The sequence below is a fragment of the Streptomyces incarnatus genome, from assembly GCF_001027185.1.
GTDB classification, from domain to species: Bacteria; Actinomycetota; Actinomycetes; order Streptomycetales; family Streptomycetaceae; genus Streptomyces; species Streptomyces puniciscabiei.
In genome coordinates this window covers 3,925,765-3,982,242 of sequence record NZ_CP011497.1, presented here as the reverse complement: position 1 = coordinate 3,982,242, position 56,478 = coordinate 3,925,765, and the positions used below count along the sequence as shown (strand labels likewise).

The 56,478-nt window shown below is 70.9% G+C and carries 50 protein-coding genes, 1 tRNA gene and 2 pseudogenes (2 of these 53 cut by a window edge); 33 read left to right on the top strand and 20 right to left on the bottom strand.

The annotated features are described in order from the left end of the window. Positions 1 to 1,047 carry the 3' portion of a cytochrome P450 family protein gene (locus tag ABB07_RS17795; protein WP_208903494.1) on the top strand. It extends 153 nt beyond the left edge of the window, so the window shows 1,047 of its 1,200 coding nt (coding positions 154-1,200); its start codon lies off the left edge, out of view; it ends in the stop codon at positions 1,045 to 1,047. Between the two features lie 181 nt (positions 1,048 to 1,228). Beyond that, positions 1,229 to 2,182, top strand: a complete 954-nt coding sequence (locus ABB07_RS17790; protein ID WP_208899625.1) for an L-tyrosine/L-tryptophan isonitrile synthase family protein — start codon at positions 1,229 to 1,231, stop codon at positions 2,180 to 2,182. A gap of 98 nt (positions 2,183 to 2,280) precedes the next feature. Here ABB07_RS17790 and ABB07_RS17785 read toward each other — a convergent pair whose 3' ends face one another. After that, complete coding sequence (locus tag ABB07_RS17785; RefSeq protein WP_208899624.1) at positions 2,281 to 2,634, bottom strand: VOC family protein; 354 nt, start codon at positions 2,632 to 2,634, stop codon at positions 2,281 to 2,283. Between the two features lie 166 nt (positions 2,635 to 2,800). Between ABB07_RS17785 and ABB07_RS17780 the strand changes: the two are divergent. The 13 genes and pseudogenes from ABB07_RS17780 to ABB07_RS17725 all read left to right on the top strand — a co-directional run. Then, positions 2,801 to 4,033 (top strand): annotated as a pseudogene (locus ABB07_RS17780) (LacI family DNA-binding transcriptional regulator); the annotation flags it as partial. A 177-nt stretch (positions 4,034 to 4,210) separates the two neighbouring features. Further along, complete coding sequence (locus ABB07_RS17775) at positions 4,211 to 4,543, top strand: hypothetical protein (protein WP_208899623.1); 333 nt, start codon at positions 4,211 to 4,213, stop codon at positions 4,541 to 4,543. 56 nt (positions 4,544 to 4,599) lie between these two features. Beyond that, a complete protein-coding gene (locus ABB07_RS17770) occupies positions 4,600 to 4,911 on the top strand; it encodes a pore-forming ESAT-6 family protein (protein WP_208899622.1) in 312 nt (103 codons plus the stop codon). Between the two features lie 80 nt (positions 4,912 to 4,991). Then, positions 4,992 to 5,468: a hypothetical protein gene (locus ABB07_RS17765; RefSeq protein ID WP_208899621.1), complete on the top strand. Its 477-nt coding sequence runs from the start codon at positions 4,992 to 4,994 to the stop codon at positions 5,466 to 5,468. Between the two features lie 173 nt (positions 5,469 to 5,641). Beyond that, a complete protein-coding gene (locus ABB07_RS17760) occupies positions 5,642 to 6,001 on the top strand; it encodes a hypothetical protein (protein ID WP_208899620.1) in 360 nt (119 codons plus the stop codon). A gap of 94 nt (positions 6,002 to 6,095) precedes the next feature. Next, positions 6,096 to 6,389 carry a hypothetical protein gene (locus tag ABB07_RS40875; protein ID WP_244189406.1) on the top strand — a complete coding sequence of 98 codons (294 nt, stop codon included), beginning with the start codon at positions 6,096 to 6,098 and terminating at the stop codon, positions 6,387 to 6,389. Positions 6,390 to 6,402: 13 nt separating this feature from the next. Continuing rightward, positions 6,403 to 7,758 carry a type VII secretion integral membrane protein EccD gene (eccD, locus tag ABB07_RS17755; protein WP_208899619.1) on the top strand — a complete coding sequence of 452 codons (1,356 nt, stop codon included), beginning with the start codon at positions 6,403 to 6,405 and terminating at the stop codon, positions 7,756 to 7,758. A 10-nt stretch (positions 7,759 to 7,768) separates the two neighbouring features. Continuing rightward, positions 7,769 to 9,082, top strand: coding sequence for a nucleotide-binding protein (locus tag ABB07_RS17750; RefSeq protein WP_244189404.1), 1,314 nt, complete (start codon positions 7,769 to 7,771; stop codon positions 9,080 to 9,082). After that, a complete protein-coding gene (gene eccCa, locus ABB07_RS17745; protein WP_208899618.1) occupies positions 9,079 to 13,074 on the top strand; it encodes a type VII secretion protein EccCa in 3,996 nt (1,331 codons plus the stop codon). The genes ABB07_RS17750 and eccCa overlap by 4 nt, the downstream gene beginning before the upstream one ends. Before the next feature lie 151 nt (positions 13,075 to 13,225). After that, positions 13,226 to 13,627: a DUF6507 family protein gene (locus ABB07_RS17740; RefSeq protein ID WP_279617392.1), complete on the top strand. Its 402-nt coding sequence runs from the start codon at positions 13,226 to 13,228 to the stop codon at positions 13,625 to 13,627. Then, positions 13,627 to 15,897 carry a hypothetical protein gene (locus tag ABB07_RS17735; RefSeq protein WP_208899616.1) on the top strand — a complete coding sequence of 757 codons (2,271 nt, stop codon included), beginning with the start codon at positions 13,627 to 13,629 and terminating at the stop codon, positions 15,895 to 15,897. The genes ABB07_RS17740 and ABB07_RS17735 overlap by 1 nt, the downstream gene beginning before the upstream one ends. Continuing rightward, positions 15,894 to 16,910, top strand: coding sequence for a hypothetical protein (locus ABB07_RS17730; protein WP_208899615.1), 1,017 nt, complete (start codon positions 15,894 to 15,896; stop codon positions 16,908 to 16,910). Before ABB07_RS17735 ends, ABB07_RS17730 begins: the two co-directional genes overlap by 4 nt. 97 nt (positions 16,911 to 17,007) lie before the next feature. Continuing rightward, positions 17,008 to 18,444: a DUF6177 family protein gene (locus ABB07_RS17725; protein WP_208899614.1), complete on the top strand. Its 1,437-nt coding sequence runs from the start codon at positions 17,008 to 17,010 to the stop codon at positions 18,442 to 18,444. Positions 18,445 to 18,587: 143 nt separating this feature from the next. Here the strand turns inward: ABB07_RS17725 and ABB07_RS17720 are convergent, their stop codons facing one another. The 5 genes from ABB07_RS17720 to ABB07_RS17700 all read right to left on the bottom strand — a co-directional run bounded on the left by ABB07_RS17720 (position 18,588) and on the right by ABB07_RS17700 (position 22,509). Then, positions 18,588 to 19,373 (bottom strand): hypothetical protein, encoded by a 786-nt coding sequence (locus ABB07_RS17720; protein WP_208903491.1) that lies wholly within the window; start codon positions 19,371 to 19,373, stop codon positions 18,588 to 18,590. Between the two features lie 121 nt (positions 19,374 to 19,494). Then, positions 19,495 to 20,175, bottom strand: a complete 681-nt coding sequence (locus ABB07_RS17715; protein WP_208899613.1) for a DUF488 family protein, N3 subclade — start codon at positions 20,173 to 20,175, stop codon at positions 19,495 to 19,497. 243 nt (positions 20,176 to 20,418) lie between these two features. Beyond that, positions 20,419 to 20,492: transfer RNA gene (locus ABB07_RS17710), tRNA-Pro, on the bottom strand. A 65-nt stretch (positions 20,493 to 20,557) separates the two neighbouring features. Beyond that, positions 20,558 to 21,316: a Pr6Pr family membrane protein gene (locus tag ABB07_RS17705; protein ID WP_208899612.1), complete on the bottom strand. Its 759-nt coding sequence runs from the start codon at positions 21,314 to 21,316 to the stop codon at positions 20,558 to 20,560. A 269-nt stretch (positions 21,317 to 21,585) separates the two neighbouring features. Then, a complete protein-coding gene (locus ABB07_RS17700; RefSeq protein ID WP_208899611.1) occupies positions 21,586 to 22,509 on the bottom strand; it encodes a metallophosphoesterase in 924 nt (307 codons plus the stop codon). A gap of 103 nt (positions 22,510 to 22,612) precedes the next feature. Between ABB07_RS17700 and ABB07_RS17695 the strand changes: the two genes are divergently transcribed. After that, the gene (locus ABB07_RS17695) at positions 22,613 to 23,080 is read left to right on the top strand and encodes a GatB/YqeY domain-containing protein (protein WP_208899610.1); all 468 of its coding nucleotides are present in this window, start codon (positions 22,613 to 22,615) and stop codon (positions 23,078 to 23,080) included. Between the two features lie 113 nt (positions 23,081 to 23,193). Here ABB07_RS17695 and ABB07_RS17690 read toward each other — a convergent pair whose 3' ends face one another. Further along, positions 23,194 to 25,515 carry a transglycosylase domain-containing protein gene (locus ABB07_RS17690; protein ID WP_208899609.1) on the bottom strand — a complete coding sequence of 774 codons (2,322 nt, stop codon included), beginning with the start codon at positions 25,513 to 25,515 and terminating at the stop codon, positions 23,194 to 23,196. Positions 25,516 to 26,010: 495 nt separating this feature from the next. On the opposite strand from ABB07_RS17690, the gene wblA reads away from it, so the two are divergent. Further along, positions 26,011 to 26,349, top strand: a complete 339-nt coding sequence (gene wblA / locus ABB07_RS17685) for a transcriptional regulator WblA (RefSeq protein WP_030606400.1) — start codon at positions 26,011 to 26,013, stop codon at positions 26,347 to 26,349. A 956-nt stretch (positions 26,350 to 27,305) separates the two neighbouring features. Here wblA and bagB read toward each other — a convergent pair. Further along, positions 27,306 to 28,772: an ATPase BagB gene (bagB, locus tag ABB07_RS17680; protein ID WP_244189403.1), complete on the bottom strand. Its 1,467-nt coding sequence runs from the start codon at positions 28,770 to 28,772 to the stop codon at positions 27,306 to 27,308. Continuing rightward, complete coding sequence (bagA, locus tag ABB07_RS17675; RefSeq protein WP_208899608.1) at positions 28,769 to 29,746, bottom strand: ATPase BagA; 978 nt, start codon at positions 29,744 to 29,746, stop codon at positions 28,769 to 28,771. Before bagA ends, bagB begins: the two co-directional genes overlap by 4 nt. A 117-nt stretch (positions 29,747 to 29,863) precedes the next feature. Between bagA and sp36 the strand changes: the two genes are divergently transcribed. The 4 genes from sp36 (at position 29,864) to ABB07_RS17655 (ending at position 32,287) form a co-directional block, all read left to right on the top strand. Next, positions 29,864 to 30,025: a Sp36 family protein gene (gene sp36 / locus ABB07_RS17670; protein ID WP_003975360.1), complete on the top strand. Its 162-nt coding sequence runs from the start codon at positions 29,864 to 29,866 to the stop codon at positions 30,023 to 30,025. Further along, the gene (locus ABB07_RS17665) at positions 30,022 to 30,486 is read left to right on the top strand and encodes a RidA family protein (protein WP_208899607.1); all 465 of its coding nucleotides are present in this window, start codon (positions 30,022 to 30,024) and stop codon (positions 30,484 to 30,486) included. The genes sp36 and ABB07_RS17665 overlap by 4 nt, the downstream gene beginning before the upstream one ends. Positions 30,487 to 30,566: 80 nt before the next feature. Beyond that, positions 30,567 to 31,460 (top strand): NUDIX hydrolase, encoded by an 894-nt coding sequence (locus ABB07_RS17660; protein ID WP_208899606.1) that lies wholly within the window; start codon positions 30,567 to 30,569, stop codon positions 31,458 to 31,460. Next, the gene (locus ABB07_RS17655) at positions 31,457 to 32,287 is read left to right on the top strand and encodes an MBL fold metallo-hydrolase (protein ID WP_208899605.1); all 831 of its coding nucleotides are present in this window, start codon (positions 31,457 to 31,459) and stop codon (positions 32,285 to 32,287) included. The genes ABB07_RS17660 and ABB07_RS17655 overlap by 4 nt, the downstream gene beginning before the upstream one ends. Positions 32,288 to 32,347: 60 nt before the next feature. Here the strand turns inward: ABB07_RS17655 and ABB07_RS17650 are convergent, their stop codons facing one another. Beyond that, positions 32,348 to 33,169, bottom strand: a complete 822-nt coding sequence (locus tag ABB07_RS17650; protein WP_208899604.1) for a nucleotidyltransferase domain-containing protein — start codon at positions 33,167 to 33,169, stop codon at positions 32,348 to 32,350. A 139-nt stretch (positions 33,170 to 33,308) separates the two neighbouring features. After that, complete coding sequence (locus ABB07_RS17645; protein WP_014674022.1) at positions 33,309 to 33,983, bottom strand: Crp/Fnr family transcriptional regulator; 675 nt, start codon at positions 33,981 to 33,983, stop codon at positions 33,309 to 33,311. Positions 33,984 to 34,259: 276 nt separating this feature from the next. Here ABB07_RS17645 and nth point away from each other — a divergent pair, with 276 nt between their 5' ends. The 3 genes from nth to ABB07_RS17630 all read left to right on the top strand — a co-directional run bounded on the left by nth (position 34,260) and on the right by ABB07_RS17630 (position 37,256). After that, entirely contained in the window at positions 34,260 to 35,285 is a 1,026-nt protein-coding gene (nth, locus tag ABB07_RS17640) for an endonuclease III (RefSeq protein WP_208899603.1), read from the top strand. Positions 35,286 to 35,347: 62 nt separating this feature from the next. Continuing rightward, positions 35,348 to 36,043, top strand: a complete 696-nt coding sequence (locus ABB07_RS17635) for an NUDIX hydrolase (protein WP_208899602.1) — start codon at positions 35,348 to 35,350, stop codon at positions 36,041 to 36,043. A 13-nt stretch (positions 36,044 to 36,056) separates the two neighbouring features. Beyond that, positions 36,057 to 37,256, top strand: a complete 1,200-nt coding sequence (locus tag ABB07_RS17630) for a MarP family serine protease (protein WP_208899601.1) — start codon at positions 36,057 to 36,059, stop codon at positions 37,254 to 37,256. Between the two features lie 43 nt (positions 37,257 to 37,299). On the opposite strand, the gene ABB07_RS40870 is transcribed toward ABB07_RS17630, so the two are convergent. The 6 genes from ABB07_RS40870 to ABB07_RS17605 form a co-directional block, all read right to left on the bottom strand. After that, positions 37,300 to 37,479, bottom strand: coding sequence for a hypothetical protein (locus ABB07_RS40870; RefSeq protein WP_244189402.1), 180 nt, complete (start codon positions 37,477 to 37,479; stop codon positions 37,300 to 37,302). Between the two features lie 336 nt (positions 37,480 to 37,815). After that, a complete protein-coding gene (locus ABB07_RS17625; protein WP_208899600.1) occupies positions 37,816 to 38,736 on the bottom strand; it encodes an alpha/beta fold hydrolase in 921 nt (306 codons plus the stop codon). Continuing rightward, entirely contained in the window at positions 38,733 to 39,221 is a 489-nt protein-coding gene (locus ABB07_RS17620) for a phage holin family protein (protein ID WP_208899599.1), read from the bottom strand. The genes ABB07_RS17625 and ABB07_RS17620 overlap by 4 nt, the downstream gene beginning before the upstream one ends. Before the next feature lie 174 nt (positions 39,222 to 39,395). Next, positions 39,396 to 40,793, bottom strand: a complete 1,398-nt coding sequence (gene nhaA, locus ABB07_RS17615; RefSeq protein ID WP_425264730.1) for a Na+/H+ antiporter NhaA — start codon at positions 40,791 to 40,793, stop codon at positions 39,396 to 39,398. A 187-nt stretch (positions 40,794 to 40,980) separates the two neighbouring features. Then, on the bottom strand, positions 40,981 to 42,936 hold the full coding sequence (gene acs, locus ABB07_RS17610) for an acetate--CoA ligase (RefSeq protein WP_208899598.1): 1,956 nt from the start codon (positions 42,934 to 42,936) through the stop codon (positions 40,981 to 40,983). Positions 42,937 to 43,098: 162 nt separating this feature from the next. Continuing rightward, complete coding sequence (locus ABB07_RS17605) at positions 43,099 to 45,663, bottom strand: SulP family inorganic anion transporter (protein ID WP_208899597.1); 2,565 nt, start codon at positions 45,661 to 45,663, stop codon at positions 43,099 to 43,101. Positions 45,664 to 45,927: 264 nt separating this feature from the next. Between ABB07_RS17605 and ABB07_RS17600 the strand changes: the two genes are divergently transcribed. Continuing rightward, the gene (locus ABB07_RS17600; protein WP_208899596.1) at positions 45,928 to 47,202 is read left to right on the top strand and encodes a polysaccharide deacetylase family protein; all 1,275 of its coding nucleotides are present in this window, start codon (positions 45,928 to 45,930) and stop codon (positions 47,200 to 47,202) included. A 9-nt stretch (positions 47,203 to 47,211) separates the two neighbouring features. Here ABB07_RS17600 and ABB07_RS17595 read toward each other — a convergent pair whose 3' ends face one another. After that, positions 47,212 to 48,204: an ATP-binding protein gene (locus ABB07_RS17595; protein WP_208899595.1), complete on the bottom strand. Its 993-nt coding sequence runs from the start codon at positions 48,202 to 48,204 to the stop codon at positions 47,212 to 47,214. A 101-nt stretch (positions 48,205 to 48,305) separates the two neighbouring features. Here ABB07_RS17595 and ABB07_RS17590 point away from each other — a divergent pair, with 101 nt between their 5' ends. Next, on the top strand, positions 48,306 to 49,130 hold the full coding sequence (locus ABB07_RS17590) for a Fic family protein (protein WP_208899594.1): 825 nt from the start codon (positions 48,306 to 48,308) through the stop codon (positions 49,128 to 49,130). A 408-nt stretch (positions 49,131 to 49,538) separates the two neighbouring features. Here ABB07_RS17590 and ABB07_RS17585 read toward each other — a convergent pair whose 3' ends face one another. After that, positions 49,539 to 50,369, bottom strand: a complete 831-nt coding sequence (locus tag ABB07_RS17585; RefSeq protein ID WP_208899593.1) for an HAD family hydrolase — start codon at positions 50,367 to 50,369, stop codon at positions 49,539 to 49,541. Between the two features lie 592 nt (positions 50,370 to 50,961). Between ABB07_RS17585 and ssd the strand changes: the two genes are divergently transcribed. The 7 genes and pseudogenes from ssd to ABB07_RS40865 all read left to right on the top strand — a co-directional run. Continuing rightward, positions 50,962 to 52,068, top strand: a complete 1,107-nt coding sequence (gene ssd, locus ABB07_RS17580) for a septum site-determining protein Ssd (protein WP_208899592.1) — start codon at positions 50,962 to 50,964, stop codon at positions 52,066 to 52,068. Beyond that, positions 52,065 to 53,270, top strand: coding sequence for a TadA family conjugal transfer-associated ATPase (locus ABB07_RS17575; RefSeq protein ID WP_208899591.1), 1,206 nt, complete (start codon positions 52,065 to 52,067; stop codon positions 53,268 to 53,270). The genes ssd and ABB07_RS17575 overlap by 4 nt, the downstream gene beginning before the upstream one ends. Before the next feature lie 14 nt (positions 53,271 to 53,284). Then, entirely contained in the window at positions 53,285 to 54,130 is an 846-nt protein-coding gene (locus ABB07_RS17570; RefSeq protein WP_208903489.1) for a type II secretion system F family protein, read from the top strand. Then, positions 54,127 to 54,906 carry a type II secretion system F family protein gene (locus ABB07_RS17565; protein ID WP_208899590.1) on the top strand — a complete coding sequence of 260 codons (780 nt, stop codon included), beginning with the start codon at positions 54,127 to 54,129 and terminating at the stop codon, positions 54,904 to 54,906. Before ABB07_RS17570 ends, ABB07_RS17565 begins: the two co-directional genes overlap by 4 nt. Before the next feature lie 87 nt (positions 54,907 to 54,993). Then, a complete protein-coding gene (locus ABB07_RS17560; protein ID WP_208899589.1) occupies positions 54,994 to 55,197 on the top strand; it encodes a DUF4244 domain-containing protein in 204 nt (67 codons plus the stop codon). 22 nt (positions 55,198 to 55,219) lie between these two features. Further along, on the top strand, positions 55,220 to 55,567 hold the full coding sequence (locus ABB07_RS17555) for a TadE family type IV pilus minor pilin (protein WP_208899588.1): 348 nt from the start codon (positions 55,220 to 55,222) through the stop codon (positions 55,565 to 55,567). 206 nt (positions 55,568 to 55,773) lie between these two features. Further along, positions 55,774 to 56,184, top strand: a pseudogene (locus ABB07_RS40865) (Rv3654c family TadE-like protein); the annotation flags it as partial. A 124-nt stretch (positions 56,185 to 56,308) separates the two neighbouring features. Here ABB07_RS40865 and ABB07_RS17545 read toward each other — a convergent pair. Further along, positions 56,309 to 56,478 carry the final stretch of a DEAD/DEAH box helicase gene (locus tag ABB07_RS17545; RefSeq protein WP_208899587.1) on the bottom strand. Its footprint extends 2,335 nt past the window's final position, so the window shows 170 of its 2,505 coding nt (coding positions 2,336-2,505); the start codon falls outside the window, past its right edge; its stop codon occupies positions 56,309 to 56,311.

The window sequence follows — 56,478 nt, the reverse complement described above, 5'->3', positions numbered from 1 at the left end:
GGCAAGCACCACGACCGGGGCAACGACCGCTGGCGCGCCCGCGCCTCGATCATGCCCGAGCCGCAGCACTCCCGGCTCCAGGTCCATCTCCTGCACCAGGACCCGCCCGCGCACACCCGGATGCGGCGCCTGGTCACCGGCGCCTTCGCACCGCGCCGCATCGAGCGGCTCCGCCCCCGCTTCCGGCGCCTGGCCGACGCCCTGATCGACGCGCTGCCGGAGCACGGCCCGGCGGACCTCGTCACCGGCTTCGCCGCCCCCTTCCCCTTCCAGGTCCTCGCGGACGTCATCGGCCTCCCGCGTGCACTGGCGGCACGCTTCGACCGCGACTGGGGCAAGGTCGTCCAGCCCGTCGGCCCCACCGACCCCGGACGCCCGCGCTACGAGGCGCGCCTGCACGGCCTGCAGGGCTACATCGCCGATGTCGTCGCCCACAAGCGCGAGCACGGGGACGACGACCTGCTCGGCCGGCTCGTCACCGCCCGCGACCGCGGCGAGCTGTCCCCGGAGGAGCTGGACTCGATGATCTTCCAGCTCCTCGTCGCGGGCCAGGAGCCGGTCACCAACCAGATCACCACGGCCCTGATCGCCCTGTTCCGCAACCCGGACCAGCTCGCCCGCCTCCGCGACGAGCCCGGCCTGCTGCCCCGCGCGGTCGAGGAACTCCTCCGCTACGACAGCGCCTTCGAGCTCACCACCTGGCGCTTCTTCGACCGGGACAGCGACCTGCACGGCACCCAGGTCCCGGCCGGCGACTCGGTGATCGTCTCCCTGTGCGCCGCCAACCGCGACCCGCGCCGTTTCCCCGACCCCGACACCCTGGACCTCGGCCGCTCGCCCAACCCCCACCTCGCCTTCGGCCACGGCATCCACTTCTGCCCCGGCGCCGCCCTCGCCCGCGCCGAACTCCGGATCGCCCTGGAAACCCTGATCACCAGGTTGCCCGGCCTGCGCCCGGCCGTCGCCGACGAGGACCTGGAGTGGATCCCGGCCGTCCTGGGCCGCGGCACCCACCGCCTCCCCGTCGCCTACGACCGGCGCCTGTGACCCTGCCCGCGGGCTGACCGAACCGCCCGCACGCGTTCGCCCCCCGCTTTCCCGCTGCCGCTTTCTCGCCGCCGCGAACCGGCGCCCGGCTGCCACTCCCGCCACGGCGCCATGCCGACGTGCCGACGTGCCGACGTGCCGACGTGCCGTCATGTCCGCGGCGACCTCAGGAGGAACCCCCATGCCACCGACGATCGCGCCGGACGCCCGCCCCATGAGCGTCGCCGCCGAGATCCTCGATCTGCTCCTGCCCCACCACCGCACCACCGACAAGGCTCCCGCCCCCGCCCCCGCGGAAGCGTTCCCCCATCAGTTGCGCCGCATCGCCGACTTCGTACGCTCCGGCGCCCCCGTCGTCTTCACCCTGCCCGGCTTCCCCTGCAAGTCACCCAACCCGGCCAAGGTCCTCGGCCACCTCCCCGACCAGGGCGAACGGCTCTCGCTGAGCTTCCTGAACACCCTGTGCACCGAGATCGAGCGGCTCCACCCGCCCGGCGCCCGCCTGATCATCTGCTCCGACGGCCATGTCTTCGGCGACCTCATCGGCGTCCCCGACGACCACATCGACGCCTACGCCGACGACCTGCGCACCCAGCTGAACCGGATGGACCTCGGCAGACTGTCCGTGTTCGACCTGCGCGACGCCCTCGGCGACCTCCCGCACGACACGAAACGCGCCCGCGTACACGAGCGCTACGCCCCCACACGAGAGGCCCTGCGGGCCGAGATCGCCGCCGACGGCCAAGCCCTCGCCCTCTACCGGGGCATCACCCGCTTCCTCGTCGAGGACACCACCGGCTGGACCGGCACCCGCTCCGCCCTCCAACGCGCCTGCCGGCAACGCGCCTACGGCGTCATCCAGCGCAGCCGCGCCTGGGGTGCCCTGATCGCCGCGCAGCACCCCCGCGCCGTACGCCTCTCCATCCACCCCCAGCCCATCGGCGCCCCCAAATTCGGCATCCGCCTCCTCGACACCGCGGACGCCTGGACCACCCCCTGGCACTCCACCGCCCTGCACCGCACCGACGGCACCTGGACCCTCGTGCCACGGACCGAGGCGGCCCGGCTGGGCCGCCTGGTGGAGCACGGCGGCAGACCCAGCCACTTCACCCAGACCGATCGCGACGCCCCCTGACCGGCATGCCACCGCCTCCGCAGGGGCGCTCGCTCATCCGTACGTCTCCGCAGGGCGCTCGCTCACCCGTACCGGTGCCGAAGGACGCAGGAAGCCGGCTACTGGCTCCGTGGGCCGAGGACACAGAACTCGTTGCCCTCGGGGTCCGCCAGCACCACCCACGACTGATCACCCTGGCCGATGTCGACCCGCTGTGCGCCGTGCGCCACGAGCCGGGCCACCTCGGCGTCCCGATCATCCGGCCGGAAGTCGAGATGCAGCCGGCTCTTGGCCTTCTTCGGCTCATCAAGCCGGACGAAGTCCAACCCCGGCAGGCGATCCGGCTCCGGACGGATCTCGAACTCGTCATCGGAGGAGTAGACCACCACCCAGCCAAGAGCTTCGGCCCACCACCGCCCCAGGGCCACGGGATCCGCCGAGTGCACGATTACCTGTTCCCATTCCAAGGTCATCGGCCGAGCTTAGACGTGGCCGGGCTTGGAGATGAGGGGGTTTTCCGTGCGGTCCGGCCTCCGTCTCCGTTCGCCACGCCCACGTCACCGCCGGTCGTGCACCAGATGGACAGCGGCGCGTGCGACACCGGCGCCTCCGCAACATGCTCGAGGAGAACGACGGCGCGAGAAGGAGAAAGCCGTGTACGCGGCCTCCAGCGTCAAGACCTGGCGCTCGACGCTCCACCTGATCTTCGAGGACGCGATCGACGAGGGTCTGATCACGTCCCACCCGGCCGCCCGGCGGCGCGGGCGCGGTAAACGCGCTGGCCGCTCCCGCAACCGCGGCCCGGAGAAGGTCGTCACCGACGCGCTCGGCATCCTGCTGACCGCAGAGCGAACTGCCCTGCTCTCCGGCCGCGACGATGAGTTCGTCGCCGTCGTCCTCAAGGGCTATACGGGTAAGCGCTGGGGCGAAATCGGCGGCCTGGAGACGGAGTTCGTCCGGCCTGGCGCGTTCCGCGTCGAGTGGCAGCTGTACGAGCCGGACACTGGCGAGCTGGTGCGCTGTCCGCCCAAGGACGACAGCTACCGGACCATCGACGCGATGGACTGGCTGTCGGCCCTGGTGTTCGACCACATCGCCCGCACGAAACCGACACCCTGCCCCTGCCACGGGAGGACGTACGTCTTCCGAGGCCAGGGGGCAGCGCGGACCGGCGGCCACCACGGCGCCAAGCTTGCCGACGTAGCCCGGCTGGCCGGGGTCTCCACGGGAACGGTGTCCAATGTCCTCAACCACCCCCACCGCGTCGCCGAAGCTACGCGGGTGCGGGTCGAGAAGGCCGTGGCCGACCTTGGATTCGTGCGAGGTGGCGCTGTGTCGGGGCATGCAGCCCACTGGCGCAGGAACGGTTTTGTGACCTGGTTGTTCACGCCGGCGGTCTCCGGCTGGTACCCGAAGAAGGCGCCACAGGAGGCCCGTCCCGTACCCATCCTCGGTGAGCCATGGCCCCGCGTCCCGGCGCGAGGGCGGGGTGCCACCGATCGTGCTGATGCCTGCTGGCTCCCAATCGCCAAGGGACTCACCCTCCACGGCCTCCGTCACACCCACCGGACGATGATGGAGGACCTGGGTACGGAGAAGGTACTCATGGACGAGCGCATGGGCCACCTCGACGGTTCGGTCTCCGCACGCTACGCCCACGTCACCCCTGGCATGCGCCAGCGCCTCATGCTCGGTCTCACCGCACAGTGGGAGGCGTCCCTCGACGCCCGCATGGCCCTGTGCCCGACTTCATCGGTGCGCGTGCTCCCTGTTGCGAGGCACTGCCGTTTCCTCGTAGGCGTTCGGCGATTCAACGCTCATCCAGGCTGCATCGACCGATTCGGCGACACGAGCTCGTCTCGGATGATCTGATGGCCCTCAGCCTTGTCCTGTCGCATGCACCAGATCAGGCCACTTCGGCCCCTTTCGCGTTGCGCCTGCAACTTGGGATGCGAGAAGATGTTCGACGCACTGTGGGCTCTGGCGCCGCAAGGTGAAGCGGCGGCGATTGAGTAGTCCCAGCACACAACACGCTTACGGGGTGGGTGGATGAAGTTCGACATGGGGTCGACGACCCTGTCGCAGCTCGGGAAGAGCACCGTCGGCTCAAGCGACGACCTGGGGACGCTGATCAGGTTGCTGATCCAGGCGGCCGAACCGCTGGAGGGCAAGTTCAACGGTGCCGGCAAGGCCGCGTTCGACACGTTCAAGGCGCATGCCGACGAGATCACGGCAGATCTGAACGGCTCGCTGGGCGCGATCCTCGGCGGTCAGTCCGGTATGGACACCGCATTCGGCAGTGGTGACGTGGAGTTGGGTGACAACGCGCACCAGAACATGGGCGCTGCCAACTTCGACGCCGCCCGCTTCGGCGCGCGGTAACCGCCGTCGAGGAGGAACTCACCGCTATCGCCACCGTTTTCAAGGGGGACTCGATCATGGCTCAGAATCAGGACCGCCGCTCGTACGACACCGGTGCCTCCGCCGACGTACAGACCAGCCTGTCCGGAATCATCGGCCAGTTGGAGCGCGTGCTGACCGACCGCGACCGGGCGGTCAAGGCTGCGATGGCCGACTTCCAGGCCGACGGTGTCTCGGACGAGTACCACGGCAAGGAGGTCCGCTGGCACAAGGCCGCGGCAGAGGTGCGCGAGATCATCCGTCTGGTCCGCAACACGCTGGAGCAGAACGACGGCACCGCTCAGGCCACCCTCGCCAAGGCGAAGGCAGCGGTCGACAACATCGGCTGACCGGCGGTTGGCGGTGTCCCTCTCCGCTCCCGTCGGCGCCGCTCGCCCGAGCAGGCCATGCATCTGTAGCCTGCGCGACCATGGCTGACATGTTCGAGCTGATGCTCGCGTTGGACCTGCGTGACGAGTTGTCGGCGGGGGAACTCACGGAGCTGCGATGGCATCTGGGTGCCGGCTCCCAGCCGGACACGTTCCGTATCGTCACCGAATTTCCGGTCGTGGTGGAGGACGAAGACGGAGAGTTCGTCATCGAGGACGATCCGGAGCCCCTTCTCGGCCAGCAGGGTGGTGGCTACAAGGTTGGGGGCGCACTTGTCTCCGTGTTGCTGCGTCTACAGGACGCGGGGCAGGAGGGCTGGGCGCTGACCAGCCGACAGGAAATCCACCCGGACGATTTCGAGCGCACTGGTGAACTCCTCAGCTGGCTCGCGACCAAGGCCAGCGAGCGGCACCGAGGCTCCGATGGCGATGTCCATCTGGGATGGATCCGGTTCTACGAAGAGCCCCGGCCCGCACCGTTGGTAGTGCGTGACGGCGCGGTCGTCTGGCCGTCGTAGATCCGTGTCCGCGCCGTACGGCCGCGTTCGGCGAGGCGTACAGCGACGACCTCTTCGAGCATGGCTGGTCGTGGTCCACGCAGCCGGGTGACGACTGGTTCGGCCGGTATGCCTTCCGGAACACGCACGGCTCGTACAAACCGCACGCCTGGGCCGGTTTTCGGTGGGAGCACATGCGCGAGTTCGTCGAGCCGAAGGTGCGTGAGGTGGTGGACCGGTTCGCCGACACGTTGTTCTGGCACGGGCTGGAGGACGCCACCGGCGCCGGTTCAGGGCTCCCTGGCCGACCGTGCACCTGGGACGCGGACCTCTCGCTGTGGTGTCCGCCCGATCAGGTACCCCCGCTCGCTGGATGGTGGCAGCAGGTGAAAACTCACCTGGAAACACTGCGCGAGCCGTTCATTCAGCACGCCGCGGAGCCCGGCGGACGGATCGGTATGTTCGAGTCGTTTGCCGACCTTCTCACCGACTGGGGCGAGGTGGTCACGGAGGCAGAGCGCCGGGGCTGGGGCATCGTCGGCCTGCGCTGCTGACCGCTGCCCAGCCCCTGCCTCGTTGCGTCCGGAATCCGCACGGCGAGAAGATGTTCGACGAGCACCCGCATGTCCAGCGAACCGGATTTGAGTGATGTCAGCCCAGGATTACGACAGTCAGCTTCTTGAGTCCGTGGCGGTACGGCGTCGGCGGTTGCGTGATGCCGTGTTGTTCGGGGCGCAGCGGCAGCGGCGGACCGTGGACGAGCGGCTCGGGAAGGCATTCGCGGGAGTGGTGATCGCCGCCGTGGTGTGTGCCGGGTGTGTGGGGTGGTCCTTCATCGCACATCGCGTGATCGGGAAGGCTCCGTACGGGACCTCTGTTCCTGTGTCAACGCCCTCTGGTCAGCCCACCGCTCCATCGCAGCCTGCGAATTCGGCCCGATGATAGGTTCGAACGCGTGATATCCCGGGGGACTGTGAGCCGTACGGCACTGAGTCGAGTCACGTTGGTCGGTGAGCGGCGTCGGGTGGATCTGGTGCTGCCGGCCCGGGAGCCGGTCGGACTGCTGTTGCCCGAGGTGATGCGGCTGCTCGACGACCGGGTGGCCGAACGTCCGCAGGCCCGGCACCTGGTGACGGCTGACGGAAGTGCTCTGGAGCCGGATGCCACGCTGGAGTCGGCGGGAGTGCCCGACGGCGCCGTACTCCGGCTGGTCCGGGTCGAGGACGCGCCGTCCGCGCCGGTGGTCCATGACGTGAGTGACGAGGCGGCCGGCGATCTGGATGTGCGGGCCTGGCGGTGGGACGCGCGGGCGCGGCGGATCACGGCCGCGGGCGCGGGTGTGGTCTGGGCGTCGGCCGTCGGCTTCATGGCGCGTCAGGGGTTCGAGGCCGAGACTGCGGGATGGTCGCTCCTGGTGATCGCAGTGATGGCCGCGGTGGCCGGTGCGCTGCTGGGGCGGGCGGGGCACAAGGGGCTTGCCGCTGCGCTGGTCGTGGTGAGTGCCGCTGTGGGTGTGCAGGGTGCCTGGTCGGTTGCCGACGCTCAGGGCTGGCTGGGAGCCGTGCGGTTGGCCGCCGTGCTCTCGGTCCTGGTGCTGGCGCTGTTGCTGCTCGGCTGGTTCTCGCCGTTCGGGCGGGGTGCGGTGGTCGGGGCAGGGGCGCTGGCCGGAGCGGGCGTGTGCTGGGAGGTGGCGCTCGCGTTCCAGTCCGGCGGAGCCGGTTCGGCACGTGCGGGGGCGCTGCTCGCCGTGGTGTCCGTAGTCGCGCTTGGTGTGCTGCCCCGGCTGGCGCTGGCGGCGTCCGGTCTGTCCGGGCTGGACGACCGCCGCTCTGCTGGGTCGTCGGTCAGTCGTCATCAGGTGGCGACCGCGTTGGCCGCCACGCATCGGGGTCTGGCGCTGGCAACGGTCGTCACCGCGGTCTGCGGTGCGGTCGCCGGAGTGCTGGCGGTGCGTACGGTGACGGTGTGGACGGTGTTGCTGGCTGTCGCCGTGGCGTTCGTCCTCGCGCTGCGAGCGCGTGCCTATCCGCTGGTGGCGGAGGTGGTCGTACTGCTCGCGGCGTCCATGGCGGTAGCGCTGCGGCTGGCCTGGCTGTGGCGGGAGCACTCCGGAGCCCCGGCACCGCTCGCCGTTCTCGGCGTACTGGTCGTGGTGTCGCTGGGTGTGCTGGCCGTGCAGCCCGCCGAGCATGTCCGGGTTCGACTGCGCAAGGCCGGTGACATGCTGGAGTCGGCTGGTGTGGTCGCTCTGTTCCCGCTGGTCCTCGGAGTGTTCGGGGTGTACGGGCGGCTGCTGGGCACCTTCGCGTGAGGTGGCGGTGATGACGACTTCCGGCCGTTGGCAGGACGACGTGCTGCGTGAGCTGACCGCAGGCTCGGCCGACGAGGCGCGCGAGCAGCCTGCGCCCGGTGCCGCCCGGCCGCCCTTGCCCGTGCGCGATCCGGACGAGGAGCGTCCCAACCCGGGTCGGCGGTCCCGCGAGCAACACACCACGGGGCCGGTCTCGCGCGGAGACGAGGAGCGGTCCGCTCCGCAGACCCCGGCTCAAGTATCCCCGCGCCCCGCGACCGGGGTTCCGTCGGCGCCGTCGGCCCAGGCCCACCCCGGCACCGGGTCCCCCGCTTCCGGCGTCGAGGCAGTCCCGCAGACCCCGGCGACGCCACCGAACGGCTCCCCCGCTGTACGGCCGCCCCGCCAGGCCCGGCTGCCCATGGCGACGCCCGAGCCGGTGCCGACGCTCGACCCGCGCCTCGCCATAGCGCTCGGTTCGCCCCAGCACGGTGATTCGCTGGTCCGGCGTTCGGGCCGGTCGCTGCGCAAGCTGACCTCGTCGGCCGCGCAGGAGGTCGCCGTGGAGAGTCGGCTGGGCAGCATGGTGCAGCAGCCGGTGACCACGGGCCGGGTGATCGCTGTGACGTCGATCCGCGGTGGCGTGGGCAAGACCACGACCGCCGCACTGCTGTCGCGGGCGTTCAGCCACTATCGGCACGACCCCGTGCTCGCTCTGGAGGCGGACGCCGCCCTGGGCACGCTGCCGGTGCGGATGGGCGCTCAGTCCGTCCGCTGGTCGTGCGTCGAGCTCGCCCGGATCCTCACTCCTTCGATGCAACTGACCGATATCACTGGCTACTTGGTGCCGGTAGCGGACGGCGGCTGGCTGCTGCCCGCCAGTCAGGGGCGGGTGGGCGCACCGCTGGACGTTGCGACCTACCGCACCGTGACGCTCGCGCTGCGGCGTTACTTCGCCGTCACGGTCGTGGACTGCGAGACGTTGCCCGGCGAGGTGGCCCGTACGGCGATGGACACCGCGCACGCGCGTGTGGTCGTCGCCCCGCTCACCGCCGAAGGGGTGGGCGGTACCCGGATCGTCCTGGACTGGCTCGGCGGGCTGCCGCATGCCGCGCTCGCCTCCACCGTCGTGGCCCTCACCTCGAACACACCCGACGCGAACCTCGACCTGAAGGCCGCCACGGCCCATCTGCGGGAAACCGGAGTCACCCTCGTGCATCTGCCCTACGACCGGCACCTGGCCGGTGGCGGACCGATCATGCCCGATCGGCTGGGTGAGACCACGCGCCGCGCTGCCACCCAGCTCGCCGCCGAGGCACTGCAGAGGGCGGTGCGGGTGCGTTGACACAGCAACAGATCCATCGCCCCGCCCGCTCGACCCGTCCGCTGCTCCCGCCGGCGGCCCGCACGATCGAGCCTCCGCCGAACCTGCCCGAAGGCAAGACCGGCAGCCCGGCGACCGCACTGCTGCCGATGGCCGGCGTCATGAGTTCGGTCGTGATGATGACGGTGATCCGCTCCAGCCAGTTCGCGGGCCTGGGCGCCGTCGTGCTCGTCATCGCGCTGCTCGGTGCGGTCGCCCTGTTCCTGTCGCAGCGCGGCAAGGCCCAGCGGCAGCGGCGCGTTCAGCGCGAGCGGTATCTGGAGTATCTGGAGGAGCTGCGTGCGGAGTTGGGCGCAGCCGAGCGCGAGCATCGTCATGCCGCCCGGCTGCTGCATCCCGCGCCCACGGCCCTGTACGACGTGCTACGCGATCCCGCGCGGCTGTGGGAGCGGCGCCGCACGGACACAGACTTCCTCCACGTGCGGGTCGGTGTCGGTGACGTACCCGTGCAGGAGCTGACCATCGGCCAGCAGGCGGTCGGAGGCGTGCTCACCCCGCCCGACCCGTTCATGCTGAACGAGGCACGCGCCCTGCAGGCCCGCTACACCACCGTGTCCGACTATCCGCTGACCGTGCCACTGGACCGCGCCGGGAACGTCAGCGTCGTCGGCGACCGCGCCGGGGTGCTGCGCGTTGCCCGGTCCCTGCTCGTGCAGGCCGCCGTGACCCACGCCCCGGACGACGTCGCCGTCGCGCTCGCCGCCCCCGTGGACCGTATCGAGGACTGGGAGTGGGCGAAGTGGCTCCCGCACGTCCTCGACCCGCAGCAACAGGACGGGGCCGTCGCCGCTCGGCGCATCGCCCCCGGCATGGCTCAGCTGGCTCAGGTGATCGGCACGGATCTGGGACGGCGTGCCTCGTACGCGGCCGAAGTGCGCCGCGGGCTGTCCGACAACAAGGCGCTCGCCCTGACCGACCGGCTACTGGTCCTCAGCGACGCGTACGGGGAAAACGCCGTAGAGCTACCGCGTCCGGACGCCGCCGTCGCCCTGGACGACATGGGGGTCACGGTGCTGCACCTGCTCGCCGAGCAGGTCCACGAACCCGATCACGTCTCCGTACGGATCACCGTCGACGGCGCCCGGGTCACAGTGGAGGACCTGCGCGGAGAGCAGGTCGTACGGACGGACGGGGTCCTCGACCGCACAGGGCTCCCCGATGCCGAGGGCCTCGCCCGGGCCCTCGCGCCGCTGCGCCTGTCCGCCGAGTCCGCTGCCGAGGGCACGCCCGTATCCGGGCCCGTCGACTTCCCGCAGCTGCTCGGCATCGACGACATGGCCGCCCTCGACCCGGCCCGGACGTGGGCGCCGCGCGGGGAACGGGACTTCCTGCGCGTGCCGATCGGCCTGGACGACCGGCACCAACCGGTGCTGCTCGACCTGAAGGAGTCTGCCGAACTCGGCATGGGTCCGCATGGACTCTGTGTCGGCGCGACCGGCTCCGGCAAGAGCGAACTGCTGCGCACCCTCGTACTGGCCCTGGTGACGACGCACGCGCCGGACGATCTGGCGATGGTCCTCGTCGACTACAAGGGCGGTGCCACGTTCGCCCCGTTCGCCGGCCTGCCGCACGTGGCGGGCGTCATCACGAACCTGGAGAACCAAGCCGGACTGGTGGAGCGCGTGCACACCTCGCTGGCCGGTGAGATCAAGCGCCGTCAGCAGGTCCTCAAGGACGCGGGCAACGTCGCCGACATCGGGCACTACCGCACCCTGCGCGCCGCTACCCGGCCCGACCTCGAGCCGCTGCCGCATCTGTTCGTCGTCATCGACGAGTTCGGCGAACTCCTCACCGCGAAACCGGACTTCATCGACCTGTTCCTGTCGATCGGCCGCATCGGCCGCTCCATTGGTGTCCATCTGCTGCTGTCCAGCCAGCGCATCGAGGGCGGCAAGCTCAAAGGGCTGGAGACGTATCTGTCGTACCGGCTCGGTCTGCGCACGTTCTCTGCGGACGAGTCGCGTACGGTCCTGGAGACCACCGACGCCTTCCACCTGCCGCCCCTGCCCGGCTTCGGTTACCTCAAGGTCGACACCTCCACCTACACCCGCTTCAAGGCGGGCTTCGTCTCCGGCGCGTACCGCGGTCCCGTCGTACACGAGAGCACCACCGACGCCGAACCCCGCGCCTGGACGTATCCCGCCTTCAACGCCCCCGCTGCCGAGCCGGGCGAGGACGCGCCGGCGCCGCGTGAGCGCGAGGCCGGGCCGACAGTTCTGGGCGTGGCGGTCGACCGGCTCGCCGGCGCCGCCGAACCTGTGCGCCGTATCTGGCTGCCGCCGCTGCCTGAAGCCCTCACCCTCGACACGGCCGCCGGCCCGGTACAGGCATCCGCGGACGGCCTCCGGCTCAGCGTCGCCGACGGCCCGATGCGGGTGCCGCTGGGTGTCCTGGACGACCCGGCCCGGCAGTGGCAGGGCCCCTGGATACACGATCTGAACACCGCGGGCGGCCACACCGCCGTCATCGGCGGCCCGGCCTCCGGCAAGACGACCCTGCTGCGCACCCTCGCGCTCTCCCTCGCCCTCACCCACACCCCGCGTGACGTCGCCGTGTACGGCCTGGACCTGGTCGGCGGCGGTCTGAGCGCCCTGGCGGACCTGCCGCACGTCGGCGGCATCGCGACCCGCGCCGACCACGAACGCGCCGCCCGCACCGTCGCCGAGGTGCGCGCCATGCTCGCCGAGCGCGAGGAGATCTTCCGCGAACGGGGCATCGACTCGGTCGACCAGCTGCGGGCCCTGCGCGGACGAGGGGAACTTCCCCAACTCGGCTCCACCGACATCGTCCTGCTCATCGACGGATTCGGCGCCTTGCGTGACGACTTCGCCCACCTGGACGACGATGTGGCCGACCTGCTCAAGCGCGGCAGCGGCTACGGCATCCATGTCGTGGCAGGGATGCTCCGCTGGAACGACGTACGCATCGCCACCCAGTCCCTGTTCGGCAGCCGCATCGAACTGCGTCTCAACGACCCGGCCGACTCCTCCGTCGACCGCAAGCTCTCCGCGACCCTGTCGGCGGACACCCCTGGCCGGGCTCTGACGGACGGCAAGCTGTTCGCCCAGGCGGCACTCCCTCGCATCGACGCGCACGCCACGACGGACGGCCTCGGCCAGGCCCTGGAGCAGGCGGCGGCCACCCTGCGCGCCACCTGGCACGGTGAGACCGCCGCGCCCGTGCGGGTGCTGCCGACCAGGCTGCCCGCGCAGCGTCTGCCCTCCACCGTGGCGGAACCGCACGCGATCCCGATCGGCGTCGACCAGGACACCCTCTCCACGACCGTCCTCGACCTGTTCGGCGCCGACCAGCACCTCCTGGTCCTCGGCGACAACGAGTGCGGCAAGACGAATCTGCTCAGGCTCGTCTCCCGCTCCCTCATCGCCCGTTACGACAAGGACGAGCTGGTCTTCGGTGTGTTCGACCCGCGGCGCGGCCTGCGGGGAGTGATCCCGGAGCCGTACCGCGGCGGCTACGCGCACAACGCCGCGCTCTCCCAGGCGCTCGCCACCGGCATCGCCACCGAATTGGCAAAACGCCTGCCGGAGGCCCCCGATCCCGATGCCCTGACCGATGAGCCGTCGTTCACCGGCCCGCGGATCGTGATCCTCGTCGACGACTACGACATCCTCACCGCGGCCGGACAGCAGCCCCTCTCCCCGTTCCTGCCGTACATCTCCTCGGCCCGCGACATCGGCCTGCACTTCGTCGTCACCCGCCGGGTCGCCGGATCATCGCGGGCCCTGTACGAGCCGTTCCTGACGGCACTGCGCGAAACCGGCGCCACGGCACTGGTGATGACGGGCGACCGCACCGAAGGTCAGCTCTTCCCCGGTCTGTACGCCTCCGCCCAGCCGCCCGGCCGCGGCACACTGGTCCGCCGCGGCCGCCGCCACCAGCTGATTCAGACCGCCCTCGCACCCGAGACCGAGCCAACGCAGACACTGACATGACCAGTCGATGGGTTCGCTGTGCCTTTGGCCAGAAGCGTGTGGCTGCTGCAACAACTGATCTGATAGGGATGAATGTCCTGTTGTCAGTGGCGCGTGCGACGCTGAGCAGCGCTGCTGGAACGTATCTGCATTAGACGCAACGGGGGTTGACGTGACGGGGTGGGACATCAGTCCCAGCGGGGTGGAGTCCATTCTGTCCTTGGTGGGTCTTGCGGCCGACGACCTGAGCAAGGACATCAAGGGCTACGGGACGAGCGTCCAGGACGCGGCGGGGTCCGCGGGCACGATCAGCGGCCCGTACTGCGGTGGCCCGCCGGTGGGGCCGGTGGGTGCCGCGGTCGCGAACTTCGTGTCCGACACCGAGGACTCGATCAAGTTCATGGCGGCCCGTATCAAGAAGACGATGGACGGGACGGTCAAGGCGACCGGTGCCTACATCGACGGTGACCTGGCGATGGCCGCCCGGGCCCAACGTGACGCGGCCAAGGCGCCCACACCGGCCGAGCTTCGGGCCGTGGGAGAGCAGACGAAGCACCACGGGGGCGGGGCGTAGTGGACATGATCGAGCCGGGGGGGATACCCCAGTACACCGGCGACTTCAGCGCGTTGTCCAAAGCAGTCACCGAGCTGCGCACACACGCGATCGGCATCCGTAACGCCGGTCAGGACGTCCACTCACGCTTCCAGGCGACGGGCGCTTTCTACAAGGCGCCGGAGGCGGACCAGCTCCTCTCCTCCACCCAGCCGGTGATGGACACGGCGGACGAGTTCGCCGGCCACATCGAGTCCCTGGCCGACGCCTTGGACACTTTCGTCGGCGAAGCGAAGCCGTATGCGGACCGCTTGAAGCATCTGAAGGAGAAGGCGATCGCCTTCGTCGACAGCGTCGAAGGCGACGACGGCTGGACCAAGGACCAGCACAAGGTCGACGAGCACAACGCCCTCATGCACGGCGTGGCGGAAGCCGTCGTGGGCTTTCAGAAGGCGGAGCACAACGCGGCGGTCAAGATCGGTGCCATCAGCCCGGCGCTGTGCCGCCCCGTCGGCGACGAGGGCGGCACGTACGGCATCAGCGTCGACAAGCTCGAGTCCATGCCCGACCTGCCGTGGGGCACTCCCGTTGCCCGCACCTACGACCGCTGGAGCATGGACTGGTGGGGCCACGGCATCAAGAGCTGGGCCTGGGACGGCATCGTCAAGGACAGTCTCTGGGGCGGCTTCGTCGGCCTGGGCACCTTCGAGGACAACCTCCTGGGCGTCAACGGTTCCGACGCACAGCACCAGACCTGGGACGGCCTCAGACGCACCGTCGTCGGTGCCTACGCCTACGGCATGGACGCGGTCGGCGAGGGCGACCACCTCTCGGACTGGCAGCGCGGCAGCGAGGCGTACGCCAAGGAGTTCGGCAAGCAGTTCATCGCCTACGACGAGTGGCACAAGGACCCGGCCCGCGCCCACGCCGTCACCAGCTTCAACATCCTCACCCTGGTCGGGGGTGCCGGCGGGGCGCTCGCCAAGCTGGGTAAAGCTGGCAGATTCGTCGAAGCCGCCAGCACGGTGTCCAAGGTCGGAGGTGCCCTGGATCCGATCTCCGGCGCCGCGAGGGCGGCGAGAGCCCTGTCCGATCTGCCGAAGGTCTCCGAGGTACTGACCAACGTCAGCGAACACCTGCGGCTGCCGAAGACGAGGTTCCCCGACGGCGCCCTGGACGACCTCAGCAACCGCTACAGGGTCGACAAGGACGGCAACTTCATCGCCCTCAAACCCGACGGCACGCCCGACACCGGCCTGGTCACGCACGAGCCTGCCGCCGGTGACCGCGTGGTGCCTGCCCGGCCAGATGATCGAGAACTGGCTGGCGTCGGAGGCCGAGCGCCCGAAGCAACCACCCATGGGGGCGGCAGCCTTTCCCCGCGCGCGAGCCATGACTCGGTTGGTGGTGGCAACGCAAGTCATGAGGCCTCAGGTGCTGGCAACCACGCAGGTGACGCTCACGTCGCTGGGGCGGATCGACATGGAGAGCACCAAAGCGGCGCTGGTGGTTCGATCTCGGAACACCACCATTTGGGTCAGACCGATGCCGGCGGCGGTGACGGGGGAGGGAACTCAGGCGGCGGTCCCACCGGGCATGGGCAAACCCCAGAACCGGTTCCGCCGGGGCCTCTCGAGCTCGGCGGTGAAGCGGAGCGGCGCCTGCGCGAGGCGCTGGACAACATACCCAAGAACAACATCAAGCCGAAGGTGCTCGAGACGGCCATCGGCAGGTTGGCGGAATATCCGGCCGGACGTGAAGTGGCCGATATCATTAGCTCTGGGCACCTGGCCAAGTGTCCCGGGTTTAGGGACGCCATTTCGATGCTCGGATCGAGTAAACCGGATCAATTCCCTCGGGCTATTGACCAGCTTCGCCTTGGTGATGAGTTCTACCGGCGTGGACTCCGCAACATCGAGTTCGAAGTGAAGAACCAATCGATCAAAGCTGATCTCGATGTGCGAGTAACGGATGAGTCAGGGCATAGCTGGGGCTACCAGCTAAAGAGGCTCAATAATCCGAGGAACCCGTTCAACTCCATCTCCAAGCCCGACCACCTTGGCCAGCTCTCCAAGTCGGCGGCCGACCACAAGATCATGCTCGTGGATGGGCAGGGTACTATTGCCGAGTGGGAGCACAGGGGAATTCCGGAGGAACTTCTGCAGGTTCACCGCGGCGAGCACCCGTTCAAGAGTGACAAGGGGCGTGGCATCCTGTTCGTGATCCGACTTGAGGACGGGACGATCGTGATTCCGCCTGGGGCCACAGTTGATCCACGAGGAGTTTTGTGATTACGACGATCGAGCCTGTTGGCAGTTGGTCCTGGGAGACCAAGGTTGCCAGCCCTGGAAGTGGCCTGTTCGTGCGATGCGTACGACAGGCGCTAGATGTGTGGGCGGCTCTTCGGTCATTTGGTCTTGCGGAAGCGGGGGCACAGGCGGACATCACCGTTGGTGCGGCAACCGGCAGTGCAGCAGTGCTGCGAGTGGATCGGGTACCGGTGGAATCCCCTGAAGCCGGAGCCGAAAGTGTACTCCTGGATGCATTGAGTGAACTGGGCGGGCAGAACGTTGGTTGCGTGACGATTGATCTGTCACTCCCTGGGTCGCCTTTGCGTAGCGGTGTGCCGCACTCCGTTCAACAACTCTTCGTCGTATCGATCGACATATGGCCGAGCGGTGCCACGACGACAACTCTGCACACGTTCTCCGATGCTTGGCTTTCGCATGACTTGCGTGGCCATAGGCAGCCTGACGTGCAAAAAGAGAATGCGCCCCGTCTCAAGGCTGCTCTCGCCGCCATCACGGAGCTGATCGGGGCCCCGGTCCAGCCGTGGGACCCCGGTTCTCACGGCGCACCGACAGAGTACGGATTCGAGGATTTCCCGGACGATGATCCAGATCTTCTCGATTCGTGGTACATGTTCGAGGTTCCGCGGCGTACCGAGCGGCTGCAGGAAAAGATCCCGCAGGATGCACCGCGCTATGAAGCAGAGACTTCGGCGCCTGTCGATTTCGTTGACGTGTCGATCAACGGACGAGTCATCGGCTATCTGTGGGCATCCGAGAACGGTGATGCCGCAGGTTACGAGCCGCGAACCCCTGCGGGTCACATTGCAGTCGACGCTGCGGCGGACTGGTTGGCGTACCTGAGTCAGGCCAGGGGGCGTGGGTTGTCCTCGCTTGAGGCTTTGCATGAAGCAATGTACTGGGAGGGCACCGAACGATCCGGCACCGTAGCACCTGGATCGCTGCGGAAAGCCTCGTCGCCGGAGGAAGTGCAGGACCTGTCCGGCCGGGAGTGAGAGTCCACCACGAAGCCCCGTCCCTGGACGCCCTCGAAGAACTCTCCGGCCCGGTACTGAGCGCAGTGGCGTCGTCCCCTCCGACAGAAAGCACCGCATGCCCCAGGACGTCATCGCCCTCACGCCGCAGTTGCCGGACATCAAGACGCTGCTGGCCGCACTGCACGCCGGCGGCCCGGACCTGCGCGTGAACCGGGCAGCTGGGGGATCCGTGGCCCAGTTGTGCACGGACGGCGGAAAGCTCCTGGTCTCCGTGGAGGCCCCCCGCTACCTGCAAGTGCCGGGCGAGACGGAGCGGCTGCTGGGACCTGGCGTTCGGACAGAGGGACCGGTGTGGTGGACCGAGGTGCGGGCGTCCACCGCCGTCGCAGAAGCCAGGCTGCTCGCCGGCTCGGTCGCGGGACGACTGACAACGCTGCTCGGCGGCATCACATGGCCGCCTGAAGCCGCCCACACCGACGTCGTGACCGTCCCGGCCACGGGCGAGGTGACGGTCCCGCCCGCTGACGTGGACGTACTGACCGATGCGGATGTGCTGACTGACAAGGGCGTCATCGTCATCTACGACCGCCCGGTCGTTGCCGCCACGACATGGCTGACCGAGACGGTGCGAACGGTGGCACAGAGCCGACGGGAGCTGTATCTCGTCACGTCCCCCAACACCCGGCTGAGCCTGCCCACCCGCACCGTGCTGGAGCGCATGCCCGCACGCTGGGTCGTACGCCACCCAGACAACGGCTACTACGACGGCCTCTCCGGAGCCGTACTGCGCTGGCACGACGGACGTTTCTCCCCGGCTGCCGACAGCGGCCCCCGGATCGCGGACGCCTTCCAGCCTCCGCTTGGTAAGGGCGGTGAACGGCAGTTGCTGCTGTCCATCCGCACCATCCACCCCGCCCAGGAGCACCTGATACTCGGTGGTGCTCTGGAAGACGCCTGGCAGACCCTCACCGGACTGCCGCCGGCCGGATGGGCCACCGCTGAGCCCGTGAACGTGCCTTGGTCGCCAGGGCAACTGACCGACCTGGCCCGCAGCCGCGCCCGCCAGGCCCAGCCCACCTGGGCTGTCGCCGTCGGAACCGCCGACCGACCCGCGATCGCCACCTTGCGCATCGCTCACACGCAAGGGGGCGTAGAGGAGCACATCACCCTGGCTCTCGGCTACGCCGCCGACGAACGGGCACCGATCGAGCTGCTGCCCCAGCTCGCCGAATCCCTTGCGGCCAGGCACAACCTCGCCACCATGATCAGTGAACTCCGTGCGGCGCGCGCGGACCTGACCACTCCGGCCCACTACGAACCGCCGTCGATCCCGGTCTCTCTCACCCTCGGCCCGGATGCCGTGGCCGACCTCGGCATCAGCCGTGCCCGCAGCGCCCTGCTGGACTGCGTCCCGACCCAACTCGGCCCTGCCACTCGCCCCACCCTCCACTACTCGCTCGGCGACGGCACCGACCCCGCCGCCTGGCAACGTCTGCGGCACATCGACGAGCACCTGAAAGGTGGAAGCGGGGCAGCTACCCGACCGTCCTGACGGCCACCGCCCCATCGGCTCCAGTAGCGGCACAGACGCCTGCCCTGTCTTCCCCGGCAAGCGGTACCTGGACTGTCAGCTCGACGGCCCTGCTCGCCGACCTTGGCATTCCGGCGGCGAATGACGGCCGTCAGCCTCGCCACTCAGTCACCGAACAGGCTCTCCTGGACGTACTCGACGACATTGGCCTTCGGGCGGAACAGGCCCAGCAGCATGAAGGTCCTGGGGTGGGCCGCGATGTTGCCGACGAAGAAGTGGACGGCACGGTCGGGAGTGAACATCGACTCGTACCAGCGCTCCCGCAGCTTGTCCTGCACGGCGTGCTCGCCGTACTTGCGCAGGAACTTGCGGTACGACGCACCGGCCTCCCAGTCCTTCAGCGCCATGTCGTGCGTGGGGCAGTCGGCGTCCGCACAGCGGAACTTGTAGCGGAATTCCAGAGGCACCCACTCAAGCCGGGCCAAGTCCTGCTCGAAGAGGTCGAGTTGGTCGGCCAGCGCCGCCTTCGACTCGGGCCAGGGCTCTGCCGCCGTCAGCCGGAAGCTGACCTCCCTGGGCCGGAACACGCCGAGTGAGGTGCCGTGCTCCTCCTGGTCTCTTTTTATCGCGCACAGGGACGGCGAGACGAGCGGCTCGACGTACTTGTACCGCTGCTTCCAGTCGCCGTCCGCCGGCACCTCGCCCACGATCTTGAGGGTGTCGAGGTCTGGCCGCAGGCTCTCGGGCCGAGAGTCCCGCTTACCGTGCGGCTCGACGTCGACCTCGATGATCGAGTACTTGGAGAACTGAGCCTCCTCCGCGAGAAGCCGGAACGGCACCGGGAAGAGCCGTACGTGCTGTGGTGCGCCCTGGTCCAGGCGTATGCCTGCCACGCAGCTGGTCTCGCGGTACTTGTTGGACAGCTCCGGATACGTCTTGACCGTGATCATGATCGTCGCGCGCTGTCGATTCCCCGATCCCATGGTTGCCCCCCTCCACAGATCTCCCCGATCCGATTGGAGGAGAGGCATGCGCCACTGGCAAGGGCGCGTGCAGGGGCGAGGGATGAAGTCAGGCCAGGGGGATCACGGGCACAGCGGCCCGCTGGCGGACCGTCTCCAGGACGACCTGTCGGTGACAGCGGCTCTCGTCCTTCTCGAAGCACAGCACCGCGACCCGCGACTGCTGGGCGTGCTCTGCCAGGCGGCCGAGATCGGCCTGCGCCTCCTCGGACCGCAGCACATCACGGAAGCGGGCCCGGCCCACGTCCAGGCGGCCGTCCCAGAACGGCGCCCGGTTGTCCTTGGGATTCCCCAGGCCGCGCAGGTGGGTGTACTCGATGCCGGCCTCGGCGAGCGCCTGCCCGAGGCGGGTCTTGCTGAAGCCCTTCTTGCGGCTGATCGGCGTCAGCCTGACGTCCGCTACTACATCGATACGGCTGTCGAGGAGCGAGGCGATGAACGAGTCGATGTCCCGCCCTTCGTATCCGGCGGACCACAGGCCGGGGCTGTCCTTGGTCTCCCGGAACAGATCATCCAGGGAGATATCAAGAGCCTCTGCGACCGCGCCGACGGTGAAGAAACCTGGCTGGATCGCTCCCTCGCCCTCCAGGCGGGCCAGCGTCCTGGTGCTGATGCAGGCTTCCTTGGCGAGCCGCTCCCGCGACCACCCACGGGCTTCGCGCAGTGCCCGAACTCGCCGGGCGAGCGCGCGAGCGTGGTCGTGAGGACGCGCTGAGTGATGGCCTGCCATGTGTCGTGATCCTAATGGCGATTGAGGCGGGCGGGCATGGTGTTCCCGGTCAGTCACGGGGCCGGATTCGCGAACGTTCAGGTCCGAGTGCCCTCAGCTGTCGTACCCCACACTGCCTCACGGGGCACCCTCTGGGAGAAGCCGGCCAAGATCTTCTCCCAGATTTCTCTCAAACGATCTCCAGGAACCACTCAGGGGCCTGATCCACTCTATGGATCAGGCCCCTGACCTGGTACTACAGCGTCGGGGTGGCGGGATTTGAACCCACGACCTCTTCGTCCCGAACGAAGCGCGCTGCCAAGCTGCGCTACACCCCGATGTCGCTGCTCTCGCGGCGACGACGTTTACTTTAGCCCACTGGTGGCTGTAGACGAAATCCGGTTTAGACGCGGTGGCGGACCGGGGTCGGGCGGATGTGGTCCAGGGCCACGAGGAGGACGGCCAGGGCGTACATCGCGAGGCCCAGGAGGAGGGCGTTCGCGAGGGTGCTGCGGTAGCCGTGGGTGGCCGCGTCCAGGAAGGGGTAGAGGTAGCGGGCGGGGTTGGTGGGGGCGAGAAAGGCCCCGCGGAGCAGGTAGAAGGCCAGGTAGGCCAGGGGGTAGAGGAGCCAGGCGGCCGTCCGGCGCAGGCGCAGGCGGGCCGCGGGGGTGAGCAGCAGCCAGTCCAGCAGGGCCGCCACCGGCGTCAGCGTGTGCAGGATCTGGAGGGTCGCCCACTGGCCGTGCCAGCGCACCGGGGCCGTCGTCGCGCCGGTCATGGAGAACGGCGGCGTCGTGTGGGCCAGCAGCAGGTGGTAGACGAGCGCCGAGATCAGGGCGTAGAGGAGTGTGGCGCCAGTCACGGCGGGCGAAAGGGGGCGGCGGGCGCGCCACGCCCTCGACGCCGACAGGAGCATGACGACGGCCAGCAGGATGCCGGTCTGGACGCTGAAGTAGCTCAGAGTGCGCGCCGGGGTGCCGATCAGGAGTTCCAGGGCCACGCCTCCCGCCGCCGCCAGGGCGGTCAGGAGGCGGAAGAGCGCGACCGTGGGACGGCGGACCGGCGCCACCACGGCCGTGGCGGGGACCGGGGAGGGCAGCAGCAGGGGCGGGCCCGGGACCGCGGGCAGGTCCGGGATCTCCCTGGGTATCGGGGAGGTCATGCCCTCACGCTAGGAGCGGGGGAGGGGTGGGGCCATGTGGTGTAGTCCGGGTGGGTTACGTCCCTGATCGCCTGCCGCTGGGCCCGGCCCGGTAGCCCCGGCTGCCGGCTGCCGCCTGCCGTCCGCCGCCAGGGCACGTGCTGCGTGCTGCCTGCCGCCGGGACACGTGCTCCCTGCCGCCTGCCGCCTGCCGCCTGCCGCCTGCCGCCTGCCGCCCGACACGTGCCCCGCCGGGACACGTGCCGCCGGAACGCCTCCCGCCGGAACGCCTACCGCTCCACCAGCGTCAGCAGCGTCGCCTCCGGTGGGCAGGCGAAGCGGACCGGGGTGTAGCGGTTGGTGCCGCAGCCCGCTGAGACGTGGAGGTAGGAGGTGTGGCCGGCCGCCGTGTGGGTGGACAGGCCCTTCACTCGGTCCGTGTCCAGGTCGCAGTTGGTGACCAGTGCGCCGTAGAAGGGGATGCACAGCTGGCCACCGTGGGTGTGGCCGGCCAGGACCAAGGGGTAGCCGTCCGCCGCGTACGCGTCCAGCACCCGCAGGTACGGGGCGTGGACGACGCCCATCGAGAAGTCGTACGTCCCCGAGGGTCCGCCGGCCACCCGGGCGTAGCGGTCGCGCTTGATGTGGGGGTCGTCCAGGCCCGTCAGCTCGATCGACACGCCCTCGGTCTTCAGGACGCCCCGGGTGTTGGTCAGGTTCAGCCAGCCGGCCTCGTCGAAGCCGTCGCGCAGGTCCTCCCACGGGTTGTGGATGACGCCGACCGCCGGCGGGTTGCCGTTCAGGCCGTGCCGGCCGCTCGCCTTCTCCAGCAAGTACCGGGCGGGGTTGCGGAGTCTGGGGCCGTAGTAGTCGTTGGAGCCGAAGACGTACGCGCCCGGGAACTCCATCAGAGGGCCCAGGGCGTCCAGCACCTCGGGCACCCCTTCCGGGTCCGACAGGTTGTCGCCGGTGTTGATCACGAAGTCGGGGCGCAGGCCCGCCAGCGACCGCAGCCACCGCTGCTTCTTGCGCTGGCCGCTCACCATGTGGATGTCGGAGACCTGGAGCACGCGCAGCGGACGCATCCCCGGCGGGAGGACCGGGACCGTCACCCGCCGGAGGCGGAAGGAGCGGGCCTCGAACCCCGCCGCGTACGCCAGACCGGCGGCGCCCGCCGCCATGATTCCCAGGGGTACTCCGTATCGCGCGCGCATGCGTCCATCGTGTCAGACGCGCGGACGCCGACGAGACGGGCCGTCGTTTGGAGCAGTTAAATCAACGGGCGTTCACGGGAGCGCACCTGCGACAATCGGTCCCATGACCACCACGCTCAAGTCGAAGCTGCAGGACGACCTCAACGCCGCGATCAAGGAGCGCGACGAGCTCCGCTCCTCGACGCTCCGGCTGACGCTCGCCGCGATCACCAAGGAGGAGGTCGCGGGCAAGGAGAAGCGGGAGCTCTCCGACGACGAGGTCCAGAAGGTGATCACCCGTGAGGCGAAGAAGCGCCGGGAGGCCGCGGAGGCGTTCGCGCAGGGCGGCCGCGCCGAGCAGGCCGAGCGGGAGAAGGCGGAGGGCGAGGTGCTCTCCGCGTACCTGCCCAAGCAGCTGTCCGACGACGAGCTGGACGCGATCGTCGCCCAGGCCGTGGCGGAGGCGAAGGCGGCCGGCGCCGAGGGGCCGCGGGCCATGGGTGCCGTCATGAAGATCGTGAACCCGAAGGTGGCCGGCCAGGCCGAGGGCGGCCGCGTCGCCGCCGCCGTGAAGAAGCTTCTGCAGGGATAAGCCCGGGCGCAGACGTAGGCAGAGACAGGCAGAGACAGGCAGAGGGAGTTACGGCGGCGGGGTCGCACCCTGAACCAGGGGCGCGACCCCGCCGCCGTACTCACATCAAGGGGTCACCCCCGCCAGCCCCCGTTGCCGTTCCCCTTGTTTCCACCGTTCGTCTGGCCCTGGATGAAGTTGCCGGGGAGGGAGAAGGTCGGTGTCGGGAAGGGGCCGCCGGTCGTGGCGCCCGTGGTGCCGCCGTCAGCCGTGCCGCCGGCCGTCAGGCCGCCGATCAGTCCGCCGATCCCGCCCGTGCTGTCCCCGTTCTTGCCCCCGTCGTTCCCCCCGTGGCCTTTTCCCTGACCATCCCCCTTCTTGTTGTCGTCGGGGATGTCGATCAGGTGGAAGTCCTCCACGGGTTTGCCGCTGAGCGCGCCGGTCATCATGTCGCGCCAGATGGGGCCGGGAACCTGGCCGCCGTAGACCTTGTCGTTCCAGACGCCGCCGATGCTGATGTTCTTCATCTGGCGCTTGTGGGCCGGGTCGCCGACCCAGACGGCGCCCGCCATGTTCGGGGTGTAGCCGACGAACCAGGCCGCGTAGCGCTCGTCCGTCGTACCGGTCTTGCCCGCGCTCGGGCGGTCGCCGAGGCCGGCCTCCCGGCCCGTGCCGTCCTCGACCACGCCCTTCAGGAGCGTGCTGACGGTGTCCGCCGTCTTCTCCGACATCGCGCGGGAGCAGGTCGACTTCGGCACCTGCAGGGACTTCTGCACGCTGCCGACCTTCTGCGTGATCGACTCTATGGCGACCGGGGTGCAGTACATACCGCGCGAGGCGAAGGTGGCGTACGCGTTCGCCATCGTCAGCGGCGACACCTCCTGGGTGCCGAGCGCGATGGAGGGTGCCTGGTCGATCGCCCGCCCGTCCGCGCGGTGCACGCCCATCTTCTTCGCCATCTCGGTGACCGGGCAGATGCCGATGTCGCTGATCAGCTGCACGTAGTAGGTGTTGACCGACTTGGCGGTCGCCTCCTTCATGCCCATCGGGCCGTGCTCGGACTCGTTCTCGTTCGTCAGCTTGGCGGGCTTGTTCGGGTCGTTGCGCCAGACCTTGCCGTCACACGCCTGCACCTGGTCCGGGTACGGCATCTCGTACGGCGACGAGTACTGCTGCGTCGGGGGCTTGCCGCCCTCTATGGCGGCCGCCGCGACGATCGGCTTGAACGTCGAACCGGGCTGGTAGCCGGCGCCGCCGCCCATGTCCGAGTTGACCGAGAGGTTGATCTGCGTCTCGTTCTGGCCGAAGCCGTACGGGCGGGACTGGCCCATGGCGAGGATCTTGCCGGTGCCCGGCTCGACGATGGTGGCGGCCGTCGCCACCGCGTCGGACTGGTAGACGTGCTGCTTGATGGATGCCTGTACCGAGTCCTGCGCCTGCGGGTCGAGGGTCGTCCGGATCGTCAGACCGCCCTGGTTCCACAGCTTGGCCCGGGCCTCCTTGGTCCTGCCGAAGACCGGGTCGTTCAGAACCACGTCGCGGACGTAGTCGCAGAAGAACCCGGCGCCCTTGACCGCGGTGATGCAGCCGTTCTTGGGCTGGCTCGGGTGCAGTCCGAGCGGCTTCGCCTTGGCCTCGTCCGCCTCCTGCTGGGAGATGTCGCCGACCTCCGCCATCCGCTGGAGCACGGTGTTGCGCCGCTTGGTGGCCTCCGCCTCGTCGTTGACCGGGTCGTAGCGGCTCGGGGACTGCACGATGCCGGCCAGCAGCGCCGATTCCTGGAGGTTCAGGTCCTTGGCGTGCTTGGAGAAGTAGCGCTGGGAGGCGGCCTCGACGCCGTAGGCCTGCTCGCCGAAGAAGGTGATGTTCAGGTAGTTCTCGAGGATCTTCTTCTTGCCGAGCTTCTCCTCGATCTGGATCGCGTACTTCAGCTCCTTGATCTTGCGACCGAGGGTCTGCTGGGTGGCCTCGGCGACCTTCGTCGGGTCGTCACCGGCCTCCTCGATGAAGTAGTTCTTCACCAGCTGCTGGGTGAGCGTGGAGGCGCCCTGGGCGACCCCGCCTTCCTGCGCGTTCTTGTTCAGGGCGCGCAGGACGCCCTTGAGGTCGATCGCGCCGTGCTGGTAGAAGCGGGAGTCCTCGATCGCGACGATCGCCTTCTGCATGTACGGCGAGATGTCCTTGAGGTCCACCACCGTACGGTCGCGGGAGTAGACGGCCGCGATCTGGTTGCCCTGGTTGTCCAGGATGGTCGTGCGCTGACTGAGCTGGGGGCTCTTCAGGTTCGCCGGGATCTCGTCGAAGCTCTGGACCGAGCCCTTGGCCGCCAGGCCCAGCGCGCCGGCCGCGGGCAGCGCGATGCCCGCCATGACGGCTCCGGCGAGCACACTGACACCGAGGAACTTGGCGGCCTGCTGCGTTGGCGACAGACCACCGCCCGAGCGCTTCTTTGGCATGGGGGCAGCCTAATCCGTACTGTTGAGCGTTCCGAAAGAGCGACCGCATCACGGCACGGCAAAGGGAGACGCCCGCCTTCCCATTCGCCGGACACGCGCGCAGGCCTTGGCCTAAGCTGCTCTCAACTGTCACAGCAGTGCGGTCACGTAATCAATACGTCCGGCGACCCCGAATCGTTCCGGGCGTACCCCGTTTTCTCACACGGGGGACGTGACCGGCTCCTGAGGGGGACGTGTCCGAATCCGCCTCGTGTGTCACCCTGCGCCCGTTGTGGCGCACCACAGCTGTCCCGGTTTGCCGGGATGGTCGCGTATGTCGTCAGCTCACTCCCGCGGGTGATCTGCCGTTAACCCATAGTCCGTTCGGGCCATTCAAGATTGGGCCCGAAGGGGGTGTTGCGCTGTGCCCACCTTCCGTAACGTCCTCAACTGGCAGCGGTGAATATGCCGCTGCCGCCGTGGGGGAGCCTCGATTCGGGAGAGGACGGCGCCGGTATGGGCTGGGTAACCGACTGGAGTGCGCAGGCTGCCTGCCGCACTACCGATCCGGATGAACTGTTCGTTCAGGGAGCAGCGCAGAACAGGGCCAAGGCGGTGTGCACCGGATGCCCGGTACGCACCGAATGCCTGGCGGACGCGCTGGACAACCGCGTCGAGTTCGGCGTGTGGGGAGGCATGACGGAGCGCGAGCGCCGCGCACTGCTGCGCCGCCGGCCCACCGTGACCTCCTGGCGCAGGCTGCTGGAGACCGCCCGCTCGGAGTACGAGCGCGGGGCGGGCATCGTGTCCCTCGACAACGACGAGGTGTACGAGAACTACGCAGCGGTGAGCTGAGGCGGCGGAGGCAGTAGAGGCGGCGGAGGGCATTTCCTCCCGGGCGCCGAGTGGGCGTATGCCGCTCGGGGCAGGGGAAGAGCTGGGGCGCGTGAAAGCGCCGGTCCGGTCCGGCCTGCGCCTGGGGAAGCCACGAACGGCCTTCCGGCCCGGCTCGATCCACGCCGTGCCGCCTGCGGATTCATGTGCGCTCAAGGGTCGGCGCAGGGCCGCATGTCGGCGACGAGTGGTCCGCGTGGTCCGAGATGCCCAGGTTTTCACCAGGCGTCCGATGCCTGTGATGCCTGCGATCCCGCGAATGGTCCCCGCACGCGCATGCCACCGACGCACCGTCCGCGTATGCCGCCACGTACGCGAGACTGTCATTGCACGGGCCCGTTCGACCGCCCGTGTACGTACGCGACGATCAGCCGCGTACGCACGACGATCAGCCGCGTACGTACGACGGTTACCCGCGTACCCGCGCTGATCGCCCGCACGTGCAGGACGATCGCCCGCGCGCATACGGCGGTTCACCGGTGCAGCGTGCGACCGCCCGTCGGCATACGACGACATACGGCGGCTGTCGGCGCGCCAACGACCGCCCGGCCGCGCGCCCGCGTGCACACGGACCCACCGGGCTGCCCGACACCGGGCAAGCTCCACGGCCCCACGGCCGCCGGTCCAGCAGCCGTCGGTTCCGCCTCCGCCGGCCCACTGCCACCGGCCCGCATCCGTCGGTCCCACAGCCGTCAGTTCGGCATCCGCCGTCCCCGCAGCCGCTGGCCTCGCAGCCATCGGTCCAGCCTCTGTCGGTCCAGCATCTATCGGTCCGCAGCCGCTAGCCTCGCAGCCACCGGCCCCGCAGCCACCGGCCTCGCAGCCACCGGCCTCGCAGCCACCGGCCTCGCAGCCACCGGCCCCGCAGCCACCGGCCCCGCAGCCACCGGACTCGCCTCCGTCGGCTCTGGCCGCGCCTACGGCAGCTCCGTCCGTCCTGTCGCGCCCGCGGCCAGGCGGGCGCCGATGTCGCGCAGACCGGCGAGGTCGTGGACGTCGCCGGGCAGCGCGGGTACTTCGACGACCGCCACCTCGGGGTGGCGGGCGGTGAAACGGTCACGCGTGCGCTGCTCGCGCGAGAGCAGCTGCATGCGATCGGCGTGCAGTCGCAGTAGACCCGCGGTGAGCCGGTCGACGGAGCGCTCCGTATCGGCGGGGGAGCCTTGCTCGGAAGCTGGGGCGTCGGTTGCGGCCTCGGATGCGGGAGATCGCGAACTGCCGTATGGGTCGGGAGAGTTACGAAGTCCAGCTTTCCCGCCCCCCTGATCCACAATGCGGGGGTCCTCAAGATTTTCGGCGGCGGCGAGCGCCCGCTCCGCCGACAGCCGGACGGCGCCGCTGCCGTGGACCCGGTTGAGCACCAGACCCATCAGCGGCATCTTCTCCGCCGCCAGCCGCTCCACGAAGTACGCCGCTTCGCGGAGCGCGTCCCGCTCCGGGGCCGCGACCACCAGAAAGGCCGTACCGGGCGCCTGGAGCAGCTTGTACGTGGCGTCCGCGCGCGTACGGAACCCGCCGAAGGTGGTGTCCATCGCGGCCACGAACGTCTGCACGTCCTTCAGCAGCTGGCCGCCCAGCAGCTTGCCGAGCGTGCCGGTCATCATCGACATGCCGACGTTGAGAAAGGCCATCCCCGCGCGTCCGCCCAGCTTGGCGGGGGCGGTCAGCAGGCGGATGAGCCGGCCGTCCAGGAAGGAGCCCAGCCGCTTCGGCGCGTCCAGGAAGTCCAGCGCCGAGCGGGACGGCGGGGTGTCGACGACGATCAGGTCCCACTCGTCCTTCGCGCGCAGCTGGCCCAGCTTCTCCATCGCCATGTACTCCTGCGTGCCCGCGAAGCCCGCCGAGAGTGACTGGTAGAAGGGGTTCGCCAGGATCGTGGCCGCCCGCTCGGGGTCCGCGTGCGCCTCCACGACCTCGTCGAAGGTGCGCTTCATGTCGAGCATCATGGCGTGCAGTTCGCCCTCGCCCTCGGTGCCCTTGACCCGGCGCGGGACGTTGTCGAGGGAGTCGATGCCCATCGACTGGGCCAGCCGGCGGGCCGGGTCGATGGTGAGCACGACCACCTTGCGGCCCCGCTCGGCCGCCCGGAGGCCGAGGGCCGCCGCGGTCGTCGTCTTGCCGACCCCGCCCGAGCCGCAGCACACCACGATCCGCGTCTTCGGGTCGTCCAGCAGCGGGTCGATGTCCAGCACGCGCGCGGGAGAGAGACCGTGGGCCTTCTCCCGTCCGTCGGTCTTGCCGCGCCCGTCGGCGTTCCTCCGTCCGTCGGCCTTTGCCCGCCCCGCGGCCTTCTCCGGCCCGACGGCGGCCTCCGGCCCCGCGGCCTTCTCCCGCCCCGCGGCCGTCTGTGTCGTCTCGGGCGCCTCGGCCGGGTCCGCACTCATGTCAACCCCTGCTTCCGCAGCTCGGTGGCGAGTTCGTACAGGCCCGCCAGGTCCATGCCCTCGGCGAGCAGCGGCAGTTCGCCCAGCGGCAGGCCCAGCTCGCCGAGGACCGCGCGCTGCTCCTGCTCCAGCGCGTACCGCTCGGCGTACTCCGCCGCCTGCCACAGCAGCGGGTCCACCAGCTTCTCCGCGTTCCCACCGCGCCGGGCCCCGCCCAGGCCCGCCGCCGAGAGTGCCTGTGCGACAGAGGAACGCTCCACGGCCCGTACGAGTTCCAGGTCGGCAGCGTCCAACACCTCCGGCCGGACCATGTTCACGATGATCCGGCCCACCGGAAGCCGTGCCGCGCGCAGTTCCGCGATGCCGTCGGCGGTCTCCTGGACCGGCATCTCCTCCAGCAGCGTCACCAGGTGCACCGCCGTCTCCGGCGACTTCAGCACCCGCATCACCGCCTGCGCCTGATTGTGTATCGGGCCGATCTTCGCCAGGCCCGCCACCTCGTCGTTCACGTTCAGGAAGCGGGTGATGCGGCCCGTCGGCGGGGCGTCCATGACGACGTAGTCGTACGCGAACCGTCCGGAGCGGTCCTTGCGGCGCACGGCCTCGCACGCCTTGCCGGTGAGCAGGACGTCCCTGATGCCCGGGGCGATGGTGGTGGCGAAGTCGATCGCGCCGAGCTTCTTCAGGGCCCGGCCCGCGCCGCCGAGTTTGTAGAACATCTGGAGGTAGTCCAGAAGGGCCAGTTCGGCGTCTATGGCCAGGGCGTACACCTCGCCGCCCCCCGGAGCGACCGCGATCTTGCGCTCCTCGTATGGCAACGCCTCCGTCTCGAAGAGCTGGGCGATGCCCTGCCGGCCCTCGACCTCCACGAGAAGCGTCCGCTTCCCCTCGGTGGCGAGGGCCAGCGCCAGTGCGGCGGCGACCGTCGTCTTTCCGGTCCCGCCCTTGCCGCTGACGACCTGGAGCCTGCTCACGTCTTCGAGACTAACCAGTCCGCTCGACACTCACGCGGGAGGCTGTGGATAACGCAGGTCACTGTCCCCGGGGCGCAGGTCACCGCCCCCGCCGCCGCAGCGGCTACAGTCGGCCCCATGACCAAGTGGGAATACGCAACCGTGCCGCTGCTCGTCCATGCCACGAAGCAGATTCTGGACACCTGGGGCGAGGACGGCTGGGAGCTCGTCCAGGTCGTGCCCGGGCCGAACAACCCCGAGCAGCTCGTGGCCTACCTGAAGCGGGAGAAGCAGGCATGAGCGCGGTCGAGGCCAGGCTGGCCGAACTGGGGCTGACCCTGCCGGAGGTCGTACCGCCGCTGGCCGCCTACCAGCCGGCCGTGCAGTCCGGTGTGTACGTCTACACCGCCGGCCAGCTGCCGATGGTCGAGGGCAAGCTGCCGGTCACCGGCAAGGTCGGCGCCGAGGTCACCCCGGAGGAGGCCAAGGACCTGGCCCGTACCTGCGCGCTGAACGCGCTGGCCGCCGTGAAGTCCGTCGTCGGCGATCTGGACCGCATCGCGCGCGTGGTGAAGGTCGTCGGCTTCGTCGCCTCCGCGTCCGACTTCACCGGGCAGCCCGGTGTCGTCAACGGCGCCAGCGAACTGCTCGGCGAGGTCCTCGGCGACAAGGGCGTGCACGCCCGCAGCGCGGTCGGTGTCGCGGTGCTGCCGCTGGACGCGCCGGTGGAGGTCGAGATCCAGGTGGAACTCGCCCAGTGACCCACTGCGGCGGCCCACCGCGGCCCCTCTGACCTCGGGCACCTCTCGAACATTCGCACTGCACGGGATAGCCTCCGGCCATGGCGAACGGTCAGTGGTACCCCCCGGAGTGGCCCGACCGCATCCGCGCGCTCGCGGACGGCACCCTCACTCCGGTGTCCCCCAGGCGCGCGGCCACGGTGCTGCTCCTGAAGGACACGCCGGACGGCCCCGCGGTCCACATGCTGCGCAGACGCGCCTCCATGGCCTTCGCCGGAGGTGCGTACGCGTATCCCGGGGGCGGTGTCGACCCGCGCGACGACGACCGTCTGGTGCGCTGGGCGGGCCCCACGCGCGCGTGGTGGGCGGAGCGGCTCGGCGTCGACGAGCCGGGTGCCCAGGCGATCGTCTGCGCCGCCGTACGGGAGACGTACGAGGAGGCCGGTGTCCTGCTCGCCGGACCCGACGCGGAGTCGGTCGTCGGCGACACCACCGGGGCGGACTGGGAGGCGGACCGGGCCGCGCTGGTCGCGCGCGAGCTGTCCTTCGCCGAGTTCCTCGACCGGCGCGGGCTGGTGCTGCGCTCGGACCTGCTGGGTGCCTGGACCCGCTGGATCACCCCGGAGTTCGAGGCCCGCCGCTACGACACCTGGTTCTTCGTGGCCGCCCTGCCCGAGGGCCAGCGCACCCGGAACGCCTCCACGGAGGCCGACCGCACGGTGTGGATCCGCCCCGCGGAGGCCGCCGCCGGCTACGACAAGGGCGAGCTGCTGATGATGCCGCCCACCATCGCCACCCTGCGCCAGCTGCTGCCGTACGCCACCGCCGCCGAGACGCTCACGGCGGCCTCCGGGCGCGACCTGACGCCGGTACTGGCCCGTGCCCGCCTGCAGGACGGTGAGATCGTCCTGTCCTGGCCGGGGCACGAGGAGTTCACGAAGCACGTTCCGACGGCTCCGACGACGGCCGAGACGACGGGTGGAGGCCCCGCATGACCGACGCAAGCACGCTGCCGGGCCAGCCCCGCGGCCAGGTGCTCTCCGGCCCCGCCACCGAACGGGCCGTCAACGTCCTCGCGCCCAACGCCTCCGCGATGACCCTGGACGGCACCAACACCTGGATCGTCGCCGAGCCCGACTCCGAGCTCGCCGTGGTGATCGACCCGGGGCCCCTGGACGACGGTCATCTGCGCGCCGTCGTGGACACCGCCGAGAAGGCCGGCAAGCGCATAGCCCTCACCTTGCTCACCCACGGCCACCCCGACCACGCCGAGGGCGCCGCCCGTTTCGCGGACCTGACCGGCACACGCGTGCGTGCCCTCGATCCGGCGCTGCGTCTCGGCGACGAGGGCCTGGCCGCGGGCGACGTGATCACCGTCGGCGGCCTGGAGCTGAGGGTTGTACCGACCCCCGGGCACACCGCGGACTCGCTGTGCTTCCATCTGCCGGCCGACCGGGCGGTGCTGACCGGCGACACCATCCTCGGGCGCGGTACGACGGTCGTGGCGCACCCGGACGGCCGTCTGGGCGACTATCTGGACTCCCTGCGCCGGCTGCGGTCCCTGACCGTGGACGACGGCGTGCACACCGTCCTGCCGGGCCACGGGCCGGTCCTGGAGGACGCCCAGGGCGCCGTCGAGTTCTACCTCGCCCACCGCGCCCACCGGCTCGCCCAGGTGGAGACGGCGGTCGAGGACGGCTACCGCACCGCGTCCCAGGTCGTCGCCCACGTGTACGCCGATGTGGACCGCTCCCTGTGGCCGGCGGCCGAGCTGTCGGTACGGGCCCAGCTGGACTACCTGAGCGAGCACGGCCTGATCTAGACCCTGTCGTTCGGATCATCCCGGCGTCGCCGAACGACAGGGCCCGGCCCCGGCTCCCGGCTAGTCGGGTCTGGGCGCCTTCACGCCGTGCACGCGCGCGTACTCGTCGGCGAGCCAGGGTCCGAGGTCGTCGACGTACGTGCGCAGCACCTCCGGGTCGCTGACGGGTTCGTAGCCGTACCCTGCCGCCGTACGCAGCTGTGCGCCCCGCTGTGGGTAGGAGGCGGCGAACGCCTCCGCCATCTCCCGCAGATCGCTGGTCCAGCCGTTCCAGCGGGGCATGACCAGCGTGAAGCCGGTGCGGACGAGATGCCGGGACATGAAGCGCACGAGGCGCCGCCGGGCCTCCTCGGTGTCCTCGGCGTCCGCGATCCGCTCACGCCAGCGGGGCAGCCACAGCGCCAGGTCGCCGTTGGTCTCGCGGGCGAGCAGGGAGTCGGGGCGGTAGCGCGGCAGCTGCTCGGCGAGGTCCGCACCGAGCAGCGGGGTGCACAGACAGGCCACGAACCAGCCAAGGTCGTACCGCTCCAGGTCGCTCAGCAGCCGCTCCCTGCCGTACAGCAGCGTGCCGACGCCGTCGATCTGCGCGAATTCCTCGTCGACCGCCTCACCGAGCGCCCGTACGGCCTCCCGGTCGGCGTCGGCCGGCTCTTCCCGGAGCGCCACCAGCAGGTCCAGATCGCTGCGGCCCGCACGCGCGGTGCCCCGCGGGATCGATCCGTAGAGGTAGGCGCTGTGCAGCCGGGCTCCGAAGGCCTCCAGCAGGCCGTCGCGTGCTGCGGCCACGACGGGACGGAAAACGTCGGGCACGCGCGCGAGGGAGCCTTCGCGCGCGATGAAGCCATGGTCGTCGAGCCCGGGCCGACGGATCGTTTCAGCCATGGGGCAACTGTGCCGCCCGTGAGGCGGGCCGTGCCGCCCGTTTTCGGCGCGGCCGGCAATCCGGCGGCCCCGGGCGGCGACGGCAGCGGGGCCGGGCTTGCATGAAGCCGACCCCGGGGTCGTACGGGCAGGACCGGCGTCAGCGCGACCTCTTGGCCAGCCTCTCCACGTCCAGCAGGATCACGGCCCGCGCCTCCAGGCGGAGCCATCCGCGCTGGGCGAAGTCCGCCAGCGCCTTGTTCACGGTCTCGCGGGATGCGCCGACCAGCTGGGCCAGCTCCTCCTGGGTGAGGTCGTGGACGACGTGGATGCCCTCCTCGGACTGCACGCCGAAGCGGCGGGACAGGTCCAGCAGGGCGCGCGCCACGCGGCCGGGCACGTCGGAGAAGACCAGGTCGGACATGGCGTCGTTGGTCTTGCGCAGCCGGCGGGCGACGGCGCGCAGCAGGGCGCCGGCCACCTCGGGGCGGGCGTTCAGCCAGGGCTGGAGGTCGCCGTGGCCGAGACCGAGCAGCTTGACCTCGGTCAGCGCGGTCGCGGTCGCCGTACGCGGGCCCGGGTCGAAGAGCGACAGCTCGCCGATCAGCTCGCCGGGGCCGACGACGGCGAGCATGTTCTCGCGGCCGTCGGGGGAGGTGCGGTGCAGCTTGACCTTGCCCTCGGTGACGACGTACAGCCGGTCGCCCGGGTCGCCCTCGTGGAACAGGGAGTCGCCGCGTGCGAGGGTCACCTCACTCATGGAGGCGCGAAGCTCCGCGGCCTGCTCGTCGTCGAGAGCCGCGAAGAGCGGGTTGCGCCGCAGAACGTCGTCCACTGAGTTCTCTCCTTGTCGACCTGCTCAGGGGATCTTGCTCCCCCGAGTGCCAGGGGACCGTGTTCCCCATTTTGCCGGACGGTCCAAACAGTGTGATCTGTCACAAGGATGCCGCACAGGTGTGCCGAGGTAAGCGTCAGGGGTCCAATCGGGGGCCGATCCTTTGGGTCCGGGGCGGATGTCAGTGCCGGGCCTTAGGGTGGCCGGGTGTCCAAATCGCCGGTGAGAGCACAGGCTGAGGGGGCTTGGCGGGTGGTTGTACGTCGCGATTCCGCTGTGGGCGAACAGAGCTCCGGCGTCAGTAAGAAAACCGGAAAAACGGCAAAAAAGGCCGCGTCGGCCAAGAAGGCGACGCCGACCAGGAAGGCGGCCTCGGCCAAGAAGGCGGCTCCTGCCAAGAAGGCCCCTGCCAAGAAGGCGGCCGCGGCCAAGAAGGTCGCCCCCGCCAAGAAGGCCGTGGCGACCGGGAAGGCCGTGGCGGTGAAGAAGGCGGCGCCCGTCAAGAAGGTCGCCGTGAAGCCGCCGAGGGACGAGTCCCGCACCGCCCTGGTGCGCCGCGCCCGCCGCATCAACCGCGAGCTCGCCGAGGTGTATCCGTACGCCCACCCCGAGCTGGACTTCGACAACCCCTTCCAGCTGCTGGTCGCCACCGTGCTGTCGGCGCAGACCCCCGACCTGCGGGTCAACCAGACCACCCCGGCGCTCTTCGCGAAGTACCCGGCCCCCGAGGACCTGGCCGCCGCCAACCCCGAGGAGGTCGAGGAGATCCTGCGCCCCTGCGGGTTCTTCCGGGCCAAGACCAAGTCGGTCATAGGGCTCTCCAAGGCGCTCGTGGAGGACTTCGGCGGCGAGGTCCCCGGCAGGCTCGAGGACCTGGTCAAGCTGCCCGGCGTCGGCCGCAAGACCGCCTTCGTCGTGCTCGGCAACGCCTTCGGGCGACCGGGGATCACCGTGGACACGCACTTCCAGCGGCTCGTGCGCCGTTGGCAGTGGACCGACGAGACCGACCCGGACAAGATCGAGGCCGCCGTCGGCGCGCTGTTCCCGAAGAGCGACTGGACCGACCTGTCGCACCACGTGATCTGGCACGGCCGCCGGATCTGCCACGCCCGCAAGCCCGCCTGCGGCGCCTGCCCGATCGCCCCGCTCTGCCCGGCCTACGGCGAGGGCGAGACCGACCCGGAGAAGGCGCGGAAGCTCCTGAAGTACGAGAAGGGCGGCTTCCCCGGCCAGCGCCTGAAGCCCCCGCAGGCCTACCTCGACGCGGGCGGCAAGGCGGCCCCGCCACTGGGGGCCGCGTGACGGAACGATCTCGGGGTCCCCGGGCGTTGGACAGGCAGACAGGCAGAGCGAGGGGGGTGGCGATGGCGAGGGCCAGTGAGACGCGGGGCGGCGCGGTGACACTCAGCACGGAGGGACTGCCGGAGTGGCTGGGGCCCGTGGTGCGGGCCGTCGAGACGGTCGAGCCGCTCCAGCTGAGCCGCTTCCTGCCGCCGGAGAACGGCTCGGGCCGCAAGTCGGCCGTGCTGATCCTGTTCGGCGAGGGTGAGCGCGGCCCGGAGCTGCTGCTGATGGAGCGCTCCGGCTCGCTGCGCTCGCACGCCGGGCAGCCGTCCTTCCCCGGCGGCGCGCTTGACCCCGAGGACGGCGATCCGCACACCGACGGACCGCTAAGGGCCGCGTTGCGCGAGGCCGAGGAGGAGACCGGCCTGGACCCCGAAGGTGTCCAGCTCTTCGGCGTGCTGCCCGCGCTGTACATCCCGGTCAGCGGTTTCGTCGTCACGCCGGTGCTCGGCTGGTGGCGTGAGCCCAGCCCGGTCGGCGTCGTGGATCCGAACGAGACGGCGCGGGTCTTCACGGTCCCCGTGGCGGATCTCACGAACCCCGCCAACCGCGCCACCACCGTCCATCCCAGTGGCTTCCGAGGCCCGGCATTCCTGGTCGAATCGGCCCTGGTGTGGGGTTTCACGGCCGGCGTGATCGACCGCCTGCTGCATTTCGCGGGCTGGGAGCGCCCCTGGGACAGAGAGAAGCAGGTCCCACTCGACTGGCGCGCATGACAGGGTGTCGTTCGTGAACGTGCTGGACATCCTGTTGCTGGTCGCGGCCGTCTGGTTCGCGGTCGTCGGCTACCGCCAGGGCTTCGTCGTCGGCATCCTGTCGGTGATCGGGTTCCTGGGCGGCGGCCTCGTCGCCGTGTACACGCTGCCCGTGATCTGGGACGCCGTGACCGACAACGCGGACGTCGGCACCACCGCTGCCGTGGTCGCCGTGGTCGTCGTCATCGTCTGCGCCTCCGTCGGCCAGGCCCTGACCACCCACCTGGGCAACAAGCTGCGCCGGTACATCACCTGGTCCCCGGCCCGCGCCCTGGACGCCACCGGCGGCGCCCTGGTGAACGTCGTCGCCATGCTGCTGGTGGCCTGGCTCATCGGCTCCGCCCTGGCCGGCACCACCCTGCCGACGCTCGGCAAGGAGGTGCGCGGCTCCAAGGTGCTCCTCGGAGTCTCCCGTGCGCTGCCCGCGCAGGCCGACACCTGGTTCGCGGACTTCTCCTCCGTCCTCGCGCAGAACGGCTTCCCGCAGGTCTTCAGCCCCTTCGCCAACGAGCCGATCAAGGACGTCCAGCCGCCCGACCCGGCGCTCGCGAACAGCCCGGTCGCCGTGCGGGCCCAGCGCTCCATCGTCAAGGTCACCGGCACCGCCCCCAGCTGCGGCAAGGTCCTCGAGGGCACCGGCTTCGTGTTCGCCAACCGCAGGGTCATGACCAACGCGCACGTCGTCGGCGGTGTCGACGCGCCCACCGTGCAGATAGGCGGCGTGGGCCGCAAGTACGACGCCAAGGTCGTCCTGTACGACTGGAAGCGCGACATCGCCGTGCTCGTCGTACCCGATCTGAAGGCGAACGCCCTCAGGTTCTCCGCGCAGGACGCGTCCGGCGGTGACGGCGCGATCGTCGCGGGCTTCCCGGAGAACGGCTCGTACGACGTGCGCGCCGCGCGCGTGCGCGGGCGCATCACGGCCAACGGCCCGGACATCTACCACCGCGGCACCGTCCGCCGCGACGTCTACTCGCTGTACACGACCGTCCGCCAGGGCAACTCGGGCGGCCCGCTGCTCACCCCGGAAGGCCGGGTGTACGGCGTGGTCTTCGCCAAGTCCCTCGACGACGCCGAGACCGGCTACGCCCTCACGGCGGACGAGATCCAGCCCGACATCCAGCAGGGGCGTACGGCGAACGAGCAGGTGGGCACGGACAACTGCGCCCTGTGACCATTCCGGAGGAGAGGCTCAGCCGCGCGGATGACCGGGAGGCTCAGCCGCGCGGGTGTCGCAGACGCATCGAGACCCAGCGGGCCCGGCGGCGCAGGATGCGCGGAATCCCGACCCGGAGGTCGGCTTCCGCGAGTTGCGGGTTGCCTCGCTGAGACGTGCTCGCACCGGCGCTCGAGCGGCGGTTGCGGGGTGCGTCACTGTAGTCGTGCGTCCAGCCCATACCCCGACGTGTGCCCCTGCCCGAAGGTCGATAACCGCCTGAGCGCCGTCCAATTGGCCTATGCGGAAGGCATGTGGCCGTTCGGGGGACAACTGTTCAGCAACCGGATACTCCACGCATCGAACCGTCACCGCACGGTCACCGGTGTCCCTCACCGTTTCGAGTGAACATCACGGCAGCGCGTGTCCGCCGCGCGCGTGCCTCACCGGTCCGGCTCGGGATCCCGCAGCCAGTTGACGAGCTCGGCGGAGAAGGCGGCCGGGTCCTCCTCGTGGGGGCTGTGCTTTCCCGGGGGATAACCCCCGGACCCCCAGCCGTGCTCGAGCGGACGACACTTCACCGGTCCGGCTCGGGATCCCGCAGCCAGTTGACGAGCTCGGCGGAGAAGGCGGCCGGGTCCTCCTCGTGCGGAAAGTGGCCGAGGCCGTCGAACAGGCGCCAGCGGTACGGCGCTTCGACGTACTCGCCCGAACCGGCCGCGCTGCGGGTGCGCGTCACCGGGTCCAGCGAGCCGTGCAGGTGCAGCGTGGGCACCCGTACCGGCCGCTTCATCCTGCGGTTGAACTGGATGCCGTCCGGGCGGGCCAGCGAGCGCACCAGCCAGCGGTACGGCTCGATGGCGCAGTGCGCCGTCGACGGGATGCACATGGCCCGCTGGTAGGTCTTCACCGCCTCCTCCTGCGGCGGCCGCGGCCCGGACCAGTCCCGGATCAGCCGGCCGACCAGCGCACCGCCGTCCGCGGTGAGTTGACGCTCCGGGATCCACGGCCGCTGGAAACCCCAGATGTAGGAGTTGGCGGCCGTCTGCCGGGCGTCCCGCAGCATCGCCGCGCGCCAGCGCCGCGGATGCGGCATCGACACCACGGCGAGCCGCCGTACCAGCTTGGGCCGCATCGCCGCCGCCGTCCACGCCAGATAGCCGCCCAGGTCATGGCCGACCAGCGCCGCGTCCGGCTCGCCGAGCGAGCGGATCACGCCGGTGACGTCGAGGGCGAGGCCCGCGGGGTCGTACCCGCGGGGCGTGCGGTCGCTGCCGCCCACGCCCCGCAGGTCCATCGCCACCGCCCGGTAGCCCGCGTCGGCAAGCGCGACCAGCTGGTGCCGCCAGGTCCACCAGAACTGCGGAAAGCCGTGCAGCAGCAGCACCAGGGGGCCGTCGCCGAGCTCGGCGATGTGGAAGCGCGCGCCGTTGGCGGCGACGTCCTTGTGCGTCCAGGGACCTTCGATCCGTACGGCCGAAGGGGCGGGGTCCGTCATGACGACGAGCGTGCCACAGTCTCGATGGCCGCGGGGGCCCGGTCCGCGGGCAGCTCCGCGCGCGGGTGCGGCTTGGCGTTCTGCAGCACGCCCGCCGTCTCCTTCATCGAGGCGGCCACCTTCTGCGCTCCCTGGCCCTTCTTGGCCTTCTTCGCGAACACCACGCCGATCAGCGCGAGGACGCCGGCGATGAGCACGTTCGCCGCGAAGGACAGCAGGAAGCAGACCGCCAGGTTCCAGTGGCTCCAGGTCCGGATGCCGTAGGCGAGGGCGAAGTTGAGCATCGGGAGCGAGAAGACGAGCAGCACCAGGGCCGCGGTGAACGCGCCGCCGCTGGTCGCGCCGCGCTTGACGTCCTGCTTCAGCTGCGCCTTGGCCAGCGCGATCTCGTCGTGCACCAGCGCGGACAATTCGGTCGTCGCCGAGGCGAACAGCTGGCCGATACTGCGTTCGGCGCCGACCGGGCTGCCGTCGGGTGCGCTCATCGCGTTCTCCCTTACGAGGTCTGTCGTGCCGCGGGCTCCCCGTGCCGTCGTACGGTCGGCGTACTGCCGTCGTACGCGGCCGGCGGGCCCGCTCGTGTGGCCGTCTTGTTTTGTACCGTCTCGTCAGATCATGCCGGACGCCCGCCCTCCTCGCCTGCCCCGCCCGGCACTTCCTCAAAGCCCGTGGCGCGCCGCGGCGGCCTTCTCGGCGGCGATGCGGCGGTGTTCGGCGGCCTTGCGTTCGTGGATCTCGGCCATGCGCAGGTGGTAGGCCGGGTCGTCCTGTTCGTAGACGTCCGGGATGCCGTCGAGGTCCTCGTCGCGCTCCTCCTCCTCGCACAGCCTGCGGTACCTGGCGTTGCGTATCTTCAGCAGCACCGTCGCGCACAGTGCCGCGAGGAGCGATCCGGTGAGGACGGCCGCCTTGACCTCGTCCGTGAGGACCGCGTCGCCGGCGAAGGCGAGTTCGCCGATGAGCAGGGAGACGGTGAAGCCGATGCCGGCGAGGGAGGCCACCGCGAAGACGTCGGCCCAGGCGAGGTCCTCGCTGAGGGAGGCGCGGGTGAAGCGGACGGTCAGCCAGGTGCCGCCGAAGATGCCGATCGTCTTGCCGACGACCAGCCCGAGCACCACGCCGAGCGTCTCCGGCTTGGTGAACACATCGCCGAGCGCCCCGCCGGAGACCTTCACCCCGGCGCTGAACAGCGCGAACATCGGCACGGCGAGTCCGGCCGACAGGGGCCGCACCAGGTGCTCGACGTGCTCGCCCGGGGAGTGCCGCTCACCCTCCCGGGTGGTGCAGCGCAGCATTAGGCCCATCGCCACACCGGCGATGGTGGCGTGCACGCCGCTGTTGTACATCAGGGCCCAGATCACCACGGCGAGCGGCACGTACACGTACCAGCCGCGGACGCCCTTGCGCAGCAGCACCCAGAAGACCACCAGTCCGGCCGCGGCCCCGCCGAGGGCGGCGAAGTTCAGCCGGTCGGTGAAGAAGATCGCGATGATCAGGATCGCGAAGAGGTCGTCGACCACCGCCAGGGTGAGCAGGAAGGCGCGCAGGGAGCTGGGCAGGGAGGTGCCGATGACGGCGAGGACCGCGAGCGCGAAGGCGATGTCGGTGGCGGTGGGCACCGCCCAGCCCTGCGTCGAGCCGTGGCCCATGGCGGTGGTGAGGGCGTAGACGAGCGCGGGTACGGCCATGCCGCACAGCGCGGCGACCACGGGCAGCACGGCCGCCCTGGGGTCGCGCAGGTCCCCGGCGACCAGCTCCCGCTTGAGCTCGATCCCGGCGACGAAGAAGAACACCGCGAGGAGTCCGTCGGCGGCCCAGTGGGCGACGGAGAGGTTGAGGCCGAGCGCGCCGGGGCCGAGGTGGAAGTGGCCGACCGACTCGTAGCCGTGGTGCAGGGCGGGGACGTTCGCCCAGATCAGCGCCGCCACGGTGGCCAGGAGCAGCAGGACACCGCCGACGGTCTCGGTCCGTAGCGCATCCGCGACGAAGGCCCGCTCGGGCAGGGAGAGACGGCCGAGCGCCTTGCGGGGGGCTTTCGGGGTGCGGAGCGCGGCCACGGCGGGGACCTCCGGGTCGTACGGCGATGATCACGCCGTCGCGCGGGGTCGCCGACGGCGTCGCCGACCAGACTTCCCGGCACACCCTGAGGCTGCCACTTTACCGGATTTTGACGCTAGATGTTAGTGAGGTGAACGAAAGGGGGCGCCCGGTGGTGACACCGGGCGCCCCCTGCCGCCGTTCCGCCTAGTCCTCGCTGGGCGCGGCGGGCAGCTTGGCCTGGATGAGGTCCATGACCGTGCTGTCGGTCAGCGTGGTGACGTCACCGAGCTGGCGGTTCTCGGCCACGTCCCGCAGCAGGCGGCGCATGATCTTGCCGGAGCGGGTCTTGGGCAGCTCGGCCACCGGCAGGATCCGCTTGGGCTTGGCGATCGGGCCCAGCGTGGCGCCCACGTGATCGCGCAGCTCGCCGACGAGCCCCTCGGTCTCCGCGGCCGTACCGCGCAGGATCACGAACGCGACGATCGCCTGACCGGTGGTCTCGTCGGCGGCACCGACGACGGCCGCCTCGGCGACCGACGGGTGGGAGACGAGCGCCGACTCCACCTCGGTGGTGGAGATGTTGTGCCCGGACACGAGCATCACGTCGTCCACCCGGCCCAGCAGCCAGATGTCGCCGTCCTCGTCCTTCTTCGCGCCGTCACCGGCGAAGTACTTGCCCTCGAAGCGGGACCAGTAGGTGTCGATGAACCGCTGGTCGTCGCCCCAGATGGTGCGCAGCATCGACGGCCAGGGCTCGGTGAGGACCAGGTAACCGCCGCCGCCGTTCGGCACCTCGTTCGCCTCGTCGTCGACGACGGTCGCCGAGATGCCGGGCAGCGGGGTCTGCGCGGAGCCGGGCTTGGCCTCGGTGACGCCGGGCAGCGGCGAGATCATCATCGCGCCGGTCTCGGTCTGCCACCAGGTGTCCACCACGGGCGTGGTGTCGGCACCGATGTTCTTGCGGTACCAGATCCACGCCTCGGGGTTGATGGGCTCGCCGACCGAGCCGAGGACGCGCAGGGAGGACAGGTCGAACTTGGCGGGGATGTCGTCGCCCCACTTCATGAACGTCCGGATCGCCGTCGGCGCGGTGTAGAGGATCGTGACCTTGTACTTCTGCACGATCTCCCAGAAGCGGCCCTGGTGCGGGGTGTCCGGCGTGCCCTCGTACATGACCTGCGTCGCGCCGTTGGCCAGCGGGCCGTAGACGATGTACGAGTGCCCGGTGACCCAGCCGACGTCGGCCGTGCACCAGTACACGTCCGTCTCCGGCTTGAGGTCGAAGACCGCCCAGTGCGTGTACGCCGCCTGGGTGAGGTAGCCACCGGAGGTGTGCAGGATGCCCTTGGGCTTACCGGTCGTGCCGGAGGTGTAGAGGATGAACAGCGGGTGCTCCGCCTCGAACGCCTGAGGGCTGTGCTCGGCCGACTGCCGCTCGACCAGCTCGTGCCACCACACGTCCCGGCCCTCGGTCCATGCCACGTCCTGGCCGGTACGGCGCACCACGAGCACGTGCTCGACGTTGTCGACCTTGGCGATCGCCTCGTCCACGGCCGGCTTGAGGGCGGACGGCTTGCCGCGCCGGTAGCCGCCGTCGGCGGTGATGACGACCTTGGCGTCCGCGTCCTGGATGCGGGTCGCGAGCGCGTCCGCCGAGAAGCCGCCGAAGACCACCGAGTGCGCGGCGCCGATCCGGGCCGAGGCCAGCATCGCGATCGCGGTCTCCGGGATCATCGGCATGTAGATGGCGACCCGGTCGCCCTTGCGGACACCCAGCTCCAGCAGGGCGTTGGCCGCCTTGGAGACCTCGTCCTTCAGCTCGGCGTAGGTGATCGAGCGGCTGTCGCCGGGCTCACCCTCGAAGTGGATGGCGACCCGGTCACCGTGCCCTGCCTCCACATGCCGGTCCACGCAGTTGTAGGCGACGTTCAGCTCGCCGTCCTTGAACCACTTCGCGAACGGCGGGTTCGACCAGTCCAGCGTCTCCGTCGGTTCCTTGGCCCAGGTCAGCCGGCGGGCCTGCTCGGCCCAGAAGCCGAGCCTGTCAGCCTTGGCCTGTGCATACGCCTCCGCCGTGACGTTGGCATGCGCGGCCAGGTCGGCGGGTGGCGCGAACCTGCGTTCTTCCTTGAGCAGGTTGGCCAGGCTTTCGTTGCTCACGACATCTCCCTCTCGCAGGGTGTCCGTTGTGTCCCAGGCCACAGCTCATCAGACGCGGGGGTCCGCTGACAAGGGTCGTCGGCAAAATTGGTTTAGACCTGTTGGCAAGTTCCTTTCTCCGCCCGAGCTCTGGGCCTCTGTCGGACGGACCGTGTGCCTCCTTCACCGGTACGCCGTCCGGGACACATCCGCGACGCGTCCCCGGACGACCTCGAAGACGCCGCCCCCGTCCCTCTCGCTCCCCGCCAGCACGTACGCCTGTGCCTCGCCCACGTGGAAGTACATCCCGTGCAGCTCCAGCCGGTCCTGCGCCAGCGCCCGGGCCACCGGGTCGTGCGCCCGCAGGTGCTCCAGCTGCTGGACCACGTTGATCAGGCACAACTGCTCCACCGCGTCCGCCGGGGCCCGCCCGGCGAGCCGGGGCCGGGCACGGCCGTCCCCGGCCATCCGCGCCAGACTCGGCCTTCCGTGCCGCAGCCAACGACTCAGCGGGGTGCCGGCGCCGGTGCCGGTCGCGGCCAGCAGGGCCTGCATCGCCCCGCATCCCGAGTGCCCGCACACGGTGATGGAGCGCACGCCGAGCACCTCCACCGCGTACTCGACGGCGGCCGCCACCGATTCGTCGCCGTGCTCCTCGCCCGGCATCGGCACCAGGTTGCCGATGTTGCGGACGACGAACAGGTCGCCGGGACCACTGGCGGTGATCATCGACGTGACGAGCCGGGAGTCGGCGCAGGTGAGGAAGAGTTGCGCGGGCCGCTGACCCTCCCGGGCGAGCCGCGCCAGCTCCTCACGCACCAGCGGCGCGGTGTGCCGCTGGAACGAGCCGATCCCACGGACCAGTTCGTGCCCGGCCTCCCGTCCCGCCGGAGCGGCGACGGCCTCCGGGACGCAAGACCGGTGATCACGCCAGGGCGTCCAGGGCCGCCACCGGCACCCGGCGGGCGGGGCTTGCCCGGTGGACGAGGCCTGCGCGTCGGGCGGGGCTTGCTCGGTGGGCTGTGCTTGTCCGGTGGGCTGGGCATGTCCGGCGGGCGGGGCCTGTCCGGTGGGCGGGGCCTGTCCGGTGGAGGCGAGGGCCTGCCCGGCGGGCGGGGTCCGCCCGGAAACCGGAGTCGGCTCGGTGGCAGGGTCCGGCCCAGTGGGCGGGCTCTGTCCGGCAGCCGGGGTCGGCCCGGGGCTCAGCTCCGGCCCGGCGGTCCGGATTCCGCCGCGCCGGCCCGACAGCTCCGCCGTACCGCCGCGCGCGGTGTGGGAGCTGCGCCAGTCCTGCAGTGACTCGTACGCCGCGTGGTCCATGAACGATCCGTCCAACTCCACGACGGCGTGGGCGCCTTGGGGTACGAGATGCAGGGAGCGGCTGAGCCTGGGCACCGCGAGGAATGTCAACTGGCCTCGGATTCTTACGTGATGGACTCCTTCCTTCTCTTCGTGGGTGATGCGGGTGCGGGCGAGGCGCCGCAGGGCGACGGCGACCGCCACGGCGATCCCGAGGAGCACGCCCTGCAGGACGCCGAGGAGCACCACGCCGAGTGTGGTCGCGGCGTAGACCGGCACTTCGCGGTGGCGGGTCACCGTGCGGATGTGGTGCAGGGACACCATCTGGATACCGACGGCCATGACCAGGGCGGCGAGGGAGGCGAGCGGGATCTCCTCCAGGGCCGGGACCATCAGCAGCGCGGCGACTACTACGAGAACGCCGTGCAGCATCGTGGAGTTCCGGCTCACGGCACCCGCATTCACATTGGCGGTACTTCTCACGGCGACCCCGGCGACGGGCAGCCCGCCGAGTGCCCCGGAGACGATGTTGGCCGCGCCCTGGCCCAGCAGTTCCCGGTCCAGGTCCGACCGGCCGACGCCTGGGCCCGGTCCGGGTCGGGCCGCGGCCAGCTTGTCCACGGCCACCGCGCCGAGAAGCGACTGCACGCTGCACACCAGGGTGGTGGTGAGCACGGCCGCGGCGAGGCCCGGCGCCGGGCCCTCGGGCAGTCCGGCCAGTGCGTGGCTGCGCCACGACGGCAGGTCGACCCGGGGCAGGGTCAGGCCGGTGAGGGCCGCCGTGGCCGTGGCCCCGGTGACGGCGACGAGGGCGGCCGGCACGCGCCGGAGCACCCGGCCGGTGCGGCCGGGCAGGCGGGGCCAGGTCAGCAGCAGGGCGAGCGTCAGCGCGCTCATCGAGACGGCGGCCGGATGCAGGTGGGCCAACTGGGTCGGCAGCGCACGGAGGTTGGCGAGGACGGAGCTGTCGGGGCTGCCGCCGAGGACGATGTGCAGCTGGGCGACGGCGATGGTGATGCCGATCCCGGCGAGCATGCCGTGCACCACGGCCGGGCTGACCGCGAGCGCGCCGCGCGCCACCCGCAGGCTGCCGAGGCCGAGTTGGGCGAGTCCGGCGAGGACGGTGATGCCGCAGGTCGCCCGCCAGCCGTAGCGGTGGATCAGGTCGGCGGTGACCACGGTGAGTCCGGCGGCGGGCCCGCTGACCTGGAGCGGGCAGCCGCCGAGCCGGCCGGCGACGAGTCCGCCCGCGGCCGCGGCGACCAGGCCTGCCTGGAGCGGGGCACCGGTGGCCAGGGCGATGCCGAGGGACAGGGGCAGAGCGATCAGGAAGACCGCGACGGACGCCGACAGGTCGGCGCCCGCCACAGGGAAGCGGGCCCGGCGGCCCGGCGGCGCGCCGTGTGGTGGGGGCGGGTCTTGGATGGGCGAGAGTGCGCAGGCTGACATGGTCCCGTCTCCTCCGGGGCGGCGGGATAGAGCAAAGCTTGGCAAATGAACGGTAATGCCACGTAAAGCACATGCATAGCTTTTCCTGGCAAACAGCCCAGCCGATCCCTCGCACGAGTGAAGTAATCATTTGATCGGCTTGTCGTACTAATTCCTTCTCGGTCCCGTGCGAACTTGGCGGCGCTGCCGGTTCAAGCCCGGCACATCACCGGAAAACGGCCCTCGTCAGCGTTTGCCAGAGAGAAGGAAGAAGGTGGGCGGAACATGGCCGCCACCCAGAGGATCGCCGTCGGTGCCATGGTCGCCGCGGCCTGCGCCTCGTCGCTCGCCGGTTGCACGACCGGCTCGCACGTTTCTCACGGTTCGAAGCAAGCTGCGCCCGGCCCACAGAAGGGGGCTCCGGCGCCCGGCAGCGTATTCCGGCTGATCGGCGACGGATCCACCGCGTACACCGGCTCGCAGCCGCACCTGCCCAGGCCCGAGCGGCTGAAGCCCGGTCAGAAGCCCCCGCAGTTCGTGGTGTTCTCCTGGGACGGCGCGGGCGAGGACAGCCAGAAGCTGTTCTCGCACTTCCGCGAGGTCGCCAAGGAGAACCACGCGACCATGACCTACTTCCTCAGCGGCGTGTACATGCTGCCGAAGGAGAAGCGCGACCTGTACAAGCCGCCGCAGCACTCGCCGGGCAGCTCGGACATCGGGTTCAACGACGAGAAGGGCATCGCCGACACCGTCAGGCAGGCCCGGCTCGCCTGGCTGGAGGGCAATGAGATCGGCACGCACTTCAACGGCCACTTCTGCGGGCCGGACGGCGGGGTGGGTACCTGGTCCGTGGACGAGTGGAAGAGCGAGATCGCCCAGGCCAAGGAGTTCGTGAAGACCTGGAAGAGCAACACCGGCATGAAGAAGTCGGCCCCGCTGCCCTTCGACTACGACAAGGAGCTGATCGGCGCCCGTACCCCCTGCCTGGAGGGCCAGAAGAACTTCACGAAGGCGGCCCGTGAGTTGGGCTTCCGCTATGACTCCAGCGGTGTCAACAATCAGGTCTGGCCCAGGAAGAAGCAGGGCCTGTGGGACCTGTCGATGCAGCTCGTGCCCTTCCCCGGACACACCTTTGAACAGCTCACCATGGACTACAACTTCATGGTCAACCAGTCCGGCACCAAGACCCAGGGCGACCCGGACAAGTTCGACTACTGGGGCGACCAGATGCGCGACGGCCTGATCAAGGGCTTCTACCGGGCCTACGACGGCAACCGCGCCCCGCTGATCATCGGAAACCACTTCGAGTCCTGGAACGGCGGCACCTACATGCGCGCCGTCGAGGACGTGGTGAAGGAGGTGTGCAACAAGCCCGACGTGCGCTGTGTCTCCTTTCATCAGCTGGTCGACTGGCTGGACGCCCAGGACCCGAAGACCCTGGAGAAGCTGCGCACCCTGGAGGTGGGCGAGGCACCCCGGCAGGGCTGGGCGTCCTTCCTCTCCGGCCGTCCGGCCCCGGCGCCCAAGGGCGTGCCCGGGGCGCCGGCGGTCAAGCAGTAGCAGGAGGCGTCACACGGCGGTCGTGACCTCCGCGCCGAGGCTTTCGCCGAGCACGAAGGCCGGGTCGACCTGCGCCGCCAGGTCGGCCCCGGTGCGCTCGTTGCCCCACGCCTCGGCGTTCCTCAGGTGGAAGTGCACCATCTGGCGGGTGTAGCGCTCCCAGTCCCGCCGCTCGTAGGTGGCGTCGACGGCGGCCCGCAGGGTGTGCAGAGCACGGGAGTTGGCCTCCTCCAGCAGATCGAACCGGGGCGGCCGGCCCTTCTCCATGGCGCGCACCCAGTCCGAGCGCCCGACGGTCACGAGCAGGTCGTCCCCGACCTCCGCGCGCAGGAAGTCGATGTCGTCCTGCTCCTGGATCTTGTTGCCGACGACCTTCAGGGCGACGCCGAAGTCGCGGGCGTACTCCTTGTACTGGCGATAGACGGAGACCCCCTTCCGGGTCGGCTCGGCGACGAGGAACGTCATGTCGAAGCGGGTGAACATGCCGGAGGCGAAGGAGTCCGAACCCGCGGTCATGTCGACCACCACATACTCGTCGGGGCCGTCGACGAGGTGGTTCAGGAACAGCTCCACCGCTCCCGTCTTGGAGTGGTAGCAGGCGACCCCCAGGTCGGCGTCCGTGAAGGGGCCGGTGACCATCAAACGAGCGGCGCCGCCGTCGAGTTCCACCGGCCGGGCGCAGGCGTCGTAGACCGGGTTCGGCTCCCGCACCCGGACCAGCCGTGAGCCCTCGCCGGGCGGGGTCGTCTTGATCATCGTGGCGGCGGAGGCGATGCGCGGGTTGCTGCCGCGCAGGTATTCCTTGATCAACGGCAGCCGTTCGCCCATGGCGGGCAGCGCGGCGGCCTCCGTCTCGTCGAGGCCGAGCGCGGGCCCCAGGTGCTGGTTGATGTCGGCGTCGATGGCGACCACCGGAGCACCGGCGGACACGAGGTGGCGGATGAAGAGGGAGGAGAGCGTGGTCTTGCCACTGCCGCCCTTCCCGACGAAAGCAATTTTCATGTTCACCAACGGTAGTCGGGTGATCGCTGTGTGTGTCATGCTGAAGTGAAGAAGACCACTCCTTCGAGGGGTCGGCCGGTGGGGTGCGTAGTGTCGTACTCATGAGTACGACAGGCGCGAACGCCGACCCGCTCGCCGCCCTGGGCTCGCTGCCCGGTGTGGCCGACTCCGTGGAATCCGTGCGCAAGGCCGTGGACCGGGTCTACGGGCACCGGATCATGCGGCGCCGCAGCGCAGAGATCACCTCCGAGGCGGCCCTGCGCGGTGCCCGTGGCTCCGCGGCGCTGTCCGGGGCGGACTGGGCCCTGGAGGAGGTGCGGCGGCGTACCGACTTCAGCGGCGACGCCGAGGCGCGGGTCATGGGTGCGGCTCTCAGGCTGTCGGCGGAGGCGGGGCAGCTGCTGTCCATCTGGCGTCAGTCGCCCCTGAGGGTGCTGGCCCGGCTGCACCTGGTGGCCGCGGCGAGCCAGGGTGACGAGGTCGGCAGGCCGCGCCAGGCCGGCGAGAGCGTGGACGAACCGCTGATCGAGCTGCCGCTGCCGGACGCGGCGGAGGTCTCCGGCCGGCTGGAGGGGCTCGCGGACCTGATCATCGCCGGCACGTCCGCTCCGGCGCTGGTCACGGCCGCGGTGGTGCACGGGGAGTTGCTCGCGCTACGGCCCTTCGTCTCGCACAACGGCCTGGTCGCGCGCGCGGCCGAGCGGATCGTGCTGATCGGCAGCGGCTTGGACCCGAAGTCGATCTGCCCGGCCGAGGTCGGTCACGCCGAGCTGGGCCGCGCCTCGTATCTGGCGGCGCTGGACGGGTACACCTCCGGCACCCCCGAGGGCATGGCGGCCTGGATCGCACACTGCGGCCGGGCGGTCGAACTGGGCGCGCGCGAGTCGACGGCGGTGTGCGAGGCGCTGCAGCGCGGCGCGGCCTGAGTTCCCCGGGAAACGGCAAACGGCCCCCCTTGCGCGGCCGGACACGAACGAGGCCGGACACGAACGCGGCCGGACACGAATGCGGCGGTACGAGTCCTCGTACCGCCGCTGGCACGTCCACCGGGTTACCAAGCGTCCTCGATGATGCCCATCAGGTCGGGGTCTTTGCCCGTCACCTGGTGCGGCTGGCCCGTAATCGACGGGTCGACGTCGCGTGGGTGCCCGGTGTTCATGCGTGGTCCGTGGGCCAAGTGCGTATGACAGGTGATCCTCGCGGATTTCCTTTGGTCTCGCGGGCCTAAGGCCTTTGTACCGCGAGCCGGGAGGAAGCGAAAGTCCAGCATGCGGTTCTTTACTTTTGGACGCAAACAAGGGTGAAACGGGCGGCGGACGGACGGCGTCGCGGGGTCAGGCGGTGTTGCGGCGCCGGCTGGCGTACCAGACGAGGCCGGCGGTCGCGGCCGCCGCCCCTATGGCCGCCGCCGCGACCAGTGCGGGGCGGGGCGGGACGGAGAACGCGGGCAGCCGCTTCTTCAGCGGGACCGGCCGGCGGAACTCCAGAACCGGCCAGCCACGCGCGAGTGCCTCGCGGCGCAGGGCGCGGTCCGGGTTCACCGCGTGCGGGTGCCCGACCGACCGGAGCATGGGCAGATCCGTCGCCGAGTCGCTGTAGGCGTAGCAGCGGTCGAGGTCGTAGCCCTCGGACGCGGCCAGCTCCCGGATCGCCTCGGCCTTGGTCGGGCCGTAGGCGTAGTACTCCACTTCTCCGGTGAAGCAGCCGTCCTCGCCGACGACCATGCGCGTGGCCACCACCCGGTCCGCGCCGAGCAGCTCACCGATGGGCTCGACCACCTCGGCGCCCGAGGTCGACACGATCACCACGTCCCGGCCGGCCGAGTGGTGCTCCTCGATGAGGGAGGCGGCCTCGTCGTAGATGATCGGGTCGATCAGGTCGTGCAGGGTCTCGGCGACGATCTCCCGCACCTGCTGCACGTTCCAGCCGCGGCACAGGGTGGACAGATACTCGCGCATGCGCTCCATCTGGTCGTGGTCCAGGCCGCCGGCCAGGAAGACGAACTGGGCATATGCGGTGCGCAGCGCGGCCCTGCGGTTGATCAGTCCACCTTGGTAGAAGGACTTGCCGAAGGTGAGCGTGCTCGACTTCGCAATGACCGTCTTGTCCAGATCAAAGAAGGCTGCTGCGCGGGGCAAGGAGTGGTTTTCCACGCCCCAGAGCATAGGCGCCCACCATTCGGCGTAAGGTGGGGCGCGTGGGTTTGCCTGAGAGGGCTCTCGGGTACACCATGGAAGTCACGGATCGTTCGCGACCGTGCTAACCCGGTCCGACTCCTCCCCCCCCGAGTCGGCCGTGGGGACGACCCCCGCTCTCCCCCCCGGCGGGGGTCGTCGCATGTCCGGACGGGTTTTCTCCCTCCTCCTCTTTCTTCGTGAGGCCGCGGTTGCGGTACGGCGCCGCTGCGGGCGTGGTTTTGCCATGCCCATGATCCGTTACTCGGGGTAATCGTCGCGCTGCTCTGTGGAAGTCGCACAGGGGTCGGTACAGGGGTCACCGGTATGGGTGACGGTGATATTCACAGCCCCCGAGTTGTCCACAGTTTTCGACCAAGATCCACATGATTTCGCGGATCGCTGCACCGTGATTCCAGCGCGCTCGGCAGCGGCGAGTTCATGGCCGGTTCCGATTGCCGGAGCGCCTATGGCCGGTTTCTGTCGGCCGTTCATATGGAGGGCCGCTCGCCGGTTCTTCACACCTTTGGGAATCGCGTGGCCGCAGGGGCTGCGCGGCCCACGCAGTGAAGGGGGAACACCCGTGACCGCAGCCGTCACCCACGACCCGCCGCCCGGCTCCCCGGACCGGCCGGGCAGGCCGCTCATCGTCACCGAGGACGCCGAACTCCTGGACGACCTGCTGCGTCTGTGCGCGGCCGCGGGCGCCACACCCGAGGTCCACCACGGCGTCCCCGCACACGGCGACGGCTGGGAGGCGGCCCCGCTGGTGCTGGTCGGCGACGACGCCGTCCGCCGGGTCGGCGGCGCCACACGCCGCCGCGGAGTGGTGCTGGTCGGCCGTGACCAGGACGACCCGGGGGTGTGGCAGCGCGCCGTCGAGATCGGCGCCGACCACGTCCTGATGCTTCCCGACGGCGAGCAGTGGCTGGTCGACCGCATCGCCGACGTCGCGGAGGGAGTGGGCCGCCCAGCGCTCACCGTCGGGGTGATCGGCGGCCGGGGCGGGGCCGGCGCCTCCACGCTCGCGTGCGCGCTCGCCGTCACCTCCGCGCGCGAGGGACTGCGTACCCTCCTCGTGGACGCCGATCCGCTCGGCGGCGGACTCGACGTACTCCTCGGCGGCGAGAGCGCCGACGGACTGCGCTGGCCCGCCTTCGCCGCCTCCCGCGGCCGCGTGGGCGGGGGCGCCCTGGAGGAGTCGCTGCCCGAACTGCACTCGCTCCGGGTGCTGAGCTGGGACCGCGGGGACTGCGTCGCCGTCCCGCCGCAGGCGGTGCGCGCGGTGCTGGCCGCCGCCCGCCGGCGCGGCGGCACGGTCGTGGTCGACCTGCCCCGCCGCCTCGACGACGGGGTCGCCGAGGTCCTCGCCCAGCTCGACCTGGCGCTGCTCGTCGTCCCCGCCGACCTGCGCGCGGTCGCGGCCGCCGGGCGGGTCGCCTCCGCCGTCGGCATGGTCGTGCGCGACCTGCGCGTGGCGGTCCGCGGGCCGTACGCACCCGGCCTGGACGACCAGGAGGTGGCCCGGTTGCTCGGCCTGCCGCTGGCCGGCGAGGTGCCGGTCGAACCGCCGCTGCTGCGTCCGCAGGGCGGCGCGAAACCGCCCGGTGCCACCGGACGCGGCCCGCTCGCCCGCTTCTGCGCGAACTTCTGGGAGCGCGCGCTGGTCGAGGCCGGAGGCACCCGATGACCCTCACCGGACTCGACCGCGCGGACGGCGCGGCCCTGCTCGACGGCGTCCGGCGCCGACTGGCCGAGAGCGGCGCCGAACCCACCCCCGCGCGCGTGGCCCAGGCGCTGCGCGAACAGGGCCGGGTGCTCGGCGATGCCGAAGTCCTCGGCGCGGCCCGGCAGCTGAGGTCGGAACTCGTCGGCGCCGGCCCGCTGGAGCCGCTGCTCGCCGACCCCGAGGTCACCGACGTCCTGGTGTCCGCTCCGGACCGGGTGTGGGTGGACCGCGGCGGCGGCCTGGAGCTGACGTCGGTGACCTTCCCCGACGCGGCGGCCGTGCGACGCCTCGCGCAGCGGCTGGCCGCCGTGGCCGGACGCCGATTGGACGACGCCCGGCCGTGGGCGGACGCCCGGCTGCCCGACGGCACCCGGCTGCACGCGGTGCTGCCCCCGGTCGCCGTCGGCTGCACCTGCCTGGCCCTGCGGGTCGTACGGCCCCGGGCGTTCACGCTGGAGGAGCTGGTCCGGGCCGGCACGGTGCCGCCCGGCGGCGACCGGATCCTGCGCGCCCTGCTGGCGGCCCGGCTGTCCTTCCTCGTCAGCGGAGGCACCGGGAGCGGTAAGACGACCCTGCTCAGCGCACTGCTGGGGCTGGTCGGCGCGGGTGAACGGATCGTGCTCGCCGAGGACTCGGCCGAACTGCGCCCGGACCACCCCCACGTCGTCCGGCTGGAGACCCGGCCCGCCAACCAGGAAGGCGCGGGCCTGGTCACCCTGGAGGACCTCGTCCGGCAGGCGCTGCGGATGCGGCCCGACCGGCTGGTCGTCGGAGAGGTCCGTGGACCCGAGGTCGTGCATCTGCTCGCGGCCCTCAACACGGGTCACGAGGGTGGCTGTTGCACGGTCCACGCCAACGCCGCCGGAGACGTCCCGGCCCGCCTGGAGGCCCTGGCCACGGCAGCCGGGCTCGACCGGGCCGCGCTGCACAGCCAGCTCGCGGCCGCGCTCTCCGTGGTCCTGCACCTCGTACGGGACCGGTCCGGGCGGCGCCGGATCGCCGAGGTGCACGTGCTGGAACGGGACACCACGGGGTTGGTCCGGACGGTGCCGGCCCTGCGCTGGGGCGAGCGGGCCTTCGTACGGGAGCGCGGCTGGGAGCGGCTGGAGGGGCTCCTGGACGCCGGGACGGACTCGGAGATCGGAGAGGGGTGCGGGAAGTGATCGGTGAGACGTCCATGGGCGCGGCGCTGATCTGTCTCGGCGCGCTGGTCTGGCTGCTGTGCGGCGGGCACTACGGAATGCGGCGGGCGCGGCTGCTGCTCGCGGGCGGCGGAGCGGTGGCGGCCGGCCCGCACACCTGGGGCTGGCTCCGCCCGGAACTACGGCGGCTGTGTGGCCGGTTGGGGGCCGAGTGGTGGGCGCTCGCGGCCGGCCTGGCGCTCGGGCTGCTGGGGGCCTCGGTGATCCCGGTCGCCGCGGGGGCGGCCGGGGTGCCGGTGCTGCGCCGGGTGCGGCTGGCCCGGCAGGCCCGGCGGGTCCGGGAGCGGCGGGCGGACGCGGTGATCGTCCTGTGCGGGGCTCTCGCCGGGGAGGTGCGCGCCGGACGACAGCCGGGTGAGGCGTTGTTGCGGGCGGCGCGGGACTCCGGCGGGCTAGGGGAGGCGCAGGCCGCCGTGGTCGCGGCGGCCCGGTTCGGCGGGGACGTGCCGGGCGCGCTCGCCGCGGCGGCCCGGCAGCCGGGCGCGGAGGGCCTGCTCGGGCTGGCCGCGTGCTGGCGGGTGGCCGTGGACCGGGGCGCCGGGCTCGCGGCGGGCCTGGACCGACTGGACGCGGCCCTGCGCGCCGAACGGGACCAGCGCGCCGACCTGCACGCCCAGCTGGCAGGCGCCCGGGCCACCACGGTGCTGCTGGCCGTGCTCCCCGCCCTCGGCCTCCTTCTCGGCTCGGCCATGGGCGCGGCCCCCCTCCACGTCCTGCTCCACACCGGCGCCGGCCTGGGCTGCCTGACAGTGGGGTCCGCTTTCGAGGCGGCCGGGATGTGGTGGGCCGTGCGGATCGTGCGGGGAGCGGGGGCGGTGTGAGCGCGGACGTTGTCCACAGTCTGGGGACGGCCGGAGGCGTCGTGCTGGTCCTCGGCTGGGCTGTTCGGCGGCTGGACCTGGTCCGGAGGCGGCGTCGGGCACGACGGCGGGTGGCCGAGCTGCTCGGAACGGAAGTACCGGTGCCCAGGCGGAAGTTCGCGTCGGCGGGCCAGGCGCGGCGGTGGCTGCCGTTGGCCGGGGCGGTGGGCGGTGCCTGGGTTCTGGCCGGTGGTGTGACCGGGGCCGTGCTGGGGCTGGGTGCCGGGGTCGTGCTGTGGTGGTGGCGGGGCCGGCAGTTGGCCGCCGGCCGGGCGGAGGCGGTCGACACGGCCGCCGCCACGCGCCAACTCCCGCTGGCCGCCGATCTGCTGGCCGCCTGTATCGCGGCCGGTGCGGGACCGGTGGTCGCCGCACAGGCGGTCGGGGAGGCGCTCGGCGGGCCGGTCGGGCGAGCGCTGGCGCGGGGCGCGGCCGAGGTCCGGCTCGGCGGCGAACCGGCCGCCGCCTGGCGGGGGTTGGCCCAGCTGCCCGGCGCCGCGGCGCTGGCGCGGCTGCTCGAACGGGCCGACGAGTCCGGGCTTCCGGCGGCCGAACCGGCCGCCCGCCTCGCCTCCGACGCACGTGCCCAGTGGGCCCGCACCGCGACCGCCCGCGCCCGGCGCGCGGCCGTACTGATCTCCGCGCCGGTGGGCCTGTGCTTCCTGCCCGCCTTCATCGCGGTCGGCGTGCTGCCCGTCGTGATCGGACTCGCGGGCGGCATGCGGGGAGGCAGGTGAGGCGTCCGAGAGCGAACGAGCGCGAGCGGTCGATGAACCGGGCGATCGCGGAGAACCACGAAAGAGCTGAATCCCACGGGGGTTGGAATGCACAGGAAGATCAGGGAAGCGGCGGCGGTACGGCTGCTGGGCAAGGGCCGCCGGGACACCGGAATGGTGACATCCGAGTACGCGATGGGGATCATCGCGGCCGTCGGATTCGCGTTGCTGCTCTACGAGGTCGTCACCAGCGGCCAGGTCCGGGCGGAGCTGCAGGACATCGTGAAGAAGGCCCTCAGTGCGCGGATGTGAGCGAGGGGCGGACCGGGGATTCGTGACCGCTGAGGCGGCCGTGGTGCTGTGTGTGCTGGTGGCGTTCACGATGGCGCTGGTCTGGGGGCTGCTCGTGGTGGCCGCGCAGATCCAGTGCGTGGACGCCGCCCGCATCGGCGCCCGGGCCGCAGCCCGTCAGGACCCCGCCGACGCCGTGGTGACGGTGACCCGGGAGGCCGCGCCGCACGGCGCCCGGGTGACGGTCCGGCGCGAGGGCGACCGGGTACGGGTGACGGTGGTGGCCGGACCACCGGTGCTGAGCGGCCTGCCGTTCGAAGTACGGGAGCAGGCCGTCGCACCGGCCGAGGAGCCCCCGGCGACAGCAGCGACCGGGGAGGCGGCCAAGTGAGGGGAGAGGGGGCGAGGAGCCGGCCCTACTCGGACCGAAGGGCCGGCGCTGTGTGGATTCGGCGGGACTCGGACTGGGGGGCTGGCGCTGTGCGGAGTCGGCGGCACTCGGATCGGGGGGCTGGCGCCGTGTCGAGCTGGCGGGACTCGGACCGGGGGGCTGGCGCCGTGTGGATTCGGCGGGACTCGGACCGGGGGTCCGGCGCCATGTGGAGCCGGCGGCACCCGGACCCGGTGTCTGGCGCCGTGCAGGCCCGGCAGCGGACCGACCGGGGGTCCGACCGAGGGTCCGCCACCGTGTGGAGTCTGGGGGCGATGGCCGTGCTGTGCGCGGTGTTCGGCGCCGTGCTGGCGCTGGGGCAGGCCGTCGTCGTCCGGCACCGGGCGGCCGGCGGGGCGGATCTGGCGGCGCTCGCGGCGGCGGCCCACTGGGAGGAGGGTGGCGCGGCGGCCTGCGCACGGGCCGAGCGGCTGGCTGCGGCCCAGGGGGTACGGCTGGTGCGGTGCGCGATCGCCGGCGAGACCTCGGACGTGACGGCGGCCTCGGGAAGAGGGCCGTTCGCGGCGGAGGCCAGGGCCAGAGCGGGGCCGGCGGGACCGGTGCCGGAGGAAGCGGGGGCCACGGGGTCGAGGCCTGCGGGGTTGGGGCCCACGGGGTCGAGGCCTGCGGGGTCAGTGCCCACGGAATCGCGGCCCTCGGGGCCCACGGGATCGGGCCCTGCGGCACTGCGGCCGGACGCGCTCAAGCGGGGGGTGCCTGCCCCGGGGCCGCATCTTCCGTCGGCACCCCCGCCTTCTCCTCCGGCGCCCCCCGCAGCAGCACCGTGAGGAGCCGTACCGCCCCCCTCTTGTGCAGCGGGTCGTTGCCGTTGCCGCACTTGGGGGACTGGATGCAGGACGGGCAGCCGGCCT

What these genes read in the sequence shown, in the direction of transcription:
- ABB07_RS17715 (WP_208899613.1), bottom strand. Translation starts at nt 20,175, where the DNA reads ATGGCAGGCCATCACTCAGCGCGTCCTCACGACCACGCTCGCGCGCTC.
- ABB07_RS17790 (WP_208899625.1), top strand. Translation starts at nt 1,229, where the DNA reads ATGCCACCGACGATCGCGCCGGACGCCCGCCCCATGAGCGTCGCCGCC.
- ABB07_RS40870 (WP_244189402.1), bottom strand. Translation starts at nt 37,479, where the DNA reads ATGGGCTGGACGCACGACTACAGTGACGCACCCCGCAACCGCCGCTCG.
- ABB07_RS17785 (WP_208899624.1), bottom strand. Translation starts at nt 2,634, where the DNA reads ATGACCTTGGAATGGGAACAGGTAATCGTGCACTCGGCGGATCCCGTG.
- ABB07_RS17775 (WP_208899623.1), top strand. Translation starts at nt 4,211, where the DNA reads ATGAAGTTCGACATGGGGTCGACGACCCTGTCGCAGCTCGGGAAGAGC.
- ABB07_RS17770 (WP_208899622.1), top strand. Translation starts at nt 4,600, where the DNA reads ATGGCTCAGAATCAGGACCGCCGCTCGTACGACACCGGTGCCTCCGCC.
- ABB07_RS17655 (WP_208899605.1), top strand. Translation starts at nt 31,457, where the DNA reads ATGACCGACGCAAGCACGCTGCCGGGCCAGCCCCGCGGCCAGGTGCTC.
- ABB07_RS17605 (WP_208899597.1), bottom strand. Translation starts at nt 45,663, where the DNA reads ATGTCAGCCTGCGCACTCTCGCCCATCCAAGACCCGCCCCCACCACAC.
- ABB07_RS17620 (WP_208899599.1), bottom strand. Translation starts at nt 39,221, where the DNA reads ATGAGCGCACCCGACGGCAGCCCGGTCGGCGCCGAACGCAGTATCGGC.
- ABB07_RS17695 (WP_208899610.1), top strand. Translation starts at nt 22,613, where the DNA reads ATGACCACCACGCTCAAGTCGAAGCTGCAGGACGACCTCAACGCCGCG.
- ABB07_RS40875 (WP_244189406.1), top strand. Translation starts at nt 6,096, where the DNA reads ATGTCAGCCCAGGATTACGACAGTCAGCTTCTTGAGTCCGTGGCGGTA.
- ABB07_RS17600 (WP_208899596.1), top strand. Translation starts at nt 45,928, where the DNA reads ATGGCCGCCACCCAGAGGATCGCCGTCGGTGCCATGGTCGCCGCGGCC.
- ABB07_RS17700 (WP_208899611.1), bottom strand. Translation starts at nt 22,509, where the DNA reads ATGCGCGCGCGATACGGAGTACCCCTGGGAATCATGGCGGCGGGCGCC.
- wblA (WP_030606400.1), top strand. Translation starts at nt 26,011, where the DNA reads ATGGGCTGGGTAACCGACTGGAGTGCGCAGGCTGCCTGCCGCACTACC.
- ABB07_RS17570 (WP_208903489.1), top strand. Translation starts at nt 53,285, where the DNA reads ATGGGCGCGGCGCTGATCTGTCTCGGCGCGCTGGTCTGGCTGCTGTGC.
- ABB07_RS17750 (WP_244189404.1), top strand. Translation starts at nt 7,769, where the DNA reads ATGACGACTTCCGGCCGTTGGCAGGACGACGTGCTGCGTGAGCTGACC.
- ABB07_RS17660 (WP_208899606.1), top strand. Translation starts at nt 30,567, where the DNA reads ATGGCGAACGGTCAGTGGTACCCCCCGGAGTGGCCCGACCGCATCCGC.
- ABB07_RS17720 (WP_208903491.1), bottom strand. Translation starts at nt 19,373, where the DNA reads ATGATCACGGTCAAGACGTATCCGGAGCTGTCCAACAAGTACCGCGAG.
- ABB07_RS17585 (WP_208899593.1), bottom strand. Translation starts at nt 50,369, where the DNA reads ATGCTCTGGGGCGTGGAAAACCACTCCTTGCCCCGCGCAGCAGCCTTC.
- ABB07_RS17595 (WP_208899595.1), bottom strand. Translation starts at nt 48,204, where the DNA reads ATGAAAATTGCTTTCGTCGGGAAGGGCGGCAGTGGCAAGACCACGCTC.
- ABB07_RS17705 (WP_208899612.1), bottom strand. Translation starts at nt 21,316, where the DNA reads ATGACCTCCCCGATACCCAGGGAGATCCCGGACCTGCCCGCGGTCCCG.
- ABB07_RS17760 (WP_208899620.1), top strand. Translation starts at nt 5,642, where the DNA reads ATGCGCGAGTTCGTCGAGCCGAAGGTGCGTGAGGTGGTGGACCGGTTC.
- ABB07_RS17690 (WP_208899609.1), bottom strand. Translation starts at nt 25,515, where the DNA reads ATGCCAAAGAAGCGCTCGGGCGGTGGTCTGTCGCCAACGCAGCAGGCC.
- ABB07_RS17725 (WP_208899614.1), top strand. Translation starts at nt 17,008, where the DNA reads ATGCCCCAGGACGTCATCGCCCTCACGCCGCAGTTGCCGGACATCAAG.
- ABB07_RS17650 (WP_208899604.1), bottom strand. Translation starts at nt 33,169, where the DNA reads ATGGCTGAAACGATCCGTCGGCCCGGGCTCGACGACCATGGCTTCATC.
- ABB07_RS17635 (WP_208899602.1), top strand. Translation starts at nt 35,348, where the DNA reads ATGGCGAGGGCCAGTGAGACGCGGGGCGGCGCGGTGACACTCAGCACG.
- bagB (WP_244189403.1), bottom strand. Translation starts at nt 28,772, where the DNA reads ATGAGTGCGGACCCGGCCGAGGCGCCCGAGACGACACAGACGGCCGCG.
- ABB07_RS17575 (WP_208899591.1), top strand. Translation starts at nt 52,065, where the DNA reads ATGACCCTCACCGGACTCGACCGCGCGGACGGCGCGGCCCTGCTCGAC.
- ABB07_RS17665 (WP_208899607.1), top strand. Translation starts at nt 30,022, where the DNA reads ATGAGCGCGGTCGAGGCCAGGCTGGCCGAACTGGGGCTGACCCTGCCG.
- ABB07_RS17765 (WP_208899621.1), top strand. Translation starts at nt 4,992, where the DNA reads ATGGCTGACATGTTCGAGCTGATGCTCGCGTTGGACCTGCGTGACGAG.
- sp36 (WP_003975360.1), top strand. Translation starts at nt 29,864, where the DNA reads ATGACCAAGTGGGAATACGCAACCGTGCCGCTGCTCGTCCATGCCACG.
- ABB07_RS17590 (WP_208899594.1), top strand. Translation starts at nt 48,306, where the DNA reads ATGAGTACGACAGGCGCGAACGCCGACCCGCTCGCCGCCCTGGGCTCG.
- ABB07_RS17625 (WP_208899600.1), bottom strand. Translation starts at nt 38,736, where the DNA reads ATGACGGACCCCGCCCCTTCGGCCGTACGGATCGAAGGTCCCTGGACG.
- ABB07_RS17560 (WP_208899589.1), top strand. Translation starts at nt 54,994, where the DNA reads ATGCACAGGAAGATCAGGGAAGCGGCGGCGGTACGGCTGCTGGGCAAG.